Source organism: Rathayibacter sp. AY2B5 (genome assembly GCF_002931645.1).
Classification (GTDB): domain Bacteria; phylum Actinomycetota; class Actinomycetes; order Actinomycetales; family Microbacteriaceae; genus Rathayibacter.
This window is the reverse complement of the sequence record NZ_PSUE01000001.1, coordinates 245,964-302,462: the sequence shown is the minus strand read 5'-3', so window position 1 is coordinate 302,462 and position 56,499 is coordinate 245,964. Positions and strand designations below refer to the sequence as shown.

Genomic DNA, 56,499 nt, shown 5'->3' with positions numbered 1-56,499 from the left:
CGGCTCCTTCCGCTCGGTGTGGCCGCGCCGAGAGGGCGTGGAGTACGAGGTCGAGCACGCCGTCGTCGACGGGCACGACCGCCTGCTGATCGTGCACAACGACGGCGCCCTCGACTTCGAGATCGTCGAGGAGCCGGCCGACCTGTCGCTCGACGCCGACGCCCGGGCCCGCGAGCGCCGCGTGGTGGTGCCGCACCGCGAGGGTCGCCGGATCGAGGGCGTCGACGCCTTCGCCGGGCACGTCGTCGTCTCGTACCGCGCCGACGGAGCCACCCGGCTCGGGCTGCTCCGCGAGGACGGCGCCGGAGCGCGGCTCGAGGAGATCGTCTTCGACGAGCCGCTCTACGACGCTGGCCTGGCGGGGAACCCGGAGTGGGAGCAGCCCTCCCTCCGCCTCGCCTACACCTCGTTCGTCACCCCCTCGACCGTGCTCGCGCTCGACGTCGCGACGGGCGAGCGCACGGTGCTCAAGCAGCAGCCGGTGCTCGGCGACTACGACCCCGCGCTGTACGTGCAGAGGAGGGAGTGGGCCGTGGCGGAGGACGGCACGCGGGTGCCGCTCTCGCTCGTCTGGCGCCGCGACGCCGCCGATCCGGACTCGGCCCCCGCGCCGCTCCTCCTCTACGGCTACGGCTCGTACGAGGCGAGCATCGACCCTGGCTTCTCGATCGCGCGCCTCTCGCTGCTCGACCGCGGCGTCGTCTTCGCCGTCGCGCACGTCCGCGGCGGCGGGGAGATGGGCCGCTCCTGGTACGAGAACGGGAAGACGCTGGCGAAGCGGACCACCTTCACCGACTTCGTCTCCGCGGCGCGGCACCTGGTCGACGCGGGCTTCACCTCTCCGGCCCGCCTGGTCGCGCAGGGAGGGTCGGCCGGCGGCCTGCTGATGGGCGCGGTCGCGAACCTCGCCCCGGAGGCGTTCGCGGGTGTCCTCGCGCAGGTCCCGTTCGTCGACGCGCTCACCTCGATCCTCGACCCGTCGCTCCCGCTCACGGTGATCGAGTGGGACGAGTGGGGCGACCCGCTGCACGACGCCGAGGTCTACGCCTACATGAAGTCGTACTCGCCCTACGAGAACGTCCGCGAGGGCGTGCAGTACCCCCGGATCCTCGCGACGACGAGCCTCAACGACACCCGGGTGCTGTACGTGGAGCCGGCGAAGTGGGTGGCCAGGCTCCGCGAGGTCGGCGCTCCCGCGCTGCTGCGCACCGAGATGACAGCGGGACACGGCGGAGTGAGCGGACGCTACGAGCGCTGGCGCGAGATCGCGTTCGAGTACGCCTGGACGCTGGACGTGCTCGAGCTGGCCTGAGCGCCCCGCCGCAAGCCCCTCCGCCCGTCGTCCGCGGCCAGTAGGGTTCGGGGTGCCGACGGAGGGAAGAGCATGAGCGCAGGCCTGTCGATCGACCGCATCGCCGCATGGGTGGCGGACCAGAGGTGGTACGCGAGCAAGGGGCGGCGCCCCGAGCTGGAGGTCCGCGGCGCCTGGTCGCTGCACCCCGGCGAGGCGGAGGTGGTGGACCACCTCTTCATCGACCGGGCAGGCACGAGCCCGGTGCTGTACCAGGTCCCGGTGACCGTCCACGCGGCTCCGGTGCCCGGGCTCGAGGACGCCCTCGTCTACTCCGACGACTCGCACTTCGTGTACGACGCTCCACGGGACCCGGTGTTCGCCCGCGCCCTGCTCGGCATGATCGCCGACGGCGGCCGCTCCGACGAGGACGGCGCCCAGGGCGGCGCCCGCGCCGAGGGCCACCGGCAGCCGGGTGCCGCGATCGGGGCGTTCGCGTCCTCGAAGGTGCTCAGCGGCGAGCAGTCGAACACCTCGGTGATCGTCCGCACCACCGCCGACGACGGATCCGACGCGACCCCGGTGATCGTCAAGGTCTTCCGCGCCCTCCACCACGGCGACAACCCGGACGTGACGGTGCAGTCGGCGCTCAACGCCGCCGGGAGCGCCCTCGTCCCGCCCGTGATCGGCAACGTGACCGGCGAGTGGGACGACGAGGGCGAGGAGACGGGCCGCGCCTTCGGGCACCTCGCCTTCGCGCAGGAGTTCCTCCCCGGGGTCCAGGACGCGTGGCGCGTCGCCCTCGAGGCGGTCGCCGCCGACTCCGACTTCACCGGACCCGCCCGCGAGCTGGGCCGCGCCACCGCCGAGGTGCACGCGACGCTGGCGGAGGTCATGCCGACCGAGGACACCACGTCCGAGGTCGTCGAGCGGATGGTCGCGGCCATGCGCCGTCGCCTGCGCATCGCCTCGGCCGAGGTCCCCGTGATCGCCGAGGACTCGGAGGCGATCGAGGCCGTGTTCCGCGCCGCCGAGACCGCGCCGTGGCCGAGGCTCCAGCGCATCCACGGCGACTACCACCTCGGGCAGGTCCTGTCCGTGCCCGATCGCGGCTGGGTGCTCCTCGACTTCGAGGGCGAGCCGCTGCGGCCCATGCACGAGCGCCGTCTTCCCGACGTGGCGCTGCGCGACGTGGCGGGGATGCTGCGCTCCTTCGACTACGCGGCGGGTGCGCACGAGCAGGCCGAGCCGGGCGCCTCGAGGGCGGCGTGGGCGGCGGCGAGCCGTGCCGCGTTCCTCGAGGGCTACGCCGAGCAGGCGGGCGACGCGGTCACCGCGCACCGGGCGGTGCTCGACGCGTTCGAGCTCGACAAGGCCGTCTACGAGGCGATCTACGAGGCGCGCAACCGGCCGGAGTGGCTGTCGATCCCGGTCGCCGCGGTGCAGCGCCTCGCCGGACGCTCGTAGGGTGGCAGGCATGAGCGACGACACCGACGACAAGAAGCCCCTGGACCCGCTGAGCGACTTCAGCATCCCGGGCGACACCGATCTGCACACGACCGGCGATGCCTCGGGCGCGGACGGCGACGAGGTCGCGGAGCCCGGAGCGGACGAGGACTGAGCCGCCTGCTCTGCGGGGCCGGCCGTCGGCTCCGCGGAGCCGACGGCCGGCCTAGCGCAGCGGGGCGAGCGGCTCGACCGCCGGCCCCTCCAGCACCGTCCCGTCGGCTGCGAAGCGGGAGCCGTGCAGCGGACAGTCCCAGCTGCGCTCCGAGTCGTTCCAGGTGACGATCCCGCCCAGGTGCGTACACACCGCCGACACCGCGCAGCGCCGCCCCTCCACGGTGGAGACCGCGACGGGCTGCAGGCCGTCGCGGGCGAGCGAGCCCTGGCCCTCCGCCGGCACCACCCCGGCCGAGCGGGGCGCGCGGAGCGCTGCCGACCAGCCGCGGGCGTACCAGGCGCCCACCGCCAGCCCGGCGCCGAGCCCCTCCGCCATCACCCGCGGCAGCGTGGGCCGGCGGTGCAGCGTCCTCGCCCAGGCCGGCGTCGCGCCCTCGAGGTCGGCGACGAGCGTCAGCGCGGCCTGCACCGCGTTGGTCATCCCCCACTTGTCGTAGCCGGTCGCCAGGAAGATCCGTCCGCGGCCCCGCGGCAGCCAGCCCACGAACGGCACGCGGTGGAACGGCTCGTAGTCCTGGGCGCTCCACTGCGCGACCGGCTCCGCCCCCGGGAAGGACCGCCGCGTCCAGGCGACCAGGTCGTCCACCGCCTCCGAGGTGACGGGCCTGCGCCCCACCGGGTGGCCGTTGCCGCCGATCAGGAGGAGCCGCTCGCCGTCGCGCTCGGCGTCGCGCACCGAGCGGGACGGCTCGTCGACCGAGAGGTACATGCCGTCGGGGATCGGCGCGTCGGTGCGGAACGCGACCGCGTACGAGCGCAGCGCGGCGATCTTGGCGAAGTAGAGGCCGCGGTCGAGGATCGGCGCCCCCGTGAGCAGGTAGGCCCGGTCCCCGGTCACCGGGCCCGCGCTGGTGCGGACCCGGACGGGAGCGGTCGCTCGCATCCCGAGGGCCCGGACGCCCTGCACCAGGCTGCCCCCGGCGGCGCGGAAGTCGGCGGCGAGCGCGGTGAGGACGTCCATCGGGTCGAACTGGGCCTGGTCGTCGAGGGCGACGGCCGCCGTGCTGGGGAACGGCACGTCGAGCTCGCCGACGAGGCGGGTCGCGAGGCCGAAGCGGCGCGCGGTCGCATGCTCCTTCAGGACGGCGTCCACGCCCTCGGGCGTCTGAGCGTAGCTGTAGGCGGTGCGCCTCTGCACCGGCACGCCCGCGCCCTCGCAGTAGTCGAGCAGCCAGCGGAAGCCCGCGAGGTTCGCCGCGACGTAGGCCTCGGTCACCGCGGGGATGTTGCGCTCCGCGATCCGGGAGAGGTGCGCTCCCTGCAGGAGGCTGAGCTTCGCCGTCGTGTTCCCGGTCGTGACGGCGCCGACCTCCCGCGCCTCCAGCACCAGCACGCGCCGGCCGGTCCGCTGCAGGAGGAGCGCGGTGACCAGCCCGGTGAGCCCGGCGCCGACCACGACGTCGTCGTAGTGCGCGCCCGGCACGAACTCGTCGGAGGGGATCGGAGCCGCGCCCGCCCGCCAGAGGGAGCGGGGCCGCGGGGCCGTCGTGGTCGTGTCCTCCGGAGTCATCGGGAGTCCCTCCGTTCAGGGGCCGGACGGCCCGCGAGCGACGCTACGCGGAGCCTCCGGGACCGTCACGGTGTTGACACGTCGCGGGACGCGGGCTCAGAGCCAGCCCCACCGCTTGAAGAGCCGGTGCAGCACCACGCTCGAGGCGAGCATCGCCGCGAGCGCCGCCGGGTACCCCCACGCCACGTGCAGCTCGGGCATCACGTCGAAGTTCATGCCGTAGATGCTCGAGATCATGGTCGGCGCGAAGAAGATGGCCGCCCAGGCGGAGATCCGCTTGACCTCGTCGTTCTGCTGGTTGCCCACCTCCGCGAGCTTCTTCATGTCCTCGTTCTGGCGCTGGGCGACGAGGGTCGCGTTCACCGCCAGGATCTCCCGCAGCGTGGTGCGGAAGCCGTCGACCCGCTCGGTGACGAGCGCGACGTGGTCGGCGACGTCGCGGATGTAGCGGCGCAGCTCCACATCCGACTGGAACACCTCGAAGTCGGTGACGAGCCGCCCGAGCATGCCGGTCAGCGGAGCGACCGCGCGCTGGAAGTCCAGCACCTCCTGGCTGAGCTCGTAGATGCGGCGGGACACCGCCGGGTCGCCCTCGAAGACCTGCGCCTCGATCTCGTCGATGTCGTTCTCGAGACCGGCGACGACGGGCGAGTACTGATCTACGACGGCGTCGAGGATCGCGTACAGCACGGCGACCGGGCCGACGCGCAGCAGCTCCGGATCGGCCTCCATCCGCCGCCGCACCAGCGAGAGGTCGGGCTTCTCGGAGTGGCGGACCGTGACGACGAAGTTCGACCCCACGAACAGGTGGAGCTCGCCGAAGTCGACCTCCTCGCGCTGGTCGGAGTAGCTGGCGGCGCGCAGCACCACGAACATGTCGCTGCCGTACCGCTCGAGCTTGGGCCTCTGGTGCGCGCTGATCGCGTCCTCGAGGGCGAGCGGGTGCATCGAGAACTCGTCCTCGAGCGCGGCGAGCTCGGCCGCGTTCGGCCGGTACAGCCCGATCCACGCCATCGCGTCGGGCAGCTTCTGCAGGGCGGCGAGCGCCTCCGGGATGCTGCCGGGTGAGACGACCCGGCGGCCGTCCTGGTAGATCGCGTTGTCGACCGTGCTGGTGCGGGCCGGCTCGTCGTCCGGGCGCAGACGCTGGATGGGAGCGGTGTCCTCGGCGGCGGCGCGGGTGCGCGAGCCCAGACCCAGGATCGTCGCGGGGACGCGGGGCAGCTTCACGACCATCTCCTCTGCTCGACCGACGCCCTATTGTGCACCTCCCGGTGAACGGGAGGTGTCCGCTGCGCCGCCGGTGTCGGAGGGCCTCACTAGCCTGGAGTCGCTCCCCCGGACGACGCAGAGGAAGGACGACCGTGAAGCTGCTGCACACCTCGGACTGGCACATCGGCCGCACCTTCCACGGGCACTCCACGACGGCGGCGCTCGCGACCGTGCTCGAGGCCCTTGTCGAGACGGTGCGGGCCGAGCGCGTGGACGCGGTGCTGATCGCCGGCGACGTCTTCGACTCCGCCGTGCCCGCCGCAGAGCACTACACCCTCCTCACCCGCACGCTCGAGGCGATCCGCGCGGCCGGCGCCGAGGTCGTCCTCACCAGCGGCAACCACGACTCCCCCGCCCGGCTCGGCTTCCAGGCCGGGCTCCTGCGCGGAGCGGGCGTCCACGTCCTCACCGACCCCGAGGCGTACGCCGAGCCGGTCCTGCTGCGCGACGCGTCCGGCCTCGAGGTCGGCGTCCACGGCATCCCCTTCCTCGAGCCCGCCCTCTACCGCCACCGGCACCCGGAGGAGCAGCTGCGCCGCCACGAGGACGTGCTCGCCTTCGCGATGGCGCGGGTGCGCGCCGCCGCCGAGGCGGCGGGCCGTCCCTGGGTCGTGCTCGCGCACTGCTTCGCGGTCGGAGCCCCGGCCGCGGTCCTCGAGCGCGACATCACGGCGGGCGGGCTCGACTACGTCTCGGTCGAGCACTTCGCCGCGGCCGACTACGCGGCGCTCGGGCACATCCACGGACGCGCCGAGCTGCTGCCGGGCGTGCGCTACTCCGGAGCGCCGCTGCACTACTCGTTCGGCGAGGCGTCGAAGCCGCGCGGCGCCTGGCTGGTGACGATCGGGCCCGAGGGGCTCGAGGGCGTCGAGTGGTCGCCGCTCCCCGTGCCGAGGAGGCTCAGCGTGATCGAGGGCGAGCTCGAGCAGCTGCTGCGCGATCCCTCCCTGGCCGAGGTGGAGGGCGACTGGGTCTCGGCGGTGCTCACCGATCCCGTGCGCCCGCTCGACGCGATGGCGCGCCTGCAGTCGCGCTTCCCCGGCTGCGCCACGCTCGAGCACCGGCCCCCGCACGCCGCGGCCGAGCCGCGCGCGTACGCCGAGCGGATCCGCGGGCGGAGCGACGTGGAGGTCGTCGACGACTTCCTCGCCCACGTCCGCGGCGGTCACGGCGCCACGGAGACCGAGCGCGCCCTCACCCTCGACGCGCTCGCGGCCGTCGAGGCCGAGGCTCTGCGGTGAGGATCCGCCGACTCGCCTTCGCCGGACTCGGACCGTTCCGCGCCGAGCAGTGCGTCGACTTCGACCGGCTCGAGGACGTGGGCGTGTACCTCATCGCCGGGCGCACCGGAGCGGGCAAGTCGACGATCCTCGACGCGATCGCGTTCGCGCTCTACGGCTCGGTCCCCCGCTTCGACGGCACCGCCTCGCGCCTCCGGAGCGACCACAGCGGCCCCGAGGACGAGACCTTCGCCGAGCTCGACTTCGAGGCGGCGGGGCGCGTCTACCGCGTCCGGCGCTCGCCCGAGTACGAGCGGCCGAAACGGCGCGGCACCGGCACCACGACCCAGCCGGCGAAGGTCGAGCTGCTGGAGCAGGTCGACGGCGCCTGGGTAGGGCTCTCGTCGAGCGCGAAGGAGGTGGGCGCCGACATCGGCCGGATCGTCGGCCTGACGAAGGACCAGTTCCTCCAGGTGATCCTGCTGGCGCAGAACCGCTTCCACGAGTTCCTGCTCGCGAAGAACGACGACCGGCAGCGGCTCCTGCGCACGCTCTTCGCGACCGAGCGCTTCGATCTGCTCCGCCGCCGCCTGCTCGAGCAGCGCGACGCGAGCGCCGTCGGGCTCGAGGAGGAGCGCGCGGCCGTGACGGCGCTCGCGGACGAGGCCGTCCGGCTCCTCGATGACGGAGCCGAGCCGCCTCTGCCGGACGCCGCCTGGTTCGCCGGGCTGCCGGCGCGGCTCGCCGCTCCGCTCGAGGCGGCCCGGGCCGGCTCCGCCGCGGCCGACGCGGCGCACGAGGCCGCGGGCACCGCTCTCGACGAGGCACGGCGCATCGCCCGGGGCCAGGAGCGGCGCCGGCGCGCCCTCATCGAGGCGGAGGAGCTCGTGGTCGCCGAGTCGCACGTCGAGCAGCAGCGGGCCGCGATCGAGCGCGCGCGCCGGGCCGACGGCGTGCTGCCGCTGCTCCGCTCCGCCCGGGCAGCCGCCGAGAAGGAGCGGGCCGCCCGGCAGCAGCGCGACCTCGCCGCCGACGCCTACGGGGACGCGTCCGGGGGCCCGGCCGCCGAGACGGCCGAACGGCTCGCCGCTGTCCTCGGCGCCCTCGCCGAGGCGCTGGCAGAGGAGCGCCGGCTCCCCGACGCGGAGCGCGTCACCGAGCGGTCCGCACGCGCCGAGCAGGCGGCGGCGACCGCGCTCGCGGGGATCGAGGCGGAGCTGCGCGAGCTGCCCGCCCGCGTCGACGCGCTCGCCGCCGAGGAGGAGTCCCTGGCCGGGGAGGCCGCCGCTGTCCCCACGCGCGTCGACGAGCTCGCCGCGCTCGAGCGGAGGATCGCCGCGGCCCTCGAGCGCGATCTCACTGCGGCGGGTCTGCAGCGGCTCGGCACGGCCTACGCCGACGCGGCGCGCGTCCACGGCGAGCGCGCCGCGGAGCAGGCCGCCCTGATCGCGCGCCGGTTCGCCGGGTTCGCCGGGGAGCTCGCCGAGCGGCTGGAGCCGGGCGAGCCCTGCCCCGTCTGCGGCTCGTGCGAGCACCCCCGCCCGGCCGAGCACGACGGCCCGACGACGGTCGGCACCGACGACCTCGACCGGGCCCGCGTCGCGGTGGAGCGCGCCGCCGCCGCCCTCGACGGCGCCCGCGAGCGCGAGGGAGCCGCGGCTCGGGCTCTCGCGGCGCTCGAGGAGCGCGTGGGCGAGGACGCGGATCCGGAGTCGCTCCGCCCGGCGCACGAGGAGCGGCTCGCCTCGGCGCGCCGCGCCGCCGCCCGCATGGAGGAGCTGCGGCGCGAGCGCATCCGGCTGCGCACCCGGATCGACGCTCTCACGACCGGGCGGGACGCCGCTCGCGAGGAGCACCGCGCCCGCGCCGACGAGTCCGCCCTCGCCGCTGAAGCGCTGCGGCTGCTGCGGGAGCGCGTCGAGGCCTTCCGCGACGGCGCGACGAGCGTCGCCTCGCGCGTCGAGCAGCTGAACGCCCAGCGCCGTCGTGCCGTCGCCCTGGTCGAGGCCGAGGAGGCGGCCGTCTCGCGGTCCGAGGCCGCCGCCGCCGCCCGGGAGGAGCTCGCCGAGGTCCTCGCCGAGCGCGGCTTCACGACCGCCGAGGAGGCCGAGTCGGCCGCGCTGGCCAGCGGGGACCGGGCGCGGGCCGAGGCCGTCGTCGCCGAGCACGAGCGACGGCGGAGCGCGACGGAGGCGGTGCTCGCCGACCCGGAGCTCCGCGGACTGCCGGGCACGGCCGTCGACCTCGCCGACGCCGAGGGGCGCTCGCGCGAGGCCTCCGCCCGTCGCGACGAGGCGCGAGCCGGCCTCTCCGTGCTCGAGCACCGCTCGGAGCGCCTGGCCGAGCTCGCCGCGACGGCCGCGGGCCGCCTCGCGGTGCTGGGTGAGCGCCTCCGCCGCCACGAGGAGCTGCGCGCGCTGGCCGAGACCGTCTCCGGCCGGGGGCAGAACACGCGCCGGATGGACCTCGAGGCCTTCGCCCTCGCCGGGCGTCTGGAGGAGATCGTGACCGCGGCGAACCTCCGCCTCGACGCGATGACCAGCGGCCGCTACGCGCTCGCCCACGACGACTCGCTCGCCTACCGCGGCGCCGCCTCCGGCCTCGGGATCGACGTGCTCGACGCCTTCACCGGCGTCCGCCGGCAGCCCGCCTCGCTCTCCGGCGGCGAGACGTTCCTCGCCTCGCTCGCCCTCGCCCTCGGCCTCGCCGACGTGGTGACGGCGCAGTCCGGCGGCATCTCACTCGAGACCATGTTCATCGACGAGGGCTTCGGCTCGCTCGATGCCGAGACGCTCGAGACGGCGCTCAGCACGCTCGACGAGCTGCGGTCGGGCGGTCGGACGATCGGCCTGATCAGCCATGTCGACGCGATGCGCGAGCGGCTTCCGATCGGCCTCCGCGTCGCGGTGGGGCCGCGCGGCGACTCGACGATCCTCACCGGCTGAGCGGCCGCTCACGGGCGAAGGGGCGACGACGTCCCGCTGGCTCCTCTCGCACTGCAGCAGCGAGCGCGCCCGCGCCCGCTGCTAGGGTCGTGCGCAGTGACACGGGGTGCCCGCCAGGGCTGAGAGAAGACCCGTTGAACCTGATCTAGTTCGTACTAGCGAAGGGATGTCGCGAATGAGCATTCGCACGCCTGTCCACCCGACCCTCCCCGCCGACGCGGCGCCCGACCCGGCGTCCGTGGGTCGCGATCTCGCCGAGCTCCGCGCCGCCGGGCCCCTGGTGCAGTGCATCACGAACGCGGTCGTCACCGGCTTCACCGCCAACAGCCTCCTGGCCCTCGGCGCCAGCCCGGCGATGTGCGACCTGCCCGGCGAGGCGGGCGTCTTCGCGGGCCTCGCCTCGGCCGTGCTCGTCAACCTCGGCACGCCCGGAGCGGAGCAGCGCGAGGGTGCTCGCGAGGCGGTCGCCGCGGCCGGACGCGCCGGTACCCCGTGGGTGCTCGATCCGGTCGCCGTGGGCCCGCTGCCCGTCCGCACCGCTCTGGCGGTGGAGCTGCTCGAGGCGCGGCCCGCGATCATCCGCGGCAACGCCTCCGAGATCCTCGCCCTCGCGGGAGCCGGTGCGGGCGGCCGCGGCGTGGACGCCGTCGACACCGCCGAGCAGGCGCTCGACTCCGCCCGCGTCCTCGCCCGCCGCACCGGAGGCGTGGTCGCCGTCTCGGGAGCGGTCGACCTCGTCACCGACGGCGAGCGGATCGTCCGGGTCACGGGGGGCCACCCGCTGCTGACCCGCGTGACCGGCGGCGGCTGCGCGCTCGGCGCCGTGATGGCGGCGTTCCTCGGCGCGGGCGCCCGCCCGCTCGACGCGGCCGTCAGCGCTTCCGCGGTCTGGGGCCTCGCCGCCGAGCGGGCCGCCGCCGAGAGCAGCGGTCCCGGATCCTTCGCCGTCGGCCTCCTCGACGCCCTCGCTGCCCTCCAGCCGGCCGACGCCGAGGCCGGGGCGCGCATCGCATGAGCCTCGACCTCTCGCTCTACCTCGTCACGGACACCGCCCAGTGCGGCCAGCGCGGCGTGCCCGCGGTGGTCGCCGCCGCCGTCCGGGGCGGAGTCACGACCGTGCAGATCCGCGATCACGACGCCCCCGCCGCCGAGCTCGTCGCCCTGACCCGGGCCGTCGCCGCCGTCCTCGACGAGCGCACGACCCTGCTGGTCGACGACCGCGTCGACGTCGCCCTCGCCGCCCGCCTCGCGGGCGCCCGCGTCCACGGCGTCCACCTCGGGCAGTCCGACCTCCCCGTCACCGCCGCCCGCTCGCTGCTCGGTCCCGACGCGGTGATCGGGCTCACCGCGAACACCCCCGAGCACCTCGCCGCCGTCCGTGCCCTGCCCGCGGGGACGGTCGACTACCTCGGCGTCGGCGTCATCCGGCCCACCGCGACCAAGCCCGACCACCCCGCTCCCCTCGGTGTCGACGGGTTCGCCGCCCTCGCCGCGGCCGCGGCGCTGCCCTGCGTCGCCATCGGCGGAGTCGGAGCCGCGGACGCGGGGCCACTCCGCCTCGCCGGTGCGGCCGGCCTCGCGGTCGTGTCGGCGCTCTGCACGGCCGCCGACCCCGCGGCGGCCGCCCGCCTGATCCGAGCGGAGTGGGACCGGTGACCGCCGGCGCCCGCGTCCCCCGTGTCCTCAGCATCGCCGGCACCGATCCGACCGGCGGTGCCGGCGTCCAGGCCGACCTCAAGTCGATCGGCGCGCTCGGCGGCTACGGCATGGCGGTCGTCACCGCGCTCGTCGCGCAGAACACGCACGGGGTCCGCTCCGTGCACCTGCCGCCCGCCGCGTTCCTCCGCGAGCAGCTCGACGCGGTGAGCGACGACGTCACGATCGACGCGGTGAAGATCGGGATGCTCGCCACGGCCGAGTACGCCGGAGTCGTCGCCGAGTGGCTCGATGAGGTCCGCCCGCCCGTCGTGGTCGTGGATCCGGTGATGGTCGCGACCAGCGGTCACCGGCTGCTCGCTCCCGAGGCGGAGGACGCCGTGCGCGACCTGCTCCGCCGCGCCGACCTGGTGACGCCGAACCTCCCCGAGCTGGGCGTGCTGGCCGGAGAGCCGACCGCCTCCGACTGGCCGGCCGCGCTCGCGCAGGGGGCGATGCTCGCCCGCGCCCTCGACGCCGCCGTGCTGGTGAAGGGCGGCCACCTCGACGGCCCCGCCACCCCGGACGCGATCGTCACCCCCGACGGCCTCGTGCGCGAGGTCCCCGGCGAGCGCGTCGCCACCTCGAACACGCACGGCACCGGGTGCTCGCTCTCGTCCGCGATGGCGACGCTCCTGGCCGGGCGCGACGCCTCCTCCGACGCCCTGGTCGAGGCGCTGACGGAGGCCAAGGAGTGGCTGACCGGCGCCCTGCGCGCCGCCGACGCCCTGGAGGTCGGCACCGGCAACGGCCCGATCGACCACTTCCACCGGCAACGTCCTCCGGCGTTCTGCGCGGACGTCTGGGAGCGGACCCGGACCCTCCGCGACGAGATCGACGCGCTCCCGTTCGTGCGGGCCCTCGGCGACGGCTCCCTCGGGCGGGAGGACTTCGAGTGGTACCTCGAGCAGGACGCTCTCTACCTCACCGAGTACGCCCGCGTCCTGGCCGTGGCGGCGCAGCGCGCGCCGACCACCGCCGAGCAGGTCTTCTGGGCCGAGGGCTCGGCGTCCGCCCTCGCGGCGGAGGCGCAGCTGCACCGCGACCGGCTCGGGACCAGGGACGCGGCTCCCGCGCCCGTGACCCGCGGCTACACCGACCACCTGCTCGCGGTCGCCGCGCGGGGCGGCTACGGCGAGATCGTCGCCGCCCTGCTCCCCTGCTTCTGGCTCTACGCCGACGTCGGGTCGCGCCTCGCCGCCTCCGGGCACCCCGAGCACCCCTACGCGGACTGGCTGCTCACGTACGGCGACCCGGTCTTCGCGACGGCCACCGAGCGGGCGATCGAGTTCACGGAGCAGGCCGCCCGCGACGCCTCACCGAGGCAGCGCGCCGCGATGAGGGACGCGTTCCTGCGGTCGAGTTCGTTCGAGAAGGACTTCTTCGCCGCACCGCTCGCCCGGACCGGCTGAGCTCTCAGCCGGCCCGGCCGGGTGCGCTCAGCCGGCCCGGTCGGGTGCGCTCAGCCGATCGCCTCGCGCAGGACGTGCATGAGGGCGTCCAGCTGCACCGTGTCGGCCGAGGCCGTCTCGGCGTCCGCGCCGTCGAGCGCCCGGGCGGCGAGACCGGCCTTGGCGTCGATGAGCTCGGCGATCTTCGCGTCGATCGTGTGCGCCGCGATGATCCTCCACGCCGTCACCGGCTCCTCCTGGCCGATGCGGTGCACGCGGTCGATCGCCTGCGTCTGCTCGGCCGAGGTCCACGACAGCTCGGCGAGCACCACGTTGGAGGACGCCTGCAGGTTCACGCCGACTCCCGCCGCGGTGAGCGAGCACACGGCGACAGAGACGTCCGGGTCCTCGTTGAAGGCGTCGATCTGCGTCTGGCGGAACGCCGCGGTCTGGTCGCCGCGGATGGAGACGGACGTCAGCTCGCGCTTCTCGAACGTGTCCTCCGCCTGGTCCATCACGTCGATGTGCTTCGCGAAGAAGACGACCTTGCCCACCGAGCGGGCCAGCTGCGAGGCGTAGTCGGCGGCCAGCGCCGCCTTGGCCTGGCCGATCCGGCGCACCATGGTGAAGACGTTCTCGCCGGTCTTGGCCGACTTCGACTCCTCGAGCTCGCTCTGCGCCACGATGCGGATGAACCGCTCGCGCTCGTCGTCGTCGAGCTCGTGCGTGATCGAGGAGGTGACCGCCCTGAAGCGCTGCAGCATGCGGGCGCCGAGCTCGCGCTCGGCCTTCTGGATGGAGCGGCCGAGGTCGTCGTCCAGCTCGACGGGCAGGTCGACGATCCGCTTCGACGGCAGGTCGGCGGCGACGTCGATCTTCTTGCGCCGGACGATGCCGAGGTCGATCACGGCCTCGCGCGCCTCCGGGTAGAAGCCCGTGTCGGCGGGGGTGAGGCCCGTCTCCTCGAGGCGGCCCATCAGCTCCGGCCCCGGCTTGGTCTCGTCGATCCAGCCGAGGAAGCGCCAGATGGCGCGGAAGTCGTCGACGTCGTTGATCAGCGGGGTGCCGGTCAGCGCGATCATCAGCGGATCGTGCCCCGGAGTGGTCTCGCGGATCCTCGACGCCAGCGCGAGCACGCTCTGCGAGCGCTGCGAGCGGAGGTTCTTGATGAAGTGCGCCTCGTCGACGACCATGCCGCGGAAGCCCAGGCTCCCGAGCCAGCCGATGTGCCGGTCGAGGATGTCGTAGTTGACGATGACCACGTCGGCGAACGCGTCGAGCGTGCCGCCGTCTCCGTGGATGACCGTGGCGCGCCGCTGCGGGGTCCAGTGCTCGACCTCGCGCGCCCAGTTCATCTTGACCACGTTCGGCACCACCGCGAGCAGCGGGTACGCCCCGACCACCGAGGCGGCGAGGAGGCTCTGCGCGGTCTTGCCCAGACCCGGCTCGTCGGCGAGCAGGAAGCTGCGGTGCCCCTCGCGGGCGCTCTCGATGAAGCGCGCCTGGTGCGGCATCAGCTCGCGGCCGCGCGGCGAGACCCGGTCGAGCTTCGGCGGCTCCGGGAGCTCCATGCTCGCGGCCCGTCCGCCCGCTCCGTACTCGAACGCCTTGAAGAGCGGCCCGAGCAGCTCCCAGTCGTCGAGCCTGCGGCGCGGCGCCGGAGCCGAGGCCTCGGCGATCGAGAAGTCCGGCGGGAGGAAGGGGTTCGCCAGCTGGCGGGCGCGCACCGACTGCGGCACGACCTGGTTGACCGGCACCTCGGGCTTGGGCTCCGGCTCGGTCACGATGAGCAGCTCGTCGGGGCTGAGCTCCGCGCCCGCCTCGAGCAGCCAGTCGCGGCGGAGCTTCTGCGCGGCCGCCGTGACGCCGGCCTCCGATTCGAGCAGCGCGATCAGGCTGGTGTCGCGGGCGGCCGTCTTGGCCAGGATCGTGGCGATGCCGTCGAGGCGCTTCATCTCCTCGGCGCGCTGCGCGTCGCTGAGCGAGGGATCGACCTTGACCCGCTTGCGCTCCTCGCGCATCAGGAGGGCGATCACCAGGAACTTCGTCCGGTTGGTCGGCCCGACCTTGCCGGTCTGGGCCTTCGCCTCCACCTCGCGGACGCGGCGGGCGAGGATCGGGATGATCCCCGCGTTGTCCACGCCGCGCGAGCGCGATCGGGGTCGGCTCCCGGCGGCGTTCGACGCTCGTCGCGTCTGACCGGACTGACGCTGGCCGCTGCGAGCCATGCTCCTCCTCGATGTGTGACGGGGGGCGGAGGAGGGGTTCCCGCGCGCTGCCGTCGCCGTGCATCCGCCGGATCGCCTCCGGGGAGGCGTCGGGCGTCGGTGCATCCGGTGGCCGTCGGGAGCTCCGAGCAACGGGTCTGGGACCCGGTCGCAGCATCCCCGGCGTGCGGGTGCGGCGCCAGTCTACTCCTCGGGGCGGTCCGGTCGGCGCTCCGCCGCGCGGACGGTCGCGCTCGTCGTCATTCCGGGGTCGGGACGCGGATCACGAGACCCGCCGCCACGAAGACGCCGACCGCGGCGAGGCTCAGCGAGAACCAGATCGCGTCCGGGAACGCGAACGGCAGCACCGGGTTCCACAGCACGAGCACGGGGACGAGCCCGATCAGCCAGAGGAGTGCGCGCGCCTGGATCGCGAACCAGCCGATGACCGCCGCGAGGATCGCGACCGGGTAGCGGATGAAGTCGTAGGCGTCGGAGCCGACGAGGGCGAGCCCGGCCAGCAGCACGATCGCGCCGAGGATCCCGGGCGCGAGCGCCATGCGGGCGCGGTCGCGCGAGGGGTAGCGGGCGGCGGTCGCGCGGGACGGCTTGCGGGTGCTCACCCCTCGATCGTAGGCGCGCATACCCCGCCCGGGTACCGCCTGCGGCGCGTAGGCTGGAGGAGTGATCGAGGACCTCAAGAAGCGCTCGCTGCACCGTGCCCGGATCCTGGGCGGCCAGATGCGCGGCCTCGAGCGGATGATCGAGAACGAGGACTACTGCGTCGACATCGTCACGCAGTCCCTCGCGATCCAGAAGTCGCTCGGCTCGCTCAACAAGCTCATCGTCGAGAACCACCTCCGCACGCACATCACCGCGATGTTCGAGGAGGGCGGAGACGCCCGCGAGGCGGCCATCGCCGAGCTCGTGAAGATCTTCGAGCTCTCCAACAACCGCTCGTGACCGCCGGCCTCGTCGCCGCGGCGCGGGTGCGCCCGCTGCTGCTCGACGGGGGCCTGGGCACGGAGCTGGAGGCGCAGGGCGCCGCGGTGGACTCCTCGCTCTGGAGCGCCCGGGTCCTGCTGGAGGAGCCCGGCCGGGTCGTCGCCGCGCACCGCGCCTTCGCCGAGGCGGGCGCCCGGGTCGCGGTGACCGCGAGCTACCAGGTGTCCGCGAGCGGATTCGCAGTCGCGGGGCTGGCCCCGGGCCTCGTCGAGCGCGCCCTCCGGGAGAGCGTCGACCTGGCCCGGCGCGCGCAGAGCGGCTGGGTCGCCGCCTCCGTCGGCCCTTTCGGTGCGAGCCTCGGCGACGGCTCCGAGTACCGCGGCGACGACGGCCTCACCGTCGGCGAGCTCGCCGCCTGGCACCGCCCGCGCCTGGAGACCCTGGCCGCGGCCGGGCCCGACCTGCTCGCCGTCGAGACCATCCCGTCGGTGCGGGAGGTGCGGGCCGTCGTGAAGGCCCTCGCGGGCTCCTCGGTCCCCGCCTGGATCTGCGTGAGCGGCCGTTCGGGCCGCACCGCGGCCGGCGAGCCCCTGGCCGAGGCGCTCGCCGTCGCCGCCGCCTCCGAGGAGGTCGTCGGCGTGGGAGTGAACTGCTGCCCGCCCGGCGACGTCGCCGAGGCGGTCCGCATCGCCCGCTCCGTCACCGGCAAGCTGGTCGTCGTGTACCCGAACAGCGGCGAGGAGTGGGACGCCGTCGAGCGTCGCTGGGCAGGCGACGCGGCCTTCGACCCCGCGCTGGTCGCCTCCTGGCGCGCGGCGGGAGCGGATCTGATCGGCGGCTGCTGCCGCGTGGGACCTGCGGCGATCGCTGCCCTCGGACGAAGCCTGGAGGAGGAGTCGTGACCACCCTGAGAGCCGTGCGCGGCGACCTCACCCGCGAGCACGTCGACGCGATCGTGAACGCGGCGAACTCGTCGCTCCTCGGCGGCGGCGGCGTCGACGGCGCGATCCACCGCGCGGGCGGACCGGAGATCCTCGCCGAGTGCCGCCGGCTCCGCGGGACCGAGCTGCCGGACGGCCTGCCCGCCGGCTCCGCGGTCGCCACGACCGCCGGCCGCCTCCCCGCCCGCTGGGTCGTGCACACCGTCGGTCCCGTCCACTCGCGGTCGGAGGACCGCAGCGCCGTCCTCGCCTCGGCCTACCGCGAGTCGGTGCGCACCGCCGTCGGTCTCGGTGCGCGGACGCTCGCCTTCCCGGCCGTCTCGGCGGGCGTCTACGGCTGGCCGATGGACGACGCGGCGCGCATCGCGGTGGAGACGGTCCGCGAGGCGACCGCGGACGGCGCACTCGACGAGGTCCGGTTCGTCCTCTTCTCCGCGGACGCCCTCGCGGCCTTCGAGGCCGCCCTGGCCGCGGAATGACGGAAGGGGAGCCGACCCTGCGGTCGACTCCCCCTCCACGGTGCTGCGCTAGGCCGTCTTCGGCCGCGCGAACTCGTCATAGGGCAGCGTGATCGGGCGGGTCCGCGGAGGCATCCGCACGACCGCCTCGAGCGCCGGGCCCAGTGCCTCGCGCCAGGCGCGGTAGCCGTCCTCGTTGAGGTGCAGGCCGTCCGGCGAGTACTGCTCGAGCAGTCCGCCGTCCTCGCCCGCGAGCACCGGCCACAGGTCGAGGTAGCCCGCGTGCGCCGTGGGCGCGAACTGCCACAGGTGGCGGTTGATCTCGCGGATCTGCGGCGCGAACTCGTGTCCGCGCGGCAGGACCGAGGTCACCAGGATGCGCACGTCCGGGAGGTCGCGCCGGAACGTCGCGACGATCGTCTCGATGTTGCGCACGACGTGCTCCGTCGTGCGGTGCCAGGCGAGGTCGTTGGTGCCGATCAGCAGCACCACCGTGTCCGGCTCCTGCGCGACCAGCTCGGCGAGCCGCGCGACGACGTCCGCCGTGGTGGCCCCTCCGACTCCCTCGTCGACGACCGTCGACTCCGTCAGCCACTCGCCCCAGGCTCCCGCCTGGATGATGCTGTCCCCGATGAAGAGGACCTTCCCCAGCTGGAGTCCGCGCCCCGCGTCCGTACTCGACCGTTCGCTCATCGTGCTCCTCTCGTCGGCGTCCCGGGCGGCCTCGCCGCCGCCGGACCCCTCCATTGTCACCGCTGCACCCGGCGCCCGCCAGGGGAGCGCTCGTCGCCGGAGTCCGGCAGGTCGGCCGCGGTGGCCGTGATGCGGTTGGCCATGCCGTTGAAGATGATGCCGTGGAAGGGCAGGATCGCGAACCAGTAGAGCCTGCCCGCGAGGCCCTGCGGGAAGAACACCGCGCGCTGCGTGTAGACCGAGCCGCCGTCTCCGGAGGGCTCGGCGCGCATCTCGAGCCAGGCCCCGCCGGGCACCTTCATCTCGGCGCGCAGGCGCAGGAGCTTCGGCCGCTCGATCTCCTCGACGCGCCAGAAGTCGAGGGCGTCGCCGGCGTGCAGGCGCGCGGAGTCGCGGCGCCCGCGCTGCAGGCCCACTCCCCCGACGAGGCGGTCCATCCAGCCGCGGATCACCCACGCGAGCGGGAAGGAGTACCAGCCGTTGGTGCCGCCGATGCCCTCGATGACGCGCCAGAGCTTGGCCGGGTCGGCCTGGGTGCGGCGCTCCTTGAGGTCCACGTAGACCGTGTGGCCGGCCCACTCCGGGTCGCTCGGCAGCGGATCGCTGGGAGCGCCGACGACCTCCGCGTTCTGCCAGCTCGTCTCGATCTCGCCCGCCTGCATCTTTCCCAGCGCGAGCCGGACGGCGCGGCGGTAGGAGGTCAGCCCGCCCTCGGGGTCGGGGATGAGCGCGTGGATGTCCTGCTCGTGCACGACGCAGTCGTACTGCAGCGAGGCGATGATGGGCACCGCGAGCGAGCGCGGGATCGGCGTGACCAGGTTGACCCACTGAGAAGCCAGCCACGGGGTGAACACCGGCAGGGACGCGATCGGCCGCTGCGGGAGCCCGGCCTCGACCGCGTAGCCGTTCATCATCTGGCCGTAGCGGAGCACGTCGGGCCCGCCGATGTCGAAGGTGCGGTTGAGCGTGGCGTCCTCGAGCGACGCGGAGCCGATCAGGTAGTGCAGCACGTCGCGCACGGCGATCGGCTGGATGAAGTTGCGCACCCACTGCGGCGCGGGCATGTACGGCAGCACGTCGGTGAGGTGGCGCACCATCTCGAACGAGGTCGACCCGGAGCCGATGATCACGCCCGCCTGCAGGGCGATCGTCGGCACTCCCGACTCCATCAGGATCCGGCCCACCTCAGCGCGCGAGCGGAGGTGCTTCGAGAGCTCCTGGCCCTCGGGGTGCAGGCCGCCGAGGTAGACGATGCGGCCGACGCCGGCCGACTCCGCGGCCGTGGCGACGTTGTGCGCGGCGCGGCTCTCGACCTCCTCGAAGTGGGCGTGGTCGTTGCCCGAGCCCATCGAGTGGACGAGGTAGTAGAGGACGTCGACGCCCTCGACCGCGGCCTCCAGCGACTCCGGATCGCCGAGATCGCCCTGGGCGACCTCGACCTCCTCCGCCCACGGCACGTCGACCAGCTTGCGCGGGTCGCGCACCAGGACGCGCACCCGGAAGCCCGCCTCGAGGAGGCGCGGCGTCAGCCGGCCGCCGATGTATCCGGTCGCGCCGGTGACGAGCGCGAGGGGGCGCGCCGAGTCGGAGGGGGTTTCGCTCATGCGGCCACGGTACGCCGATGGCCCCGGGACCTCTCCCGCTGGTGCGGGCCCGCGGCCCCTGCTAGGCGGCGCCCGGCATCCCGCTCAGTCGATGCCGAGGACCTCGCGGACCTGCACCACGTCGTGGTTCATCTGGCGGATGAGGGGCTCGACGCCCTCGTAGGCGACCTGGCCGCGGATCCGGCCGACGAACGCCACGTCGACCACGCGGTCGTAGAGGTCGAGGGTGTCGAGCGTCTGATCGAGCACGTACGCCTCGACCTGCTTGGGCGGCACTCCGACGAAGGTCGGGTTGCTGCCGACCGAGATCGCGGCGGGATGCGTGACGCCGTCGGTGGTGAGCCGGCCCGCGTAGACGCCGTCGGCCGGGATCAGGCCCTGCGACTGCGGCGAGAGGTTCGCGGTCGGGAAGCCCAGCTCGCGGCCGCGCTTCGCTCCGTGCACGACCACGCCGCGGACGACGGGCTCGTGCCCGAGCAGGCGCGTCGCGTGCTCCACGTCGCCCTCGGCCAGCAGCTCGCGGATCCAGGTGGAGGAGACGCGGCGCCCGTCCTCGGGCCGCACGTCGTCGATCAGCTCCACCTCGAATCCGTGCTGCCCGCCGAGCACGCGCAGCAGGTCGACGTCGCCCGCTCCCCGGGCGCCGAAGCGGAAGTCGGAGCCGACGAGGACCACGCGGGCCTCGAGCGCCTCCACCAGCACCTGCTCGACGAACTGCTCGGGCGAGAGCGCCCGGAACGCCTCGTCGAAGGTGAGCAGCAGCGTCGCGTCCACGCCGGTCCCGGCGAGGAGCTCGAGCTTCTGCTCGTTGCCGACCAGGACGGGCGGGCACTTCTCCGGCGCGATCACGCTGAGCGGATTGCGGTCGAAGGTGACGACGACGGCGGCGAGCCCCTGCTCGCGGGCCCGCTCGTGCAGCCGGCCGATGACGGCCCGATGCCCGGAGTGGACGCCGTCGAACTTGCCGATCGTGACGGCGGAGGGTCCGATCCCGGCCAGGTCGCCGGGGCGGGTCTCGACGCGCATCAGGCGGCCGCCCGGGCCGTGCGCCGCCCCTGCACGCGGAGCCACCAGAGACCGAGCACGGGCAGGACGAGCGGGATGAGCAGGTAGCCGGCGCCGAAGGCCGCCCACACCGTCGACTGGCGCCCGAACGGGTCGGCGCTCGCGAGCCCGAGGAGCTGCGGAGCGAGGAGGCTGAGCGCGCCGACCACGAGCACGCCCACCAGCTCGAAGGTGATCGTCACCCACGCGACCCGCTGCCAAGCGCGGCCCGGGACGATCAGGGCGACCGTCGCGACGATGTACACGACGGCCGAGAGCGCCGAGAGCGAGAACGCCAGCGGCGCCTCGTCGAACCGGTCGATGATCTGGAAGACGGAGCGCCCCGTCGCGGCGAGCGCGAGGATCCCGTAGACCACGACCAGGAGGCTGCCGATCCCGCGCGAGCGGGCGGAACGGGTCGGCTCTCCGCTCCCGGGGGCTGAGGGGACTGAGGGGTCGTGAGCGGCCCGTCCGGACGCATCGCTGGCTGGTTTCGACATCGCACGTCCATGCTAGGCGCTCGCCGGGCCGGGCCCGGTGGCGGGCCCGATCAGGCGCTCTGGAAGAACCAGATCTGGTGCATCCGGTAGACCATGACCGCGATCGAGAGGCAGGCGACGCCCAGGATCACGGTGCTCCAGCGGCTCCGCTCGATGAGCGCCCAGAACCCGGCAGCGAGCGGCAGGAGCAGCGCCGAGATCAGGTAGATGTAGTACTCCGGCAGGCTCCCCGACGGGCGGTTGCCGACCAGCGGCGACACGATCGCGACCGCCAGCTGGACGATCAGCAGCAGCTCGACGATCGCCGTCGCGCCGACCGAGACGTCCGAGGGACGGCGGGCGAGCAGCCCGAGCACGAGGCAGAGCAGGCCGGCCGCGACGGCGATCCCCACCTGGAGGATCGTGAACCACTCGATCACGAGGCGGCCGTCCGCAGGTCCTCGGTCGGGAAGTTGACGACGCTCTTGAGCTGGGTGCCGCGCCGCTCGGCGAGGCCGATCAGCCGCTCCCCCGGGCCGACCGCGGCGAGGAGGCCCTTCGCGCCCGCCACCGCCTCCGGGGCCGGGATGCGCTTGCCGTTCGCGAGATCGCCCGCCTCCTGGGCGTCGAGGCGCAGCAGGGGGAACAGCTCGCCCGCCACGAGCGTCGGCGGCAGGAGCGCGGCGGGGACGTCGAGCTCGTCGATCTCGCCGGCCTGGGCCACGGAGAAGGGGCCGACCGCGGTGCGCCGCAGCGCGGTCAGGTGGCCGCCGACTCCGAGGGACGCGCCCAGGTCGCGGGCGAGCGCGCGGATGTAGGTGCCGGAGGAGCAGGTGACGCGCACGTCCAGGTCGAGGAACCCCTCGACCGGGCGGCTCGCCAGGACGGCGAACTCCGAGACGGTCACGGGGCGGGAGGCGAGCACGACCTCCTCGCCGTCGCGGGCGCGGGCGTAGGCGCGGCGGCCGTCCACCTTGATCGCGCTGACCGTGCTCGGGACCTGCTCGATCGCTCCGGTGAGGGCCGCGATCGCGTCGGACACCGACTCCGGGGCGAGGGCCGCGACGAGGGCGGGCTCCGCCGAGGCGAGCACCTCGCCCTCCTGGTCGTCGGTGGTGGTGGAGGAGCCCAGCCGGATCGTCGCCTCGTACTGCTTGTCGAGGCCGACGAGGTAGGTGAGCAGGCGCGTCGAGGGGCCGAGACCGAGGATCATCAGCCCGGTCGCCATCGGATCGAGCGTCCCCGCGTGGCCGACCTTGCGGGTCCCCGCGCGGCGGCGGGTCCGCGAGACGAGGTCGTGGCTGGTGATGCCGCCGGGCTTGTCCAGCAGGAGGATCCCGTTCGGAGCCGGGGCGGGGGTCTCGAGCACGGGTGCGAGGATACACGGACGGATCGGGAGTACCCCCGGGGTGGAGCCGGAGCCCTCGCCCGCCCGTCCTAGGCTGTCCGGATGAGGATCGCAGTACTCGGAGCAGGCGCCGTCGGCGGCACCATCGCCGCCCTTCTCGACCGCGCCGGGCACGACGTCGAGGTCACCGCCCGAGGCGACCACCTCACCGCGATCCGCCGGTCGGGGATCCGGCTCGACGGGGCGTGGGGCGAGCACACCGCCTGGGTCCGCTGCGGCGAGTCCCTCGACCTGGTGCCCGATCTCGCCTTCGTCTGCACGAAAGCGCAGGACGCCGAGGACGCGCTGCGCACCAACCGCCGCACGGTCGACGGCACCCTCGTCGTCGTCGTCCAGAACGGACTGGACGGACTCACCGCGGCGGCCCGGCAGGTGCGCGACGCCCGGCTCGTGGGTGCTCTCGCCCTCTTCGCCGCGAGCCACCTCGAACCCGGCCGGGTCACCGTCACGGCTCCTGCCACGACCACGCTCGGCGTCCCCGGCCGCCCGGCCGACGACGACGTCCGACGGGCCGCCGCCGTGCTCGGCGAGGCGGTCCCCACCGCCGTCACCGACGACTTCACCGGAGCGCAGTGGACGAAGCTGCTGATCAACGAGGTCAACGCCCTGCCCGCGATCACCGGGCTCTCGGTCCAGGAGACGATCGACGATCCGGGGCTGCGGCGCGTCCTCGCCCGGTCGATGCGCGAGGCCGCCCGGACGGGCCTCGCGTCTGGCGTCCGCTTCGGCTCGCTGCAGGGACTCTCGAACACGTCCGTCCGCGCCCTGGCCGCCGCTCCCCTGCCCCTGGTCGAGCTGCTCCCCCGCCGGATGGCCGCGCGGATGGGCGAGGTGCCGAACCCCGGGTCGACGCTGCAGAGCGTCCGCCGCGGAGTGCCGAGCGAGATCGACCACCTGGCCGGGGCCGTGGTCCGCACCGCTCACCGCGGCGGGCGTGAGGCACCGGTCAACCAGCTGCTGGTCGACCTGGTGCACGAGGTCGAGCGGGCGGGCGCCTTCGTGCCGCCGGCTGAGGTCGTGCGCCGCGCCGCCCTGGTCTGAGCCCGCGGCCCTGTCGGACGGATGCCGCCCGCGGCGGCGGCCTCCGTCCCGAGGCTCAGCAGGAGTCGGCGAAGAGGCGCCGGGGCTGCTCCGGGTCGCGGATGTCGACGAGGATCCCCGCCAGTCGGCGCGGATCCGTCGTGGCGCGGTACGCCGCGTCCACCGGCGGCTCCTGCGTGTCGAGGCGGATGCTGGTGCTCCACGCGCCGCGCAGCTCCGGCCGGAGGGCGAACTCGCCGTCGACGAGCAGCACCGCGTCGCGGCCGGCGGTCCGCCAGCGCGCCTGCCGCGCCTCGTCGCGCACCGCGTCGAAGCCCGCGAGCACGAACCCGGTGCTGCCGCCGAGGGTGAACGGATCGAGCAGCACGCGGCGCAGGAGCTCGTAGTCGTACCCGGCCGCGTAGGAGCGCTGCTCCTCGGGCACGGCGGGGTCGTCCCGATCGGCGCGGGGACGTCGGAAGTCGGTGAGGTGCGCGACGATCGCGTCCTTGCCGGCCCGGCGGAGCGCCTCCGCGAGGTCGAGCGCGAACGCCGCGCTCACCGCGGGGTCGTCGCCGTCGATCCCGACCTTGACCCGTCCGCGCCCGTAGTTGTGCAGCACCTCCGCCGCGAGAGCGTCGAGCACATCGGCCTTCTGCGGAGCCCACCTGGTCATCCGCCCACGATACGCGCCGCCGCCTAGTGTGGGCTGATGCCATCCGACCCTCTCGCCGACGCGATCACCGCCTGGTTCCACGCGAGCGCCCGCGACCTGCCGTGGCGCCGAGAGGGGTTCCCCGCCTGGGGCACGCTCGTCAGCGAGTTCATGCTGCAGCAGACCCCGGTGGTCCGCGTCGTCCCGCGTCTGGCGGAGTGGCTGGAGCGCTGGCCGACACCCTCCGCGCTCGCCGCCGTCCCGCCCGGCGAGGCGGTGCGCGCCTGGCAGTCCCTGGGCTACCCGCGGCGGGCCCTGCGCCTGCACGCCTGCGCCGTGGCGATCGCCGAGGAGCACGGCGACGTGGTCCCCGACGACGTCGAGACCCTCCTCGCGCTGCCCGGCATCGGCGACTACACCGCCCGCGCCATCGCCGTGTTCGCCTACGGGAGGCGGCACCCCGTGGTCGACACCAACGTCCGCCGGGTCCTCGCGCGCGCGGTCGACGGAGCGGCGGAGCCCGGTCCGCCCCGCGCGAGGGCCGACCTCGCCGCGATGTCGGCGCTGCTGCCCGAGTCGCTCTCCGAGGCGGCGGCCTTCAACGCGGGCGCGATGGAGCTGGGGGCGATCGTCTGCACCGCCCGCGCTCCGCGCTGCGACGAGTGCCCGATCCGCGACCTCTGCCGCTGGCGGGCGGAGGGGTACCCCGAGCACACCGGGCCCGTGAAGGCGAAGCAGAAGCGGTTCGAGGGCTCGGACCGCCAGGTCCGCGGCCTCATCCTCGCCGAGCTGCGCGCCGCGCACGGCCCGGTCACCGCGGCCGAGGTGGAGTCTCTCTGGCCGGACGCCGACCAGCGCGGTCGCGCCCTGGCCGGGCTCCTCGCCGACGGCCTGGCGACGGGCGGCCCGGAGGACGGCTACCTCCTCCCCGGCTCCTGAGGGCCCGTCGACCGCCGTCCGCGTCGGAGGAGGCGGGTAGGGTCGGCGCCGTGACCGGTCGCCGCCTCCGCCTCCCCCGCCCCGACGCCGCCGTCGAGCGCGCCCTCGACGTCGACCTCGCCCAGGACGTCCAGCGCGCCCTCGCCGCGGTCCGCGTCGAGAACGACATGCCCGGCCCGTTCCCGCCGGCCGCGCTGGCCGAGGCCGAGCACGCGGACGCCGGAGCGGACGACGAGGACCGCGTCGACCGGACGGACCTCCCCTTCGTGACGATCGACCCGCCCGGCTCGCTCGACCTGGACCAGGCCCTCCACCTGGAGCGCACGTCGGAGGGCGTCGTCCTCCGCTACGCCATCGGGGACGTTCCCGCGGTCGTCCGCACCGGCGGGGCGCTCGACGCCGAGACGCGCCGCCGCGGCCAGACCTACTACCTCCCGGACGGCCGCGTCCCGCTGCACCCCGCGGTCCTCTCCGAGGGGACCGCGTCGCTCCTGCCGGACGAGACGCGCCGAGCGCTGGTCTGGACGCTGACCCTCGACGAGCGGGCGGAGCCGCGCTCGGTGCACCTCGAGCGGGCGCTCGTCCGCAGCGTGGCCCGGCTCGACTACGAGGGCGTGCAGCGCAGCGTCGACGCGGGCGATCCGCACCCCTCCCTCGCCCTCCTCCCCTGGTTCGGACGCGAGCGCCTGGCGCGCGAGGCCGAGCGTGGAGGAGCGAGCCTGACGCTGCCCGAGGAGGAGATCGTCGCCGCCGACGGCGGCTACCGGGTCGAGCGCCGCGCTCCCCTGGCCGTCGAGGGCTGGAACGCCCAGGTCTCGCTGCTGACCGGTATGGCGGCGGCGACGATGATGCTCGACGCGGGGGTGGGCATCCTCCGGACCATGCCCGAGGCCGACCCCGCCACCGTCGCGGCCTTCCGCTCCCGAGCCGCGGCGCTCGGCGTCCCGTGGCCCGAGGAGGAGGCCTACGGCGCCTACCTGCGCCGCCTCGACACCGCCGACCCCGCCCAGCTCGCCATCATGTACGCCGCGGCGAGCCTGTTCCGCGGCGCCGGCTACACCGCCTTCGACGGCGCCCCGCCGGAGCATCCCGAGCAGGCGGCTCTCGCCGCGCCGTACGCGCACGTCACCGCGCCGCTGCGGCGCCTGGTCGACCGGTTCGGCCTCGCCGTCTGCCTCGCGGTGTCCCGCGGCGGAACGATCCCGTCGCAGCTGCGCGAGGCGCTGCCCCTGCTCCCGCCGCTCCTCGCCGCGAGCGACCGCCGGGCCGGAGCCGCCTCCCGTGCGGCGACCGCGATCGTCGAGGCCGCCGTCCTCCGCGGCCGCGAAGGAGCCTCCTTCAGCGGGATCGTCGTCTCCTCGACGCGCACCCGCTCCTCGGTCCAGCTGCTCGACCCGGAGATCACCGTCGACGTCCCGGCCCCGCTCGAGCCGGGAGCCCGTGTCGTCGTCGTCCTGGAATCGGTCGACGTCGCCACGGGCTCCGCGGTGTTCGCGCTCGGCGCCTAGTCCTCGTCGTCCTCGCGGGGCTTCACGTAGGGGTCGGCCTCGCCGGCGTAGTCCGCCTGAGCGGCGAGCGACTGCACCTGCGAGTCCTGGCTGCGCGCGGCGGCGAGCAGATCCTCGATGTGCTTCGCGTTCTCGGGCACCGCGTCGAGGATGAACTCGAGCGACGGCGTGAGCCGGGACGTGATGTTCCTGCCCACCTCGGTGCGGAGCATGCCGGTGGCGGCCTTGAGGGCCGCGGCCGAATCGGCGCGCTCCTCATCGGTGCCGTAGACCGTGTAGAACACCGAGGCGTGCTGCAGGTCGCCGGTCACCTGGACATCGGTGATGGTGACGAAGCCGAGGCGCGGGTCGCGGAGACCGCGCTCGAGCCGCTTCGCGACGATCACCTGGATACGTTCGGCGAGCTTCCTCGCCCGGGCCGGATCTGCCATGGCTGGTCCTCACATCTCTCTCGGCGAACCGTTCAGCTCGCCATTCAACCACTCTCCGCCCGGACGACCGGTCGCGTCCGAGGGGGCCTTGCTTCTGGGGCGTGATGCCCCTCGACCGCGCGTCTGCGACGGCGCGGGTGGGGTGCCTCCTCGCGGCTCCCTGATCCTCGGGGACCGGGGTGGGAAGGCTCAGGTGCTGGATCGGGAGCCGGACATCGCCCGCAGGCTCGCTGCTCACGAGCTGCTCGCTCAGCGGGCGCACCCACCGAGACGGGAGCGCCTGATCTTCGACGGCCTTCCACGCCCGAGGTGCGGAAGCGCCCTCTGGAGGGTGCGCACCTCCGGGACACGGGCCGCCCCCGATTCCTCCCGCAGGGCGCGAGAGGACGAGAGTCCCCTCCCGATCCCGCACGAACAGCGCCGTGAGACGCCGGAAGGCCCGGGCGGACCCGGGCCTTCCAGTGGAGCGGATCAGCCTCGCGGCTTCTCCTTCATCTCGATCGTCTCGATCTCGTCGCCGATCTGGATGTCGTTGTACTTTCCGAGACCGATACCGGCCTCGTAGTCCGTACGGACCTCCGTGACGTCGTCCTTGAAGCGACGCAGCGACTCGATGGCCAGGTTGTCCCCGACCACGACGCCGTCACGGATGACGCGCGCCTTCGAGTTGCGGGTGATCGTGCCGGAGCGGACGATGACACCCGCGATGTTGCCGAACTTGGAGGAGCGGAACACCTCGCGGATCTCGGCGACACCGGACTGGACCTCCTCGAACTCGGGCTTGAGCATGCCCGTGAGCGAGTTCTCGACCTCTTCGATCGCGTTGTAGATGACCGAGTAGAAGCGGATGTCCACTCCTTCTCGAGCAGCGCGCTCGCGGGCCTTCGGGTCGGGGCGGACGTTGAAGCCCACGATGATCGCGTTGTCGATCGTCGCGAGGTTGACGTCCGACTCCGTGATCGCACCGACACCGCGGTGGATGATGCGCAGCTGCACCGAGTCGTCGACCTCGATCTTGACGAGCGACTCCTCCAGCGCCTCGACGGCACCGGACACGTCGCCCTTGATGATGAGGTTGAGCGACTCGACCTTGCCCTCCTCGAGAGCACGGGTGAAGTCCTCGAGCGAGATGCGCTTGCGGGCCTTGGCCAGCAGGGCGTTGCGCTGAGCGGCTTCGCGCTTCTCGGCGATCTGACGGGCCGTGCGGTCCTCCTCGGTGACGAGGAAGGTGTCGCCGGCGCGGGGCACGGACGAGAGTCCCTGCACCTGCACCGGACGCGACGGCACGGCTTCGAGGACGGCGTTGCCGTTCTCGTCCGCCATCGCACGGACGCGGCCGTAGGCCGTTCCGGCGACGATCGCGTCTCCGACGCGCAGCGTTCCCGACTGGATGAGCACGGTCGCGACCGCACCGCGTCCCTTGTCGAGCTTCGCCTCGATCGCGACTCCGCGCGCCTCCTTGTTGGGGTTGGCGCGCAGGTCGAGACCGGCGTCCGCGGTGAGCAGCACGGCGTCCAGGAGGTCCTGGATGCCGGTGCCCGCGCGAGCCGACACGTCGACGAACATGACGTCTCCGCCGTACTCCTCGGCGACGAGCCCGAACTCGGTGAGCTGCTGGCGCACCTTGGCCGGGTTGGCGTCGGGCTTGTCCACCTTGTTCACCGCGACCACGATCGGCACGTTGGCCGCCTGGGCGTGGTTCAGCGCCTCGATGGTCTGCGGCATGATGCCGTCGTCCGCCGCGACCACGAGGATCGCGATGTCCGTGACCTGGGCACCGCGGGCTCGCATGGCGGTGAACGCCTCGTGACCCGGGGTGTCGATGAAGGTGATCGGGCGCTCGATGCCCTCGTGCTCCGCGACGACCTGGTACGCACCGATGTGCTGCGTGATGCCGCCCGCCTCGCCGGCGACGACGTTGGCGTTGCGGATCGCGTCGAGCAGGCGCGTCTTTCCGTGGTCGACGTGACCCATGACGGTGACGACCGGCGGACGGATCTCGAGGTCCTCGTCCGTCTCGTCGTCGAGCTCCTGCTCGAGGTCGAGACCGAAGCCCTCGAGGAGCTCCTTGTCCTCGTCCTCGGGCGAGACGACCTGGATCTTGAAGCCGAGCTCGGAGCCGAGCACCTCGAAGGTGGCCTCGTCGAGCGACTCGGTCGCCGTCGCCATCTCGCCGAGGGCGAAGAGGACGGTGACCAGGTTGCCGGGGGGCACCGGCACGCCGGTCATGGCCTCGATCTTGTCGGCGAAGTCCGAGATCGACGCGCCGCGGCGCAGACGGATGACCGTCCTGCCGTCGCCGCGGGGGACGCTGACGCCGCCGAGCGACGGGGCCTCCCTGAGCTCGAACTCCTGACGCTTCGTGCGCTTGGACTTCCGGGCCTTGCTCTTGCCGCCGCCGCGACCGAAGGCTCCTGCGGTTCCACCGCCGGGGCCGCGACCGCGACCGCCGCCGCCACCGGGACGCGGGGCGAAGCCGCCACCGGCACCGGGAGCGCCGCCGGGGCGCTGGAAGCCGCCGCCGGCCGGACGACCGGCACCGCCGGGACGTCCTGCTCCGCCGCCGGGTCCGCCGGGACGCTGGCCGAAGCCGGCGGGGCGCTGGCCCATGCCGGGTCCGCCGGGTCGGGGCGCGCCGGGGCGCGGAGCAGCCGGGCGGGGGATGTTGCCCGGGGTCGGACGCGATCCCATGCCCTGCGAGCTGGCGAAGGGGTTGTTGCCGGGGCGCGGGGCGGCGGGACGCTGTCCCATGCCCTGGTTGCTGGCGAACGGGTTGTTGCCCGGGCGCGGGGTGCCGCCGGGGCGGTTGGAGCCGCCCGAGGCGCCGCCGGGGCGCGGGGTGTTCGCGGCGGGAGCCGGACGCGGGGTCACGGGCTTGGGTCCGCCGGGGGTCGCGCCGGACGCCGGCTTCTCGGCGGCGGCCGGAGCCGCGGGGGCCTCGGTCGGAGCCGGAGCGGCGGCCTCGGCGGGCGCGTCCTTGGCTGCCTGAGCGCGCTGAGCGGCCGCGGCCTCCTGGGCGGCCTGAGCCTGGGCCTGGCGCTCGGCGACCGACATCGGCGGTGCCGGCGCCGGAGCGGGCGGCTTGGCCGGTCCGGGCGTGGGCGCGGACGGACGCGCGCCGGAGGGGCGCGGGGCCCCGGGACGGGCGCCGGCGGCGGGGGCGGCCGGGGTCGCCGACGCTCCCGCGGAGGAACCGCCCTGGCCCTGGAGGGCCTGGCGGAGCTTGCGCGCCACCGGGGGTTCGATGCTCGAGGACGGGCCCTTGACGAACTCGCCGAGCTCCTTCAACTTCGCAAGTGCGACCTTGCTATCGACACCCAGTTCGGATGCGATCTCGTGTACGCGTGGTTTTGCCACTTCTCTCCTGTCTTGGGCCTGCACCCAAGACGGGGGCAGGCGTCACGAACGGACGGGTCTCATTTCGAGCCGCTCATCAGTCTTCGCTCATGATCAGTTCACGGGCCGTTCTGCCTGTTCTCTATGGTGTGATCGTGCGCTGCTCCGGCCCCTCCGGTCGAGGGGCCGAGCCGGTCGGATCGTGCGATGTACTGCTCCAGCTCGCTCGCGTCCACGCTCTCGCGTGTCCGGAACGCTCTTCCGAACGCGCGGCGCTTGACCGCGAGCTCGTAGCAGTCGGCTGTGTCGTGGAGCCACGCTCCCCGACCAGGACGGACGGCACGCGGGTCTACCGCGAGGACGTTCGAGTGGAGGACCAGCCTCAGAAGAGAGGCCCGGGGGGCGCGCAGACGGCAGCCGACGCACGTTCTGACGGCTTCCACTCTACTCCCTCCCCTCCGGGACCGCTCCCCCGCACGGCCGATGCTCGGGGATCACTCCCCGTCCATCACCGAATCGGGCTGGATGTCGATCTTCGCGCCGGTCAGCTTGGCGGCGAGGCGGGCGTTCTGGCCCTCCTTGCCGATGGCGAGCGAGAGCTGGTAGTCGGGGACGAGCGCGCGGACGGCCTTGAGGCTCTGGTCGATCACGAACGCGCTGGTCACCTTGGCGGGCGAGAGCGCGCTGGCGACGAAGGTCGGCAGGTCGGAGGAGTAGTCGACGATGTCGATCTTCTCGTTGTTGAGCTCGGCGGTCACCGCGCGCACGCGCTGGCCGAGCTCGCCGATGCAGGCGCCCTTGGCGTTCACGCCGGGCTCGGTCGCGCGCACCGCGATCTTGGTGCGGTGGCCGGCCTCGCGGGCGAGGGAGACGATCTCCACCACGCCGGACGCGATCTCGGGGACCTCGAGGGCGAACAGCTTGCGCACCAGCGACGGGTGGGTGCGGGACACCTGGACCGACGGGCCCTTGGGTCCGCGGCCGACGCTCGTGACGTAGACGCGGATGCGGCGTCCGTGGCTGTAGTCCTCGCCGGGCACCTGCTCCTCGGGCGAGAGGATCGCCTCGATGGAGCCGAGGTCGACGTGGATCATCCGCGGGTTGGGGCCCTGCTGGATGACGCCGGCGACGATGTCGCCCTCGCGGCCCTTGAACTCGCCGAGCACGTGCTCGTCGGCGATGTCGCGCAGGCGCTGGTTGATGACCTGCTTCGCGGCGAAGGCGGCGATGCGGCCGAAGTCGCGCGGGGAGTCCTCGGCCTCGCCCACGACGGCGCCCTCCTCGTCGAGCTCGGGCACGAAGACCGAGACGTGACCGGTCTTGCGGTCGAGGTGCACGCGCGCGTCGACGGCGGTGGCCTTGTCGGCGTCGTCGGCCTGGCCGATGTGCTTGAGGTAGGCGGTCAGGATCGCCTGCTCGATGATCTGCACGAGTTCCTCGAAGGGGATCTCGCGCTCGCGCTCCATGAGTCGCAGAACGCTCAGGTCGATGTCCACGGGCGGGCCTTTCTCTCTATTCACTTGGATGCCGCGGTGGTGACCGCGGTCGTTCGCCTGCCGGGCTCTCACCCGGATCAGCCCTCAAGGGTACCCGACGCGGCCCGGGGTTCCACCCGCGGTTCCTGCCGAGGCACGGAGGGCCCCGCCTGCCGCGGGAAGCGGTGGCGGGGCCCTCGGCGTGTCGGGTCTAGGCGCCCAGCCGGGCGAGCGCCTCGGCGACCGGGAGCTGCTCGCGCTCGCCGGACCGGCGGTCCCACAGCTCGACGATCCCGTCTGCCGCTCCTCGCCCCGCGATGACGATCACGGGCACCCCGATCAGCTCGGCGTCGCCGAACTTGACGCCGGGCGAGACCTTCGGGCGGTCGTCGATCAGCACGTCGCGGCCGGCGGCCTCGAGGGAGGCGCCGACCGACTCGGCGAGCTCGAGAGCCGCCGCGTCCTTGCCGGTCGCGATGACGTGCACGTCGAACGGCGCGACGTTCGCGGGCCACAGCAGTCCGCGGTCGTCGTGGGTGGCCTCGGCGATGATGGCGAGGATGCGGGTCACGCCGATGCCGTAGGAGCCCATCGTGACGGTGACGAGCTTTCCGTTCTCGTCGAGCACCTTCAGCCCGAGGACGTCGGCGTACTTGCGGCCGAGCTGGAAGACGTGGCCGATCTCCATGCCGCGGGCGGTCTCGATCGGGCCCGAGCCGTCGGGCGCCTCGTCGCCGGTGCGGACGTCCGCGACCTCGACGGTGGCGTCGCCGTGGAAGTCGCGGCCGGCGACCAGGTCGAGGACGTGCTGCCCGGAGACGTTGGCCCCGGTGATCCAGGCGGTGCCGTCGACCACGCGCGGGTCGAGCAGGTAGCGGACGCCGGTCGCCGACTCCTCGCCCAGGACGGCTCCCTCGGCCGACCAGGGTCCGATGTAGCCCTTGACCAGTCCGGGGTGCTTCGCGAAGTCCTCCGCCGTGGCGGCCTCGACCTCGGCCGGGGCGAACGCCACTTCGGCGCGCTTGAGGTCGACGTCGCGGTCGCCGGGCAGGCCGACGATCACGAGCTCGCGGGTGCCGTCGAGCGCGGTGAGCGCGAGGACGACGTTCTTCAGGGTGTCGGCGGCGGTCCAGGCGCGGCCGTCGGGGCGGGGCTGCGTCGCGTTCGCCAGGTCGACCAGGGTCTGGATGGTCGGGGTGTCGGGCGAGTCGAAGACGCGCGCCTCGGGCAGGCCCTCGACGGGCAGCGCCGCGGGGACGGGCGTGCGGTACGCCTCGACGTTCGCCGCGTACCCTCCCGCCGACCGGACGAAGGTGTCCTCGCCGACGGGGGTGGGGTGCAGGAACTCCTCGCTCCGGGAGCCGCCCATCGCTCCGGCGTCGGCCTGCACGATCACGTACTCCAGGCCCAGACGGGCGAAGATCCGCTCGTAGGCGTCGCGCTGGCGCTGGTAGCTCGCGTCGAGCCCGGCGTCGGTGTAGTCGAAGGAGTACGCGTCCTTCATCGTGAACTCGCGGCCGCGCAGGAGGCCCGCGCGGGGCCGCGCCTCGTCCCGGTACTTGTCCTGGATCTGGTAGATCGACAAGGGCAGGTCCTTGTAGGAGGAGTAGAGGTCCTTCACGAGCAGCGTGAAGAACTCCTCGTGCGTGGGAGCCAGCATGTAGTCGGCGTCCTTGCGGTCCTTCAGGCGGAACACGCCGTCGCCGTACTCGGTCCAGCGGCCCGAGAGCTCGTAGGGCTCGCGGGGCAGGAGCGCGGGGAAGTGCACCTCCTGGGCGCCGGCCGCCTCCATCTCCTCGTGGATGATCCGCTCGATGCGGCGCTTGACGCGCAGGCCCAGCGGCAGCCAGGCGAAGACGCCGGGCGCCTGACGGCGGATGTAGCCCGCGCGGACGAGGAGGCGGTGGCCCGCGACCTCGGCGTCGGCGGGATCCTCCCGGAGCGTGCGGACGAACAGATGCGAGAGACGGGTGACCACGAGGGACGATCCTATCCGCTGCGCTCCCCCGGCTCGCGAGGGCGCCGGGAGCCTCAGTCGGGGATCCGCGAGAAGACGACCGCTCCGCCCGTGCCGTCCAGCAGCACGTCGTCGGGGGTGCCGCCGATCGTCATCGGGCCGGAGAGGAGCGCCCGGAGCCGGATGGCCTCGGGGCTCGGCGTGTCGGAGCAGGTGTCGGAGCCGGTCACCTCGTCGCCGGGGATCAGCACGCCGTCGTCGATCCGGTAGGCGGCGCTGACCACGAGGCAGCCCGTGCCGACGACCAGGGTCGGCGCACCCCCGACGCTCTCCGAGCGGAGGCGGACGCGGGCGTCCTCGACCCAGGCCGTGTACGGGGTCTCCCCCTCGGCCGCGGTCAGCACCCAGCGGTCGCAGCCGAAGGGGTCCTGCGGGGTGCGGCTGTCGATGCACTCGCCGGCCTCGGAGGACGGGCCGCTGCGGAGCGCGGCGACACCGGAGGCGAGGAGCGCGGCGGCGACGACCACGAGCGCGAGGCGCAGTGCGGGGCGGACCACGCCGATCCGCCCCGCACCGTCAGTTCGCGCCGACGGTGACGACCGGGGCTCCGGTCGAGGTGTCGTCGGCCGGCATCTCGGCGGCCAGGCGGTTGGCCTCCTCGATGAGGGTCTGGACGATCTCGGCCTCGGGGACGGTCTTGATGACCTCGCCCTTGACGAAGATCTGGCCCTTGCCGTTGCCGGAGGCGACGCCCAGGTCGGCCTCGCGGGCCTCGCCGGGTCCGTTGACGACGCAGCCCATGACGGCGACGCGCAGCGGGACGCTCATGCCCTCGAGGCCGGCGGTGACGTCGTTGGCGAGCGTGTAGACGTCGACCTGCGCGCGGCCGCAGCTGGGGCAGGAGACGATCTCGAGCTTGCGCTCGCGGAGGTTCAGCGACTGGAGGATCTGCAGGCCGACCTTGACCTCCTGCGCGGGCGGGGCCGAGAGGGACACGCGGATGGTGTCGCCGATGCCCTCGCCGAGGAGGATGCCGAAGGCGGTGGCGGACTTGATGGTCCCCTGGAACTCGGGGCCGGCCTCGGTGACGCCGAGGTGGAGGGGCCAGTCGCCGCGCTCGGCGAGCTGGCGGTAGGCCTTCACCATGACGACGGGGTCGTTGTGCTTGACCGAGATCTTGAAGTCGTGGAAGTCGTGCTCCTCGAAGAGGCTGGCCTCCCAGACGGCGCTCTCGACGAGGGCCTCGGGGGTGGGCTTGCCGTACTTCTGCAGGATGCTCGGCTCGAGCGAGCCGGCGTTGACGCCGATGCGGATCGAGACGCCGGCGGCCTTCGCGGCGGCGGCGATCTTGCCGACCTGGTCGTCGAACTTGCGGATGTTGCCGGGGTTCACGCGGACCGCGGCGCAGCCGGCGTCGATCGCGGCGTAGACGTAGTTGGGCTGGAAGTGGATGTCGGCGATGACCGGGATCTGGCTCTTCTTGGCGATGATCGGCAGCGCCTCCGCGTCGTCGCGGCTCGGCACCGCGACGCGGACGATGTCGCAGCCGGACGCGGTGAGCTCGGCGATCTGCTGGAGGGTCGCGTTGATGTTCGTCGTCGGTGTGGTGCACATCGACTGGACGCTGACCTGCGCGTCACCGCCCACGAGCACCTTGCCCACCTTGATCTGGCGGGACTTGCGGCGGGGGGCGAGGGTCATGGGGACCTTGGGAAGACCCAGATTCACTGCTGGCACGCGCCCCATCGTACGCGCGCCGCGGGACCCCTCGTCCGCTCGCCGCACCTTCCCAGCCGCCGCCCCTCCTGCGCGCCTCGGAACCCGTCCACCGCACCTGCTCTCAGCCCGAGACCGCACGACGATCCGCGGTCGCCTCGCTCCCGAGCCGAACCGCCGATCCCGTCCGAGCGATTAACCGCAGACGCTGCCAGCCCGCTCCCTTCACAGAGCGGACCGCGCCACGCCGGTCAGCGACCGCCCTGCCACCCTCGAGGCGAACGGGTGAATCGCGTCCCAGCGATTCGCCCCAGCCGTTCGCACCCCGCTCCACCCACGCCCCACCCCGAGAAGCCGACCGCGCCACGCCGGGCGAGGCCCGGCGTGGAATCCAACTCAGAACAGCGTGATCGGCTTGACGATGTCGGCGTAGATGAGGAGGGCGCTCATGCCGCCGAGGACGAGGACGACGACGTAGGTGAGCGGGAGCAGGCGGGCGATGTCGACGGGGCCGGGGTCGCGGCGTCCGAAGAGCTTGGCGATCCGGCGGCGCAGGCCCTCCCAGAGGGCGCCGGCGATGTGGCCGCCGTCCATGGGGAGCAGCGGCACCAGGTTGAAGACGAGGAGGGCGACGTTGAGCGAGGCGAGGACGCCGACCATCGTCTGCACCTTGGACACGACGGGGAGCTGGTCGGAGGCGGCGATCTCGCCCGCGATCCGGCCCACTCCGACGACGCTGATCGGGCCGTTGGCGTCGCGCGCCTCCGAGCCGAACGCCGCCTGGGCGACGTCGATGAGGCGCTGCGGCAGGTTGAGGATCACATGGGCGACGCTGGTGATGTTCGACCAGACCGTCTCGGGCACCGCGGTGACCGGCTGCTGCGCGAGGGCCGACGTGGGCGAGATGCCGATGAAGCCGACCGTCTGCGTCTCGATCGCACCGGAGGCGTCGGTGACGGGGGCGCCGTTCGCGTCGGTCACCGCGACCTCGTTCTCGGCCGGGGTGATCGTGAGGGTCAGCGGGGCGCCGTCGCGCTGGACGGACACGCTGAGCGGGACGCCCGCGGAGCGCTGGATGATCGGGGTCAGGTCGTTCCAGGTGCTCACCGGAGTGCCGTCGATCGCCGTGATCGTGTCGCCCGGCAGCAGGCCGGCCGCGGCTCCGGGTGCCAGCGGGTCGTCGGCGGTGCAGGTCGCGGTCGCGCGCTGCGACTCCGGGACCACGCACTGCGAGACCGCGGCGAGGGTGCTGGTGCTCTGCGGGATCCCGATGCCGCAGAGGAGGACGGTGAAGAGGACCGTGGCGATCACGAGGTTCATGAAGGGGCCGCCGGCCATGACGACCACGCGCTTCCACACGGGGAGCCGGTAGAACGCGCGATGGTCCTCGCCGTCGCCGATCGTCTCCGCGCTGGCGGCACGGGCCTCGTCGATCATCGTGGCGTAGGCGCCGCGCCGGGGCTCCTCGAGCTGGGCCTCGGAGGACGCCAGGCCGTTGAAGAAGCCTGTGCTCGACTCCGTGGGCCGGTCCCCCGGGTGCTTCGGCGGGTACATGCCGATCATGGCGATGTAGCCGCCGAGCGGGATCGCCTTGACGCCGTACTCCGTCTCGCCGCGTCGCCGGGAGAAGAGGGTCGGCCCGAACCCGATCATGTACTGCGTGACCTTGACCCCGAACAGCTTGGCGGGGAGGAGGTGCCCGACCTCGTGCAGGGCGATGGAGAGGGCGACGCCGACGGCGATGATGACGACGCCGAGGACGAAGAGCAGCACGGATTCCACCGACACACTGTAGGCCGGGCCCGCCCGTCCACGCTGGGGTGCGCCTGCACGGATCCGATGAACTCCGCGGCCGAGCGGATCAGCGGCGCGACGTCCGCCGACACGGATCCGCGGAGACGGAGCCCGTCCGGATGACCCCTGGTCAGACTCCGGCGATCCGCTCGTCCGCCGTGCGGCGCGCCCACTCCTCCGCCGCGGCCAGCGACTCGCGGGTCAGCGTGCCGTCGACGCTGTGCGCGTCGACCACCGCCTCCACCGTCTCGAGGATGTCGAGGTAGCCGATCCGCCCCGCGTGGAACGCCTGCACGGCCTGCTCGTTCGCCGCGTTGAACACGGCCGGGTAGGAGGCGCCCGCCTCCCCGACGCGCTTCGCGAGCCGGACCGAGGGGAACGCCTCCTCGTCCAGCGGCTCGAACGTCCAGGAGTGGGAGCGGGTCCAGTCGAGCGGGACGCCGACCCCGGCGACGCGGTGCGGCCAGTCGAGGCCGAGCGAGATCGGGAGCCGCATGTCCGGCGGCGAGGCCTGGGCGATCGTCGAGCCGTCGACGTACTCGACCATCGAGTGGATCACCGACTGCGGGTGCACGGTGACGTCGATCCGGTCGTAGGGGACGTCGAAGAGCAGGTGCGCCTCGATCACCTCGAGCCCCTTGTTGACCAGGGTGGAGGAGTTGGTCGTGACGACCAGGCCCATGTCCCAGGTCGGGTGCGCGAGCGCCTGCGCCGGGGTGACGTCGCGGAGGGAGGCGCGGTCGCGTCCCCGGAACGGCCCGCCGGACGCGGTCAGCACGAGGCGGCGGACCTCGCGGTGCTCGCCCGCGAGGAGGGCCTGGGCGATCGCGGAGTGCTCGGAGTCGACCGGCACGATCTGGCCGGGACCGGCGAGCGAGGTGACGAGCTCGCCGCCGACGATCAGCGACTCCTTGTTGGCGAGGGCGAGCGTCCTGCCCTCCTCGAGCGCCGCGAGCGTCGGGCCGAGCCCCACCGAGCCGGTGATCCCGTTCAGCACGACGTCCGCATCGACCGAGCGGATCAGCTGCTCGGCCTCCTCCGCGCCGAACGCCGTGTGCTCGACGCCGAACGCGGACGCCTGCTCGGCGACCGCCGCCCGGTTCGAGCCGGCGGCGAGGCCGACGACCTCGAACCGCTCGCGGTTCGCGCCGATGACGTCGAGAGCCTGCGTGCCGATGGACCCGGTCGAGCCGAGGATGATGACCCTGCGCATCCGCCCATCCTGGCACGGAGCGCCCAGCGCCTCCCGGTCAGCTGATGGCGAGGATGTCGACCACGAAGACGAGGGTGTCGGTCCCGCTGATCCCCGCGTTCTGGTTGCCCTGTTCGCCGTAGCCCTTCGACGGCGGGATGGTGACCAGCACCTGCGAGCCGACGGTCTGGCCGACCACGGCCTCCTTGAAGCCCTCGATCACGTCGCCGGTGCCGAAGGCGGCGGGAGCGGGCTTCCCCCAGCTCTGGTCGAACACCTCGCCGGTGCCCCAGACCACGCCCTGGTACTGCACGATCAGCTGGTCGCCGTCGGCCACGGTCGCGCCGCTCCCCTTCTTGAGGACGGCGAGCTGCAGGTCGGCGGGCGGGTCGGTCGAGGGGATGGTGACGGTGGGCGCCCCGTCCTCGGCGAGCGCCACCGTCGGCAGGCCGTCGACCGGGGGCTGCGGCTCGCCGTCGGCGGCGGTCGGCACGATCTGCTCGACGTCGATCACCATGACGATCGAGTCGGTCGCGGCGATGCCGAACTGGCTCTGCCCGGCGTCGCCGAACGCGTCGGCCGGGGGAACGACGGCGACGACGCGCGAGCCGACGGTCGCGCAGTTGACGGCCTTCACGAGACCGGCGAGGTACTGGTCGGTGTCGACCTCGAAGGCCGCGCGGCCACCGGACGCGTAGCTGCTCGCCGAGAACTCGGCACCGCTCGTCCCGTTGTAGAGCGTGTAGTCGACCAGCACGGTGTCGCCCTCGGCGACCTCCTCGCCGGTGCCCTCGATCGCGACGGAGCGCTCGGTGGCGTCCACGCTGACCGGGCTGGGGAACACGGTGACCGGCTTGGTGGCGAAGTCGCCGCTGGTCTGCACTGCGGCGGTCGCCTCGCCCTCGGTCGCGCAGCCGAGCGGGGTGGCTGAGGCGGACGGCGCTGCATCCGGCTCCCCGGGGGTGCAGGCCGCCAGGCTCAGGGAGGCGCCGAGGACGGCGAGGATCGCGAGGGTTCTGCGCACAGGGGCACCTTTCGTGACCGGCGGCGGCCGGTGGACGTTCGGGGATCGCCTCCATCCTGCACGGCTCGCCTCGCAACGCGCTGGGTGCGGGTCCTCGAACGGTCCCAGGCCTACCATCGGGGCATGCGTGAATTCTCGGTCCCCCAGTCCCGAGAGCTCGTCACCGAGCTCCCCGGCCCGCGCTCCGTCGCCCTCCAGGAGCGCCGCGTCGCCAGCGTCTCCCGCGGCGCCGGGACGCTCGCGAACATCTACATGGACCACGCGTCGGGCGCGGTCCTGGTCGACGTCGACGGCAACCGCCTGATCGACCTCGGCTGCGGCATCGGAGTGACCACCATCGGCCACGCGCACCCCGCGGTCGCCGCGGCGGCCGCCGCGCAGGCCGAGAAGCTGACGCACACCCTCTTCACCGTCACTCCGTACGAGAACTACGTCCGGGTCGCCGAGAAGCTCGCCGAGATCACCCCCGGGGACTTCGAGAAGCACTCGATCCTGGTCAACTCCGGCGCGGAGGCGGTCGAGAACGCCGTCAAGATCGCGCGGAAGTTCACCGGCCGCCGCGCCATCGCGACGCTCGACCACGCCTTCCACGGCCGCACCAACCTCACGATGGCGATGACCTACCGCCCCTGGCCGGAGCGCGCGGGCATGGGCCCCTTCCCGGGCGAGATCTACAGCCTCCCGATCAGCTACCCGTTCCGCGACCCCGAGGGCATGACGGGCGAGGAGGCGGCCGAGCGCACCATCGACTACATCACCACCCACATCGGCGCGCAGGAGCTGGCCGCGCTCTTCGTCGAGCCGATCCAGGGCGACGGCGGCATCATCATCCCGGCGCCGGGCTACTTCCGCCGCCTGTCCGAGTTCTGCACCGAGAACGGCATCGTCTTCGTCGCGGACGAGATCCAGGCCGGCATCGCCCGCACCGGCACCTGGTACTCCATCGAGCACCACGGCGTGGTCCCGGACCTCATCACGACGGCCAAGGGCATCGCCGGCGGCTTCCCGCTCGCCGCCGTCACCGGCCGCGCCGAGATCATGGACGCCGTGCAGCCCGGCGGCATCGGCGGCACGTTCGGCGGCAACCCCGTCTCCACCGCCGCGGCGCTCGCGACGTTCGAGGCGATCGAGTCCGAGGGCCTGCTGGAGGAGGCGCAGCGGGTCGAGCGCCTGCTGCAGGCGCGGATCGGCGACTGGGCCGAGCGCTTCGCGGTCGTGGGCGAGGTCCGCGGCAAGGGCGCGATGTGGGGCGTCGAGCTCGTCCACCCGGGCACGAAGAAGCAGTACCCGGAGGCGCTCACCGCGATCCTGAAGCACGCCACCACGAACGGCGTGATCGTCCTCGACGCGGGCAGCTGGGACAGCGTGCTGCGGATCATGCCGAGCGTGGTCATCAGCGAGGAGCTCATCGACGACGCCGCGACGGTCATCGAGGAGGCGCTCGCCCAGTTCGGCTGATCCGCCGCATGACCGGAGCGGCATGGACGCCCCGGTAGCTTCGTCGGAATGCGGATCGACGACGACCACGAGAGGCCGACTCCCCCGGGGATCGGCCTCTCCGCGCGTCTGGCGCGCCTGTCCATCGGCGGCGTCGGCCGGCTGGTCTACCGGCCGATCGTGGAGGGGCGCGACAACGTCCCGGCCGAGGGACGCGTGATCCTGGCGGCCAACCACCTCTCGTTCATCGACTCCCCGGTGCTGACGCTGCTCGCCCCGCGGCCGGTGCAGTTCCTGGCCAAGTCGGACTACTTCACGGGGACCGGCGTGCGGGGCGCCCTCTCGCGCGCGTTCTTCACGAGCGTCGGAGCCGTCGCGGTCGAGCGCGGCGCCGGCCAGGCCGCTCAGGAGGCGCTGGACCTCGGCCGGGCGATCCTCGAGCGGGACGAGGCGTTCGCCGTCTACCCCGAGGGCACCCGCTCCCGCGACGGGCGCCTCTACAAGGGCCGCACCGGAGTGGCATGGCTCGCCCTCACCACGGGCGCGCCGGTGGTCCCCGTCGGCATGATCGGCACGCAGGAGCTCCAGCCGGTGGGCACGAGGGTGCCGCGCCTGCACCGGATCACGGTCCGCTTCGGGGCTCCGCTGGACCTCTCGCGGCACGGCTCCGCCGACTCCGGCCGCGCCCGACGCCACGCCACCGACGAGGTGATGGCGGCCGTCCACGCGCTCTCCGGGCAGGAGCTCGCCGGTGCGTACAACGAGTCGCCACCGACGACCACGGTCGAGCGCATCCGCCGGGCGCTCCCGCACGAGCGCCGCTGAGCCTCAGCGCGCGGACGCCTCCGGCTCGTGGGCGACGGGGAAGTTCACCGAGTTGGCGATGAAGCAGAGCCGGGAGGCCTCGGCGTGCAGCGTCTGGGCGATCGCCACCATCGACTCCTCGGCGACAGTGACGCGGGGCCGGAGGGTCACCGAGGTGAAGCGGCCGCTCTCCCCCTCCTGCAGCATCGAGCCCACCGCGTCGTCCGTGTAGCCGGTGACGACGACTCCGTTCTTGACCGCCACGTGCAGGTAGGAGAGGAGGTGGCACTGCGCGAGCGCCGCGAGGAGCAGCTGCTCCGGGTTCCAGCGGTCGGCGTCGCCCCGGAAGGGCGTGTCGGCCGAGGCGAGGATGGGCGCCGGGCCCTCCGCCGTGACGGTCAGCTGGCGCCCGTACTCGCGGTAGCCGCTCGTGCCGGTGCCCCGGTCGCCCTCCCAGACGACGGACACCGCGTACTCGTGCTCGGACTTCATCGGGCTCCTCCTCGACGGCGGTGGATCAGGCCGGTCGCGCCGGTCTGGACCTCTGGACGCGGAACCCCCGCGGGTAGACTCCGAGGACCATGACAGACACGCTCGCCCCCCAGGTTCCCACGTCCGCAGTCCCCCAGGAGCGGCGCGTCGCGACCGAGATCCCCGGGCCGCGATCCCGGGCCCTGCACGAGCGCCGCCTCGCCGTCGTGCCCACCGGCGTCGGCACCGCGCTCCCCGTCTACATCGACCGCGCGCACGGCGCGATCCTGGTCGACGTCGACGGCAACAGCTTCATCGACCTCGGCGCCGGCATCGGCGTGACGACGATCGGGCACACCGACGACTCCGTCGTCGCGGCCGCCGCGGAGCAGCTCGCGCGCCTCACGCACACCCTCTTCACCGTCACTCCGTACGAGCCCTACATCCGCGTCGCGGAGCTGCTGGCCCAGCACACCCCCGGCGACTTCGCCAAGAAGACCGTCCTGGTCAACTCCGGTGCCGAGGCGGTCGAGAACGCCGTCAAGATCGCGCGCAAGCACACCGGCCGCCCCGGCGTCGCGGTGCTCGACCACGCGTACCACGGACGCACGAACCTCACGATGGCCATGAACTTCAAGGCGCTGCCCTACGGCCTGGGCTTCGGACCCTTCGCCAGCGACGTCCACCGTGCGCCGAGCTCGTACCCGTACCACGACGGCCTGTCGGGAGCCGAGGCCGCCCAGCGCGCGATCTCGTACCTCGAGAAGACCGTCGGCGCGTCCGCCCTGGCCTGCCTCGTCGCCGAGCCCATCCAGGGCGAGGGCGGCTTCATGGTCCCCGCCGACGGCTTCCTCCCGGCACTGCAGGAGTGGTGCACGGCCAACGGCATCGTCTTCGTCGCCGACGAGATCCAGTCGGGCATGGCCCGCACCGGCGCCTGGTTCGCCAGCGAGCACCTCGGCCTCGTCCCCGACCTCGTCCTCTCGGCCAAGGGCATCGCCGGCGGCCTGCCGCTCGCGGGCGTGACGGGCCGCGCCGAGATCATGGACTCGGCGCAGGCCGGCGGACTGGGCGGCACCTTCGGCGGGAACCCCGTCGCCGCCGCCGCCGCCGTCGCGGTCTTCGAGCGCATCGAGCGCGAGGGCCTCCTCGCCGAGGCCGACCGGATCGGCGCCCGCCTGGGCGCGGCGCTGCGAGGCCTGCAGGAGCGCTACGACATCATCGGCGACGTCCGCGGAATCGGCGCGATGATGGCTATGGAGCTCGTGCAGCCCGGCACCGCCGGCACCACGAAGGAGCCGAACGCCGTCGCGGTCCAGGCGATCATCGACTACGCCGCCCAGCACGGGGTCCTCGTGCTGAGCGCCGGCACCTACGGCAACGTGGTCCGCTTCCTGCCGAGCCTCGCCCTCACCGACGAGCTGCTCGACGACGCCGTGTCGGTCATCGCCGACGCGTTCGCCACCCTCTAGACGCGATCCTCCGAAGGCCACCGCGGGCGCCGAGGCGCTCCCCGGTGGCCTTCGGCGTGTCCGGGAGCGCGGGACCGGTCGGCGCATCGGGCAGGATGGGGGGATGCCAGCAGGAACCTTCACCGTCGCCGAGTCCGTCGAGCTGGCCGTCGTCGAGCGATCCGGGTTCGTCGAGTCGCGCCACGCCGGCTCCGCCGTCCTCCTCGACTCCGAGGGCCGCGTCGCCCGCAGCCTCGGCACCCCGACGGCTCCCGTCTTCCCCCGCTCCTGCCTCAAGCCGTTCCAGGCCCTCGCGGTGATGACCGCCGGAGTCGAGCTGAACGGCGCGGAGGCGGTCATCGCCACCGCGAGCCACGCCGGCATCCCCCAGCACGTGGCGCTGGTGCAGAACCTGCTCTTCCGCGCCGGCCTGGACCACACCGCCCTGCAGTGCCCGGCCGACTGGCCCGGCGACTCCGGGACCCGCGCTCAGCTGCTGCGGGCGGGCGCGACTCCGGACCCGCTCTACATGAACTGCTCGGGCAAGCACGCGGCGATGCTGCTGGCCTGCGTGCAGAACGGCTGGAGCACCGAGGACTACCTCGAGCGGACGCACCCGCTGCAGCAGCACATCGTCGACACGATCGAGCGCCTCACCGGCGAGCGCGTCGTGGCCTCGGGGATCGACGGCTGCGGAGCTCCCGTGCACGCCCTTCCTCTGACCGCGCTGGCGAAGGGCGTCTCGCGGATCGTGTCCTCCTCCCCCGCCTCACCGTTCGGCCTCTACCGCCAGGCCGGCGTCCTCACGGCCGCGATCCTCGAGAACGCGTGGGCGATCGACGGCCCGGGCCGGGACAACACCGTCGTGATCGAGCGCCTGGGCCTGGTCGCCAAGCTCGGCGCCGAGGGCGTGCTCGTGATGGCCTCGCCCGACGGCACCACCGTCGCCCTGAAGATCCTCGACGGGAGCCTGCGCGCCGCGACAGTGGTCGCGCTGAAGCTCCTGGTCGAGGCGGACGCGGTGGACCGGACCGCGGCGAACGACGTGCTGGTGCGGCTGAACCCGGTCGTGTCGGGCGGCGGGCGCCCGGTCGGCGCGATCCGTGCCTCCTACGTCTGACCGCACCTCCCGGCACACCCTGAGCTACTGCTCGCGCGCGAGGCGCTTCGCCCGGGCCGCCGCGGAGACCTGCGTGATCACCACCACGAGGATCGCCAGGACGAACACCGCCGACGCGATGACGTTCGCCTCCGCCGGGATGCCGCGCGCCGCCGCGATGTAGATGTACTTCGGGAACGTGGTGACCGATCCGGAGTTGAAGTTCGTGATGATGAAGTCGTCGAAGCTCAGCGCGAACGAGAGCAGCGCCGCGGCGAGGATGCCGGGCAGCAGCAGCGGGAAGGTGATCCGCCAGAAGACCTGGTTCGGCGACGCGTAGAGGTCGCGTCCCGCCTCCTCCAGCTTCGGGTCCAGGCTCGCCACCCGCGCCTTCACCGTGACCACGACGAAGCTGATGCAGAACATCGTGTGCGCCAGCACGATCGTGACCAGCCCCTTCTCGGCGCCCACGCTGAGGAACTGCGCGGCGAGGCCGGCTCCGAGCACCACCTCCGGAGTCGCCATGGGGAGGAACAGCAGCAGGCTGATCGCCGACCGGAACCGGAAGCGGAACCGCACGAGCGCGATGGCGATCATGGTGCCGAGCGCAGTGGCCAGCACGGTGGCGATCACACCGACCAGCAGGCTGTTCCCGAAGGCGGTCATCACCTCTTCACTGGTCCAGGCCGACACCCACTTGTCGAGGGTGAAACCGCGCCAGGCGAGGTTGCTCTTCCCCGAGTCGTTGAAGGAGAAGACGAAGGTGTACCCGATCGGGATGAGCAGGAAGAGCAGCGCCAGCGCCGTGTAGACGCCGAGCCCGAGGCCGCGGAAGCGGCGGCGGCCCCGGACCGGGGCGGGGGGCGGCGCGCCGAGCGCCTCCTGGGCGCTCGCGAGCGGACGGTCGGCCGTCGCGGTCACAGGAGGTCCTCCGTTCCACTGCGCTTCACGTAGAAGCCGACGATGACCAGGATCACGGCCATCAGCACGATCGAGAGCGCGGCTGCCGCCGGGTAGTTCTCGAGCGTGAGGAAGTTCGCCTCGATCGCGTTGCCCACCATCGAGGTCTGCGACGAGCCGAGGAAGTCCCGGCTCGCGTTGATGTAGTCGCCCGCCGCCGGGATGAACGTCAGCAGCGTGCCGGAGACGATGCCCGGCATCGACAGGGGGACGGTCACGCTCCAGAACACGGAGGCGGGGTGCGCGTAGAGATCCGACCCTGCCTCCAGGAAGCGCACGTCGAGGCGCTCGAGCGTCGTGTACAGCGGCAGCGTCATGAACGGGATGAAGTTGTAGGTGATGCCGAAGATCACGGCGATCGGCGTCCCCGTGAGGTGGCCGTCGCTCGGCAGGACCGCCACGGCCTTGAGCGCCTGCACGAGCGGGCTCTCGTCCGCGAGGATCTGCTTCCACGCCAGCGTCCGGAGCAGGAAGCTGATGAAGAAGGGCGCGATCACCAGCGTCAGGAGCAGGTTCTGCAGCAGCGGCCAGGGCCGCGCCTTCACTCCGATGAAGTAGGCCAGCGGGTAGCTGATCACCAGCGCGAGCACCGTCGCGATCAGCGCGTAGCCGAAGGAGCGGAGCACGTGCGGCCAGTAGTCGCCCATCACCACGAGGTAGTTCTGCCAGGCGAAGCCGGGGGCGTACTCGCCGATGTCCCCGTCCGGCACCTCGGCCTGGAAGGAGGTGAGCACGAGCGAGATGAGCGGCGCCAGGAAGAACAGCAGCATGTAGGCGATGCCCGGCAGCAGCAGGACCAGCGCGATCGTCGACCGCCGGCGGACCGGAGCGTCCTGAGGATCCGCCTGCCCCGTGGCGAAGGCGGCGAAGGCCATGCCTACGCTCCCCCGCTGCGACCGGCCAGGAGCCCCCGGCGCTGCACGGCGATGGCGCTGGTGGAGTCGTCCGCCTCGAAGCGCGGGACCGAGCCCGGTTCGTCCGCGAGTCCGAAGCCGTGCTCGGTGCTGAAGCCGACCCACACCTCCGCTCCCTCGCCGACGACCGGCCCGAAGACCATGTTCTGCGCGAAGACGACCACCGGGCCCAGGCCCGGCATCCGGATCGTGTACTGGGTGCTGACCCCGCTGAAGGAGACGTCGACCACGCGACCGGGCCCGAGCACGTTCCGGCCGGAGTCCGCCGGCGGCTCCTGCGTCAGCAGCAGGAGCTTCTCGGGGCGGACGCCGACCGTGATCTCCCCGCTCGTGCGGGCGCAGCGGGCGACGGGCACGACGATCCGGTGCCCGCCCGCGTCGACGGTGAGTGCGCGGTCGGTGCTGCCGACCACCTCGCCCGTGAAGAGGTTGGACTGGCCGAGGAAGTTCGCGACGAACGCGGTGCGCGGGAGCTCGTAGAGCTCCTCCGGCGCGCCCATCTGCTCGATCCTGCCCTTGTTCATCACCGCGACGGTGTCGGCCATCGTCATGGCCTCCTCCTGGTCGTGCGTGACGTGGAGGAAGGTGAGGCCCACCTCCTCCTGGATCGACTTGAGCTCCAGCTGCATCTGCCGGCGGAGCTTGAGGTCGAGGGCGCCGAGCGGCTCGTCGAGCAGGAGCAGGGCGGGCCGGTTGACGAGGGCGCGCGCGAGGGCGACCCGCTGCTGCTGACCACCGGAGAGCTGCGCGGGGCGGCGCTGGGCGAGGTGGTCGAGCTCGACCAGGCGGAGCGCCTCGTGCGCCTTGCCGACGGGGTCGGCGATCCTCCGCCGCTTCAGGCCGAAGGCGACGTTCTCGAGGATCGACATGTGCGGGAACAGCGCGTACGACTGGAACACGGTGTTGACGGGCCGCTGGTACGTCTTCGTCTCGGTGACGTCCCGCCCGCCGATGAGGATCCGGCCGGCGGAGGGCTCCTCGAGCCCGGCGACCAGGCGCAGCGTCGTCGTCTTGCCGCAGCCCGAGGGGCCCAGCAGGGCGAAGAAGGAGCCCGCCGGGATGGTGAGGTCCAGGGAGTCGATGGCCGTGAAGCCCGGGTACTGCTTGCTGATCCCGACCAGCTGGAGGTCGGCGCCGCTCTCGGCGAAGGTCCCGATTGCCATCAGATGCCCAGGAGCACCTTCTGGAACTCGGCCTGGTACTCCTTCTCCTCCGCGGCGGTCAGGGTCCGGAACACGTGCGCCTGCGCGAGCGTGTCCTCGTCGGGGAAGATCAGCTGGTTCTCGGCCAGCTCCGGATCGATGCTCTCCATGACGTCCTTCGCTCCATCCACGGGGGTGATGTAGTTGACCCAGGCGGCCACCTCGGCGGCGACCTCGGGCTCGTAGTAGTAGTTCATCAGGGCTTCGGCGTTGGCCTTGCGCTCGGAGCCCATCGGGACCACGAAGGTGTCGTTCCAGAGTGCGCCGCCCGAGTCGGGGAAGGCGAACTCCCACTTGTCGCCGGCCTCGGCGTTGATCAGGGTGATGTCGCCGGACCAGCAGATCGCCGCGAGGGTGTCCTCGTTCTGCAGGTCGTTGAGGTACGCGTTCCCCTTGATGTTGCGGATCTGTCCGGCGTCGACCTGCTCGCGGAAGACGTCGATCGCGTTCATGTACTCGTCGTCGCCCCAGGAGCCGGCGATGTCCGTCCCCTGAGCGAGCATGATGAGCCCGATCGTGTCGCGCATCTCGCTCAGCACGCCGACGCGGCCGCGGAGCGACGGATCCCACAGATCCTCGATGCTCGAGAGGCCCTTCGGCAGCTTCTCCCTGTTCCAGCAGATGCCCGAGAACCCCGCCTGGTACGGGAGGGAGAGCCGGCGGCCCGGATCGAAGTCGGGGTTCGCCAGCGAGGGGGTGAGGTTGGCGATGTTCGGGATGTTCGCGTGGTCGAGCTCCTGCACGTAGCCGCGGCGGACCAGGCGCGAGACCATCCACTCCGTCAGGCAGACCGTGTCGGCGCCGATGTACTGCCCGAGCGCGAGCTGGTCCTTCACCTTGCCGTAGTACGAGTTGTTGTCGTCGACGGCGACGTTGTAGGTCACCGCGATGCCCGTCTGCTCCTCGAAGCCCTGGAGCGTGGGGTGGTTCCCGTCGTCGTCCTCGTCCATGTAGGCGGGCCAGTTGTCCCACACCAGGCGCGGGTCGCCGGCCGATCCGTCGGCGGCGGCGGTCGGAGCGGCACGGGTCTGCGGGGCGCAGGCGGCCAGGGCGAGGGCACCCGCTCCGAGGCCGATCCCGCCGAGGACCGCCCGACGCGAGAGGACCGCCCGGCGCTCGCGCTCGTGCGAGCGTGCCGCGGCGACGGCCCGGCGGAGGACGGGATCCCTCGGGAGGGGACGGGTCATGGCGGGGGCTCCTGACTGCGTCGGGGCTCGTGCCTCGGGGGCCGAACGTGGGGAAATACTGGCACAGCGCTCATCCGCCTGTCACGGCGAACGGAGGAGAACGCTCATCCGGAAACATGATCGTCACGAATTCCGCACCCGGAGTCCGTGTCGACCGCCGATTCGGTCCCCGGAGGCCGTGCCGTCAGCGGGTGAGGGGCGGGCGTCCCGAGCCGCCGGCGGACCCGTCGACGCGCTCGACCGCCATCTCGACGGAGGAGAGCAGGATCCGGCTGCCGAGCTTCGCGCGGTAGCGGCGGCCGGCCTCGAGCGGGAGCGGCGCCTGGGTCGGTGCGACCAGCACGGACCCGTTGGCCGACCAGCGGTCCCTGACCCAGAGCCCGCCCTCGTCGAAGCCGAACTCGAGGTGGGTCTTGGAGAGGGATCGCGACGGATCCGGGATCGCGAGGATGTGCCGGAACGTCTCGTTGGGGTCCGGGAGCGGCTGGCGTCCGATCAGGCCGTTGCCGGTCACGATCGCGTGCTGCCCGGTCGCGAAGCTGAGGCGCACGAGCCCCTGCGAGGGCGGCGCCATCGGTGCGCCGGGGGCGGGACGCCGGTGCCGGCCGGGGGCCAGGCCCGGCAGCCAGGCACGGCGGGACGGGTCGAGGACCGTCGTGTCGCCGGAGGACGAGGGGCGGGACGCACCCGTCGTGGCATGCGCCGCCACCGACGAACCGCACTCGCCGCAGAGGATCGCCCCGGGAGCGAGGTTGGAGCCACACGTGCTGCAGATCACCGAGAACGCCCTTCCGCTCACCATCGTACCCAGCGCCGGCGCGGGGAGCCCCGAGCCGGCCGAACCCGACGCGAACCGGCAGGCGCCGGACCGTCGTACGGCCGTTCGGCGCGTGCGGGCGGTCCGGCGGCACCACGACCGCGGCCGCCCCGTGCCGGGGCGCTGCTCGTCAGACCGGTGCGCCGGCCTCCTCGTCGCCGGTGACCGCGAGGACGTCGACGACGATCACGGTGACGTTGTCGCGCCCGCCGTTGTCCAGCGCGGCGTCGACCAGGGCGTCGGCCGCCTCCTGAGCGGAGCCGGTGCCGCTGAGCAGGTGGCCGACGCCGGCATCGGTCAGCTCCTTCGTGAGTCCGTCCGAGCAGATCAGCAGACGCGATCCGGCGAGGACGGGCACGAGCCGGTAGTCGGGGACGGGCGCCTCGTGGAAGCCGACCGCGCGGGTGATCACGTTGCTGTGCGGATGCACGTCGGCCTCGTCGCGGGAGATCAGGCCCGCGTCGACCAGCTCCTGGACGATGGAGTGGTCCACGGTGAGCTGCACGAGGGTCCCGGCGACGCTCAGGTACACGCGCGAGTCGCCGATGTTGAAGACGGACCAGTAGGGCTCTCCTCCGACCACCGTGAGCGCGATCCCGGTGACCGTGGTCCCGGTGCCGACGTCGGCCGTGTGCGACTGCCGGGCGATGTCCCCGACCGCCTCCCGAAGCGCCCGGTCGATCTCCTCCGCTCCGACGGTCGCGCCGAGCGCCGCGGTGGACAGGCGCGACACGACCGCGTCGCTGGCGACCTCTCCTGCCGCGTGCCCGCCCATCCCGTCGGCGACAGCGAAGAGCGGGCTCTTGGCGAGGTAGCTGTCCTCGTTCGCGCTGCGCACGTGGCCGGTCTCGGTGCGCGCGGCCCAGCCGAGGGTGACTTCGGCCGAGGGTGCGTCGGAGCTCCAGGCGGAGACGGGGACGGTGACGGACGCGCGGCTGCGGCCGATCTGCGTCATCGCTGCTCCTCGCATCCCCGTGGCCCGCGGCCGTCCGGTCCGACGGCCCGTGACCGCCGGCGCCAGGGGTGCCCGGCCGCCTCCCGATGGTAGTCGCTGACGGCCCTCCGCCGAGCCGGCCGCCATCGCTGTCGCCCGATGTCCGTCGCGCAGACGGGTCGACGCTCCGACCACCGGATCCGATGCCGGATCGAGCTCCGACGTGCGGATCCACTTGCCCGGGCATCCGTGGACTGCCAGAATCGCCGCATGGCCCCGTCTCGCCCGCCCTCTCAGCGTCCTGTCCAGCTCGACGAGGTGTCGAAGGCGATCATCGAGCAGCTGCAGGCCGACGGTCGGCGCTCGTACGCCGAGATCGGCAAGGCCGTGGGCCTGAGCGAGGCGGCCGTCCGGCAGCGGGTGCAGAAGCTCACCGAGTCGGGCGTCATGCAGATCGTCGCGGTGACGGATCCGATGCAGCTCGGCTTCTACCGCCAGGCGATGATCGGTGTGCGCGTCACCGGCGACACCCGCGACGTCGCGGACCGGCTCGCCTCCATCCCCGCCGTCGACTACGTCGTGCTGACGGCCGGCTCCTTCGACATCCTCGCCGAGGTCGTGTGCGAGAACGACGACGATCTGATCGCCCTGCTCAACCAGGAGATCCGGTCGCTTCCCGGCGTGCTCTCGACCGAGACCTTCGTCTATCTGAAGCTCCACAAGCAGTTCTACAACTGGGGAACGCGGTAAAAGATGACCACCGAGACAGCCTTCTCGACCTCCGGCCTCGAGTCGGGCGATCCCGTCCGCGGGACCGACGCGCCTGGGGGGACCGACGACGCCTCCCTGCAGAAGAAGGCGAAGGACCACCTCTGGATGCACTTCACCCGTCAGTCGACGATGGACTCGGGCGCGGGCGTGCCGATCATCACGCGCGGCGAGGGACACCACATCTGGGACAGCACCGGGCGCAAGTACTTCGACGGCCTGTCCGGCCTCTTCGTCGTCAATGCGGGACACGGGCGGCGCCGACTGGCGGAGGCCGCGGCGAAGCAGGCGTCCGAGCTCTCCTTCTTCCCGCTCTGGTCCTACGCGACCCCCTCGGCGATCGAGCTGGCCGACCGGCTCGCCGACCACGCGCCGGGCGACCTGAACCGGGTCTTCTTCTCGACCGGCGGCGGCGAGGCGGTGGAGACGGCGTTCAAGCTCGCCAAGCACTACTGGAAGCTGCAGGGCAAGCCGGGCAAGCACAAGGTCGTCTCGCGCTCGGTCGCGTATCACGGCACTCCCCAGGGAGCGCTCGCGATCACGGGCATCCCCGGGATGAAGTCGATGTTCGAACCGCTGGTGCCGGGCGGCTTCCGTGTCCCCAACACCAACTTCTACCGGGCTCCCGAGCACGGCGACGACCTGGAGGCGTTCGGCCTGTGGGCGGCGAACCGCATCGAGGAGATGATCGAGTTCGAGGGGCCGGACACGGTGGCCGCCGTGTTCCTGGAACCCGTGCAGAACTCGGGCGGCTGCTTCCCGCCCCCTCCCGGGTACTTCCAGAGGGTCCGCGAGATCTGCGACAAGCACGACGTGCTGCTGGTGTCCGATGAGGTGATCTGCGCGTTCGGCCGTATCGGGCACATGTTCGCCTGCGACGAGTACGGCTACGTGCCGGACATGATCACCTGCGCGAAGGGGATGACCAGCGGCTACTCCCCCATCGGCGCGACGATCGTCAGCGATCGGATCTACGAGCCCTTCCGCCACGGTCAGGTCGTCTTCCCGCACGGCTACACCTTCGGCGGCCACCCCGTCTCGGCCGCGGTCGCGCTCGAGAACCTCGACATTTTCGAGGAGGAGGGCCTGAACGAGCGCGTGCGAGAGAACTCGCCCGTCTTCCGGTCCACGCTCGAGAAGCTGCTCGACCTGCCGATCGTCGGCGACGTCCGGGGCGACGGCTACTTCTTCGGCATCGAGCTGGTGAAGGACAAGGCGACGAAGGAGACGTTCGACGAGGACGAGTCGGAGCGGCTGCTGCGCGGATTCCTCTCGAAGGGGCTCTTTGACGCGGGGCTGTACTGCCGGGCGGACGACCGAGGCGATCCCGTCGTGCAGCTCGCACCGCCGCTCACCATCGGCCCGCGCGAGTTCGACGAGATCGAGCAGATCCTCCGGAGCGTTCTCACCGAGGCCTGGTCGCGGCTCTAGCGACCTCACGCGGCGCGCTCCCGCCGATCGGCGGCGAGTGCGGCCGCGACCCGGCGCGCACCTGCGTGGTGCGGATCGAGAGCGACGGCCTCGTCGGCGAGCCGTCCGGCCTCGTCGGCACGGCCCTCACCGGCCAGGATCCGCGCGAGGAGGACGAGCACTCCGGCTCGCTCGCTCGCGGGTGCGACGACGGCGGCACGGCGGAGCAGCGGGGCGAGCGCTCCCGCCGCGCCGGGGTCACCGCTCCGCGCCGACCGCAGCACGCGGTCCGCACCGCGGCTGCGCTGCACGGCCACGACGAGCGCAGCCAGGCCCGCAGGCCGGACCTCGGGATCGGGACCGGTGAGAGCTCGCCGGACGAGGTCGTCGACGCCGTGCAACAGCACGTCGGGCAGTTCGGCCCGCGGGTGGCGGTCGAGGAGACGGTCGACCGCGGCGGCCACCGCTCGCGGGTCGTCCCGGTCGCCGGCCTCGAGCCCGTCGTCGCGGCCGGACGACGGGAGCACGGCGACGCGGAGGGCGAGGCCGGGGAGCCGGCGCGCACGCTCCTCGAGGGCGGCGACGAGTCCCTCGCACGACTCCGGACCCGCCTCGCCGGGATGCACCAGCGCGAGTGCTCGCTGCACCCGCCCGAACCGGCCGAGCGCACCGAGGCTGGCCCGCGCGATCAGGGACGGATCCGCCCCCGACAGCTCGAAGCGGAGCGAGCCGCTCGGCGCGCCGGCCCGGAACGGGACGAGCACGAGGCTCGCCTCGGCCGCACCCCGCCGGGACCCGTGAGCGGCGTGGAACAGGGCGGCGTCGTCGGGTGAGGCCGGGACACGCGAAGCGGGAGCGGGGTGGAGGAAGATCGCTGAGGAGGTCATGCTGCGATCCTGCCGACCCTCGCACCCGCCGGGAGCGACGGCCCTCGGGATCATCGGAAGGATCTCGAGATCGCCGCCTGTGGAGGGAGAGGTCCCATCGACACCGAATCGCCGGCGCACGGATGGCGCCCTCCGGCCCCCAGGAATCCCTCCACAGGGACCGATCGGCCGAGTTCTGCACCGGTGTCCGATTCCCGCCGGTCGGTGGGGAGTCCCGCGGATACTCTCGACGCATGAGAACGACTCCCCTTCACGTCCGACGGACGACGAGCCCCCTCGGCCGCATCGAAGTGGGCAGCGACGGCGATGCGATCGTCTCGCTCGCCATCGAGCAGGCCGGTCTGCTCCCGCACGAGCACCTCCCGGAGTCGGACCTCCCGGTGCTCCTGCGGGCCGTCGAGCAGCTGGACGAGTACTTCGACGGGACCCGCCGCTCTTTCGATCTGCCGGTCGCTCTGCGCGGCACGCCCTTCCAGCTCGAGATCTGGCAGCGGCTCCAGGCTCTGGGCTTCGGGGAGATCACCTCCTACGGCGCACTGGGCACGGCCGCCGGTCGCCCCCGGGCGGGCCGGCCGATCGGCGGAGCGGTAGGTGCGAACCCGGTGCCGATCATCGTGGGCTGCCACCGCGTCCTCGCGAGCGACGGACGGATCACCGGCTTCAGCGCGGGCGAGGGCGTCGCCACGAAAGCCTGGCTTCTCGATCACGAGGGGATCCCCCACCGATGAGCACGGCCGACGGACTCGTCGAGGGAGAGGACGGCCTGGTCCGCTGCGCCTGGAGCGGCGCGGATCCGGAGTACCGCCGCTACCACGACGAGGAATGGGGCACCCCGCTGCACGGAGATCGCCCGCTGTTCGAGAAGATCTCCCTCGAGGCGTTCCAGTCCGGCCTCTCCTGGATCACGATCCTCCGCAAGCGGCCGAGGTTCCGCGAGGCCTTCGACGGCTTCGATCCGGCCCGCGTCGCCCGGTACGACGACACCGATGTCGAGCGGCTGATGGAGGACAGCGGCATCATCCGGAACCGCGCGAAGATCATCGCCACCCGGGACAACGCCCGGGCCGTGCTCGCGCTCCTGGAGCAGAGAGGCGAGGGCGCGCTCGACCAGCTCGTGTGGTCCTTCCACGATCCGGACGTCGAGGACCGGGTGGTCCGAGCCGCCGACGTCCCTGCGACGACGCCCGGGTCGACGGCGCTCGCGCGAGCGCTGAAGGCCGCTGGGCTCCGCTTCGTCGGACCGACCACCGCGTACGCGCTGATGCAGTCGGCCGGAGTCGTCGACGACCACCTCACCGGCTGCTGGCGCCGACGCTGACGCCTACGACTCCGGCACGACGAGGTCGAGCTCTCCCGTGTGCCGGTTCTCGGCGAGCAGGAACCCGCGCCCGGCCGCCCACGCCGAGAGCTCGCCGAGCGACTCCGTCGCCACCCGGTCCTCCGCCAGCGCCCTGACGAAGCGTCCCTTGCCCTGCTTGTTGAAGTGGTTCAGCGACCGGAGGACGCCGTCGGCCCCGCGCGAGCGGACGCGGACGAAGAACCGCCCCTCGCCCGCAGGGACCGGTCCGAGCGCCGCGTACGCCTCACTCCGCAGATCGAGGACGAGCCCGTCGAGCGCGCTCAGCACCCGCCCGGCCTCCGCCGCCCACCACCGCTTGAGCGGTTTGCCCGGCACACGGGAGTCGTGGGACAGACGGTATGCAGGGATCAGGTCGAGGGCGCGGATCGGCCCCCAGAGCGCGGACTGCACGATCGCCGTCCGACCGAGCACCTCCCGTGCACCGGAATCGAGGCTGCGCGCGTCGAGCGCATCGAACAGCACCCCGTCGAAGCGGTCGACCGCGGGGAGACCTGCCGCGGTCGCGAGCCCCGCGTTGCGATCGATCTCGCCGAACTGACGCGGACCGAGCTTCAGCGCCCGGGCAGAGAGCTCGGGGTCCCCGGCCAGCGCGATCAGCGCCTCCGCCAGCTCGCGCCGCTTCGCGTGGAGCTCGGGGAAGGCGAGCGACTCGAGCACGAACGGCTCGTCGCCGCCGTCGCGCTTCGTCTCGGACGGTGGCAGCAGGACGTGCACAGGACTCCTTCGGAGAAGAGGGACGGGCGGCACGACGAAGGGGCCGGACGATCGCGATGATCGTCCGGCCCCTCCGAGCCGCGGTGAGCGGCGGTGTACTAGACCAGCGATGCCTGACGGGCGACCACGGTCACCACGTCGTTCTCGACGGACAGGAAGCCGTCGTCGGCCTGCGCGGTGAGACGCGTGCCGTCCAGGGCCGTGACGCGCACCTCGCCGGTGGCGAGGATCGCGAGCATCGGCTCGTGGCC

At 73.1% G+C, this 56,499-nt stretch carries 53 protein-coding genes and 1 riboswitch (2 of these 54 running past the window's edge); of the genes, 22 read left to right on the top strand and 31 right to left on the bottom strand.

The annotated features are described in order from the left end of the window. From C5C30_RS01325 to C5C30_RS17495, 3 genes are all read left to right on the top strand, one after another. Window positions 1-1,312, top strand: partial view of a S9 family peptidase gene (locus C5C30_RS01325; protein WP_104333023.1) — the 3' portion only. Its footprint begins 809 nt before the window's first position; only the last 1,312 of its 2,121 coding nucleotides appear in the window; the start codon falls outside the window, past its left edge; the stop codon is at window positions 1,310-1,312. A 72-nt stretch (window positions 1,313-1,384) separates the two neighbouring features. After that, window positions 1,385-2,758 (top strand): phosphotransferase, encoded by a 1,374-nt coding sequence (locus C5C30_RS01320; protein WP_104287575.1) that lies wholly within the window; start codon window positions 1,385-1,387, stop codon window positions 2,756-2,758. 10 nt (window positions 2,759-2,768) lie between these two features. Beyond that, entirely contained in the window at window positions 2,769-2,912 is a 144-nt protein-coding gene (locus C5C30_RS17495; RefSeq protein WP_159914626.1) for a hypothetical protein, read from the top strand. A gap of 51 nt (window positions 2,913-2,963) precedes the next feature. Here C5C30_RS17495 and C5C30_RS01315 read toward each other — a convergent pair whose 3' ends face one another. Next, entirely contained in the window at window positions 2,964-4,484 is a 1,521-nt protein-coding gene (locus C5C30_RS01315; protein WP_104333022.1) for an FAD-dependent oxidoreductase, read from the bottom strand. Window positions 4,485-4,580: 96 nt separating this feature from the next. Continuing rightward, window positions 4,581-5,720, bottom strand: coding sequence for a magnesium and cobalt transport protein CorA (locus C5C30_RS01310; protein ID WP_104223070.1), 1,140 nt, complete (start codon window positions 5,718-5,720; stop codon window positions 4,581-4,583). Between the two features lie 128 nt (window positions 5,721-5,848). On the opposite strand from C5C30_RS01310, the gene C5C30_RS01305 reads away from it, so the two are divergent. The 5 genes from C5C30_RS01305 to thiD all read left to right on the top strand — a co-directional run bounded on the left by C5C30_RS01305 (window position 5,849) and on the right by thiD (window position 13,028). Then, the gene (locus C5C30_RS01305; RefSeq protein WP_104333021.1) at window positions 5,849-6,997 is read left to right on the top strand and encodes an exonuclease SbcCD subunit D; all 1,149 of its coding nucleotides are present in this window, start codon (window positions 5,849-5,851) and stop codon (window positions 6,995-6,997) included. After that, on the top strand, window positions 6,994-9,921 hold the full coding sequence (locus tag C5C30_RS01300) for an AAA family ATPase (RefSeq protein WP_104333020.1): 2,928 nt from the start codon (window positions 6,994-6,996) through the stop codon (window positions 9,919-9,921). Before C5C30_RS01305 ends, C5C30_RS01300 begins: the two co-directional genes overlap by 4 nt. A gap of 92 nt (window positions 9,922-10,013) precedes the next feature. Continuing rightward, window positions 10,014-10,105: riboswitch (TPP riboswitch) on the top strand. Next, window positions 10,097-10,936 (top strand): hydroxyethylthiazole kinase, encoded by an 840-nt coding sequence (thiM, locus tag C5C30_RS01295; RefSeq protein ID WP_104333019.1) that lies wholly within the window; start codon window positions 10,097-10,099, stop codon window positions 10,934-10,936. Its footprint overlaps the riboswitch before it by 9 nt. Continuing rightward, window positions 10,933-11,577, top strand: coding sequence for a thiamine phosphate synthase (thiE, locus tag C5C30_RS01290; protein WP_104268497.1), 645 nt, complete (start codon window positions 10,933-10,935; stop codon window positions 11,575-11,577). The genes thiM and thiE overlap by 4 nt, the downstream gene beginning before the upstream one ends. Next, complete coding sequence (gene thiD / locus C5C30_RS01285; RefSeq protein WP_104333018.1) at window positions 11,574-13,028, top strand: bifunctional hydroxymethylpyrimidine kinase/phosphomethylpyrimidine kinase; 1,455 nt, start codon at window positions 11,574-11,576, stop codon at window positions 13,026-13,028. Before thiE ends, thiD begins: the two co-directional genes overlap by 4 nt. Window positions 13,029-13,078: 50 nt before the next feature. Here thiD and C5C30_RS01280 read toward each other — a convergent pair whose 3' ends face one another. Further along, complete coding sequence (locus C5C30_RS01280) at window positions 13,079-15,235, bottom strand: DEAD/DEAH box helicase (protein WP_104225603.1); 2,157 nt, start codon at window positions 15,233-15,235, stop codon at window positions 13,079-13,081. A gap of 239 nt (window positions 15,236-15,474) precedes the next feature. Then, the gene (locus C5C30_RS01275) at window positions 15,475-15,837 is read right to left on the bottom strand and encodes a DUF6804 family protein (protein WP_258059290.1); all 363 of its coding nucleotides are present in this window, start codon (window positions 15,835-15,837) and stop codon (window positions 15,475-15,477) included. Between the two features lie 61 nt (window positions 15,838-15,898). On the opposite strand from C5C30_RS01275, the gene C5C30_RS01270 reads away from it, so the two are divergent. The 3 genes from C5C30_RS01270 to C5C30_RS01260 are packed head-to-tail and all read left to right on the top strand — an operon-like array spanning window position 15,899 to window position 17,579. Next, the gene (locus C5C30_RS01270) at window positions 15,899-16,177 is read left to right on the top strand and encodes a metal-sensitive transcriptional regulator (protein WP_104223062.1); all 279 of its coding nucleotides are present in this window, start codon (window positions 15,899-15,901) and stop codon (window positions 16,175-16,177) included. After that, entirely contained in the window at window positions 16,174-17,061 is an 888-nt protein-coding gene (gene mmuM, locus C5C30_RS01265; RefSeq protein ID WP_104333017.1) for a homocysteine S-methyltransferase, read from the top strand. Before C5C30_RS01270 ends, mmuM begins: the two co-directional genes overlap by 4 nt. Continuing rightward, a complete protein-coding gene (locus C5C30_RS01260; protein ID WP_104225600.1) occupies window positions 17,058-17,579 on the top strand; it encodes an O-acetyl-ADP-ribose deacetylase in 522 nt (173 codons plus the stop codon). Before mmuM ends, C5C30_RS01260 begins: the two co-directional genes overlap by 4 nt. 48 nt (window positions 17,580-17,627) lie before the next feature. Here the strand turns inward: C5C30_RS01260 and C5C30_RS01255 are convergent, their stop codons facing one another. The 6 genes from C5C30_RS01255 to truB all read right to left on the bottom strand — a co-directional run bounded on the left by C5C30_RS01255 (window position 17,628) and on the right by truB (window position 22,747). Next, window positions 17,628-18,251 (bottom strand): GDSL-type esterase/lipase family protein, encoded by a 624-nt coding sequence (locus tag C5C30_RS01255; protein WP_104225671.1) that lies wholly within the window; start codon window positions 18,249-18,251, stop codon window positions 17,628-17,630. 56 nt (window positions 18,252-18,307) lie between these two features. After that, window positions 18,308-19,855: an SDR family oxidoreductase gene (locus C5C30_RS01250; RefSeq protein ID WP_104333016.1), complete on the bottom strand. Its 1,548-nt coding sequence runs from the start codon at window positions 19,853-19,855 to the stop codon at window positions 18,308-18,310. An 84-nt stretch (window positions 19,856-19,939) separates the two neighbouring features. Beyond that, window positions 19,940-20,881, bottom strand: coding sequence for a bifunctional riboflavin kinase/FAD synthetase (locus tag C5C30_RS01245; protein ID WP_104225670.1), 942 nt, complete (start codon window positions 20,879-20,881; stop codon window positions 19,940-19,942). Further along, window positions 20,881-21,399 carry a hypothetical protein gene (locus tag C5C30_RS01240; protein WP_244229447.1) on the bottom strand — a complete coding sequence of 173 codons (519 nt, stop codon included), beginning with the start codon at window positions 21,397-21,399 and terminating at the stop codon, window positions 20,881-20,883. Before C5C30_RS01240 ends, C5C30_RS01245 begins: the two co-directional genes overlap by 1 nt. A 50-nt stretch (window positions 21,400-21,449) precedes the next feature. After that, window positions 21,450-21,818 (bottom strand): hypothetical protein, encoded by a 369-nt coding sequence (locus tag C5C30_RS01235; protein ID WP_104223058.1) that lies wholly within the window; start codon window positions 21,816-21,818, stop codon window positions 21,450-21,452. Then, window positions 21,815-22,747 carry a tRNA pseudouridine(55) synthase TruB gene (gene truB / locus C5C30_RS01230; RefSeq protein WP_104223057.1) on the bottom strand — a complete coding sequence of 311 codons (933 nt, stop codon included), beginning with the start codon at window positions 22,745-22,747 and terminating at the stop codon, window positions 21,815-21,817. Before truB ends, C5C30_RS01235 begins: the two co-directional genes overlap by 4 nt. An 81-nt stretch (window positions 22,748-22,828) precedes the next feature. Between truB and C5C30_RS01225 the strand changes: the two genes are divergently transcribed. Continuing rightward, the gene (locus C5C30_RS01225; RefSeq protein ID WP_104249600.1) at window positions 22,829-23,827 is read left to right on the top strand and encodes a ketopantoate reductase family protein; all 999 of its coding nucleotides are present in this window, start codon (window positions 22,829-22,831) and stop codon (window positions 23,825-23,827) included. Between the two features lie 55 nt (window positions 23,828-23,882). On the opposite strand, the gene C5C30_RS17925 is transcribed toward C5C30_RS01225, so the two are convergent. After that, the gene (locus tag C5C30_RS17925; protein WP_258065749.1) at window positions 23,883-24,482 is read right to left on the bottom strand and encodes a hypothetical protein; all 600 of its coding nucleotides are present in this window, start codon (window positions 24,480-24,482) and stop codon (window positions 23,883-23,885) included. Between the two features lie 36 nt (window positions 24,483-24,518). On the opposite strand from C5C30_RS17925, the gene C5C30_RS01215 reads away from it, so the two are divergent. Continuing rightward, window positions 24,519-25,400 (top strand): A/G-specific adenine glycosylase, encoded by an 882-nt coding sequence (locus C5C30_RS01215; RefSeq protein ID WP_104333015.1) that lies wholly within the window; start codon window positions 24,519-24,521, stop codon window positions 25,398-25,400. A gap of 50 nt (window positions 25,401-25,450) precedes the next feature. After that, on the top strand, window positions 25,451-26,908 hold the full coding sequence (locus C5C30_RS01210; RefSeq protein ID WP_258065748.1) for an RNB domain-containing ribonuclease: 1,458 nt from the start codon (window positions 25,451-25,453) through the stop codon (window positions 26,906-26,908). On the opposite strand, the gene rbfA is transcribed toward C5C30_RS01210, so the two are convergent. From rbfA to C5C30_RS01160, 10 genes are all read right to left on the bottom strand, one after another. Next, entirely contained in the window at window positions 26,905-27,339 is a 435-nt protein-coding gene (rbfA, locus tag C5C30_RS01205) for a 30S ribosome-binding factor RbfA (RefSeq protein ID WP_104223052.1), read from the bottom strand. The two genes, C5C30_RS01210 and rbfA, sit on opposite strands and share 4 nt — an antisense overlap. 471 nt (window positions 27,340-27,810) lie before the next feature. After that, entirely contained in the window at window positions 27,811-30,696 is a 2,886-nt protein-coding gene (gene infB, locus C5C30_RS01200; protein ID WP_104246572.1) for a translation initiation factor IF-2, read from the bottom strand. Between the two features lie 98 nt (window positions 30,697-30,794). Further along, window positions 30,795-31,118, bottom strand: a complete 324-nt coding sequence (locus C5C30_RS01195; protein ID WP_104225593.1) for a YlxR family protein — start codon at window positions 31,116-31,118, stop codon at window positions 30,795-30,797. Window positions 31,119-31,169: 51 nt separating this feature from the next. Further along, entirely contained in the window at window positions 31,170-32,171 is a 1,002-nt protein-coding gene (gene nusA, locus C5C30_RS01190; protein WP_104225180.1) for a transcription termination factor NusA, read from the bottom strand. A gap of 190 nt (window positions 32,172-32,361) precedes the next feature. After that, a complete protein-coding gene (locus C5C30_RS01185; RefSeq protein WP_104225179.1) occupies window positions 32,362-34,128 on the bottom strand; it encodes a proline--tRNA ligase in 1,767 nt (588 codons plus the stop codon). Window positions 34,129-34,181: 53 nt separating this feature from the next. Continuing rightward, on the bottom strand, window positions 34,182-34,664 hold the full coding sequence (locus tag C5C30_RS01180) for a hypothetical protein (RefSeq protein WP_104333014.1): 483 nt from the start codon (window positions 34,662-34,664) through the stop codon (window positions 34,182-34,184). Window positions 34,665-34,683: 19 nt separating this feature from the next. Further along, complete coding sequence (ispG, locus tag C5C30_RS01175) at window positions 34,684-35,844, bottom strand: flavodoxin-dependent (E)-4-hydroxy-3-methylbut-2-enyl-diphosphate synthase (protein ID WP_173244694.1); 1,161 nt, start codon at window positions 35,842-35,844, stop codon at window positions 34,684-34,686. A 375-nt stretch (window positions 35,845-36,219) separates the two neighbouring features. Continuing rightward, window positions 36,220-37,605, bottom strand: a complete 1,386-nt coding sequence (locus C5C30_RS01170; protein WP_258065747.1) for an RIP metalloprotease — start codon at window positions 37,603-37,605, stop codon at window positions 36,220-36,222. A gap of 142 nt (window positions 37,606-37,747) precedes the next feature. Next, window positions 37,748-38,830, bottom strand: coding sequence for a 1-deoxy-D-xylulose-5-phosphate reductoisomerase (gene dxr / locus C5C30_RS01165; protein WP_104223045.1), 1,083 nt, complete (start codon window positions 38,828-38,830; stop codon window positions 37,748-37,750). Window positions 38,831-38,867: 37 nt separating this feature from the next. Further along, complete coding sequence (locus C5C30_RS01160; protein ID WP_181131410.1) at window positions 38,868-39,833, bottom strand: FKBP-type peptidyl-prolyl cis-trans isomerase; 966 nt, start codon at window positions 39,831-39,833, stop codon at window positions 38,868-38,870. 123 nt (window positions 39,834-39,956) lie between these two features. On the opposite strand from C5C30_RS01160, the gene C5C30_RS01155 reads away from it, so the two are divergent. Continuing rightward, on the top strand, window positions 39,957-41,291 hold the full coding sequence (locus C5C30_RS01155) for an aminotransferase class III-fold pyridoxal phosphate-dependent enzyme (protein ID WP_104223043.1): 1,335 nt from the start codon (window positions 39,957-39,959) through the stop codon (window positions 41,289-41,291). A 48-nt stretch (window positions 41,292-41,339) separates the two neighbouring features. Further along, the gene (locus C5C30_RS01150; RefSeq protein WP_104223042.1) at window positions 41,340-42,095 is read left to right on the top strand and encodes a 1-acyl-sn-glycerol-3-phosphate acyltransferase; all 756 of its coding nucleotides are present in this window, start codon (window positions 41,340-41,342) and stop codon (window positions 42,093-42,095) included. A gap of 3 nt (window positions 42,096-42,098) precedes the next feature. Here the strand turns inward: C5C30_RS01150 and C5C30_RS01145 are convergent, their stop codons facing one another. Beyond that, on the bottom strand, window positions 42,099-42,566 hold the full coding sequence (locus C5C30_RS01145; RefSeq protein ID WP_104223041.1) for an OsmC family protein: 468 nt from the start codon (window positions 42,564-42,566) through the stop codon (window positions 42,099-42,101). Window positions 42,567-42,655: 89 nt separating this feature from the next. Between C5C30_RS01145 and gabT the strand changes: the two genes are divergently transcribed. Beyond that, a complete protein-coding gene (gene gabT, locus C5C30_RS01140) occupies window positions 42,656-44,017 on the top strand; it encodes a 4-aminobutyrate--2-oxoglutarate transaminase (protein WP_104223040.1) in 1,362 nt (453 codons plus the stop codon). 103 nt (window positions 44,018-44,120) lie between these two features. Further along, entirely contained in the window at window positions 44,121-45,116 is a 996-nt protein-coding gene (locus C5C30_RS01135) for an asparaginase (RefSeq protein WP_104223039.1), read from the top strand. A 24-nt stretch (window positions 45,117-45,140) separates the two neighbouring features. Here C5C30_RS01135 and C5C30_RS01130 read toward each other — a convergent pair whose 3' ends face one another. The 6 genes from C5C30_RS01130 to C5C30_RS01105 all read right to left on the bottom strand — a co-directional run bounded on the left by C5C30_RS01130 (window position 45,141) and on the right by C5C30_RS01105 (window position 51,130). Next, window positions 45,141-45,896 carry an ABC transporter permease gene (locus C5C30_RS01130; RefSeq protein ID WP_258060352.1) on the bottom strand — a complete coding sequence of 252 codons (756 nt, stop codon included), beginning with the start codon at window positions 45,894-45,896 and terminating at the stop codon, window positions 45,141-45,143. Between the two features lie 116 nt (window positions 45,897-46,012). After that, on the bottom strand, window positions 46,013-46,930 hold the full coding sequence (locus C5C30_RS01125) for an ABC transporter permease (protein ID WP_104223037.1): 918 nt from the start codon (window positions 46,928-46,930) through the stop codon (window positions 46,013-46,015). A gap of 2 nt (window positions 46,931-46,932) precedes the next feature. Beyond that, on the bottom strand, window positions 46,933-48,132 hold the full coding sequence (locus tag C5C30_RS01120; protein WP_104223036.1) for an ABC transporter ATP-binding protein: 1,200 nt from the start codon (window positions 48,130-48,132) through the stop codon (window positions 46,933-46,935). After that, complete coding sequence (locus C5C30_RS01115) at window positions 48,132-49,358, bottom strand: PotD/PotF family extracellular solute-binding protein (RefSeq protein WP_104223035.1); 1,227 nt, start codon at window positions 49,356-49,358, stop codon at window positions 48,132-48,134. The genes C5C30_RS01120 and C5C30_RS01115 overlap by 1 nt, the downstream gene beginning before the upstream one ends. 184 nt (window positions 49,359-49,542) lie before the next feature. After that, complete coding sequence (locus C5C30_RS01110; RefSeq protein WP_104223034.1) at window positions 49,543-50,067, bottom strand: hypothetical protein; 525 nt, start codon at window positions 50,065-50,067, stop codon at window positions 49,543-49,545. 238 nt (window positions 50,068-50,305) lie between these two features. Continuing rightward, the gene (locus tag C5C30_RS01105; RefSeq protein WP_104225583.1) at window positions 50,306-51,130 is read right to left on the bottom strand and encodes a PP2C family serine/threonine-protein phosphatase; all 825 of its coding nucleotides are present in this window, start codon (window positions 51,128-51,130) and stop codon (window positions 50,306-50,308) included. A gap of 249 nt (window positions 51,131-51,379) precedes the next feature. Here C5C30_RS01105 and C5C30_RS01100 point away from each other — a divergent pair, with 249 nt between their 5' ends. Next, entirely contained in the window at window positions 51,380-51,859 is a 480-nt protein-coding gene (locus C5C30_RS01100) for an Lrp/AsnC family transcriptional regulator (protein WP_104223032.1), read from the top strand. A 3-nt stretch (window positions 51,860-51,862) separates the two neighbouring features. Continuing rightward, the gene (locus C5C30_RS01095) at window positions 51,863-53,308 is read left to right on the top strand and encodes an aspartate aminotransferase family protein (RefSeq protein WP_104262499.1); all 1,446 of its coding nucleotides are present in this window, start codon (window positions 51,863-51,865) and stop codon (window positions 53,306-53,308) included. A gap of 5 nt (window positions 53,309-53,313) precedes the next feature. On the opposite strand, the gene C5C30_RS01090 is transcribed toward C5C30_RS01095, so the two are convergent. After that, window positions 53,314-54,174, bottom strand: a complete 861-nt coding sequence (locus C5C30_RS01090) for a hypothetical protein (protein WP_104333012.1) — start codon at window positions 54,172-54,174, stop codon at window positions 53,314-53,316. A 233-nt stretch (window positions 54,175-54,407) separates the two neighbouring features. Here C5C30_RS01090 and C5C30_RS01085 point away from each other — a divergent pair, with 233 nt between their 5' ends. Beyond that, window positions 54,408-54,902 (top strand): methylated-DNA--[protein]-cysteine S-methyltransferase, encoded by a 495-nt coding sequence (locus tag C5C30_RS01085; RefSeq protein ID WP_104223029.1) that lies wholly within the window; start codon window positions 54,408-54,410, stop codon window positions 54,900-54,902. Beyond that, the gene (locus tag C5C30_RS01080; protein WP_104333011.1) at window positions 54,899-55,492 is read left to right on the top strand and encodes a DNA-3-methyladenine glycosylase I; all 594 of its coding nucleotides are present in this window, start codon (window positions 54,899-54,901) and stop codon (window positions 55,490-55,492) included. The genes C5C30_RS01085 and C5C30_RS01080 overlap by 4 nt, the downstream gene beginning before the upstream one ends. Before the next feature lie 3 nt (window positions 55,493-55,495). Here the strand turns inward: C5C30_RS01080 and C5C30_RS01075 are convergent, their stop codons facing one another. After that, the gene (locus C5C30_RS01075) at window positions 55,496-56,248 is read right to left on the bottom strand and encodes a YaaA family protein (RefSeq protein ID WP_104333010.1); all 753 of its coding nucleotides are present in this window, start codon (window positions 56,246-56,248) and stop codon (window positions 55,496-55,498) included. Window positions 56,249-56,346: 98 nt separating this feature from the next. Further along, on the bottom strand, window positions 56,347-56,499 hold the 3' portion of the coding sequence (locus tag C5C30_RS01070) for a F0F1 ATP synthase subunit epsilon (protein WP_104223026.1). 111 nt of this gene lie beyond the right edge of the window; the window shows 153 of its 264 coding nt (coding positions 112-264); its start codon lies beyond the right edge, outside the window; its stop codon occupies window positions 56,347-56,349.

Excerpts from the sequence above, each read along its gene's own strand:
- C5C30_RS01320 (WP_104287575.1), top strand. The coding sequence starts at position 1,385 with ATGAGCGCAGGCCTGTCGATCGACCGCATCGCCGCATGGGTGGCGGAC.
- C5C30_RS17495 (WP_159914626.1), top strand. The coding sequence starts at position 2,769 with ATGAGCGACGACACCGACGACAAGAAGCCCCTGGACCCGCTGAGCGAC.
- C5C30_RS01315 (WP_104333022.1), bottom strand. The coding sequence starts at position 4,484 with ATGACTCCGGAGGACACGACCACGACGGCCCCGCGGCCCCGCTCCCTC.
- C5C30_RS01310 (WP_104223070.1), bottom strand. The coding sequence starts at position 5,720 with ATGGTCGTGAAGCTGCCCCGCGTCCCCGCGACGATCCTGGGTCTGGGC.
- thiM (WP_104333019.1), top strand. The coding sequence starts at position 10,097 with ATGAGCATTCGCACGCCTGTCCACCCGACCCTCCCCGCCGACGCGGCG.
- thiE (WP_104268497.1), top strand. The coding sequence starts at position 10,933 with ATGAGCCTCGACCTCTCGCTCTACCTCGTCACGGACACCGCCCAGTGC.
- C5C30_RS01280 (WP_104225603.1), bottom strand. The coding sequence starts at position 15,235 with ATGGCTCGCAGCGGCCAGCGTCAGTCCGGTCAGACGCGACGAGCGTCG.
- C5C30_RS01255 (WP_104225671.1), bottom strand. The coding sequence starts at position 18,251 with ATGAGCGAACGGTCGAGTACGGACGCGGGGCGCGGACTCCAGCTGGGG.
- C5C30_RS01250 (WP_104333016.1), bottom strand. The coding sequence starts at position 19,855 with ATGAGCGAAACCCCCTCCGACTCGGCGCGCCCCCTCGCGCTCGTCACC.
- C5C30_RS01245 (WP_104225670.1), bottom strand. The coding sequence starts at position 20,881 with ATGCGCGTCGAGACCCGCCCCGGCGACCTGGCCGGGATCGGACCCTCC.
- C5C30_RS01240 (WP_244229447.1), bottom strand. The coding sequence starts at position 21,399 with ATGTCGAAACCAGCCAGCGATGCGTCCGGACGGGCCGCTCACGACCCC.
- C5C30_RS01225 (WP_104249600.1), top strand. The coding sequence starts at position 22,829 with ATGAGGATCGCAGTACTCGGAGCAGGCGCCGTCGGCGGCACCATCGCC.
- C5C30_RS17925 (WP_258065749.1), bottom strand. The coding sequence starts at position 24,482 with ATGACCAGGTGGGCTCCGCAGAAGGCCGATGTGCTCGACGCTCTCGCG.
- C5C30_RS01215 (WP_104333015.1), top strand. The coding sequence starts at position 24,519 with ATGCCATCCGACCCTCTCGCCGACGCGATCACCGCCTGGTTCCACGCG.
- rbfA (WP_104223052.1), bottom strand. The coding sequence starts at position 27,339 with ATGGCAGATCCGGCCCGGGCGAGGAAGCTCGCCGAACGTATCCAGGTG.
- dxr (WP_104223045.1), bottom strand. The coding sequence starts at position 38,830 with ATGCGCAGGGTCATCATCCTCGGCTCGACCGGGTCCATCGGCACGCAG.
- C5C30_RS01155 (WP_104223043.1), top strand. The coding sequence starts at position 39,957 with ATGCGTGAATTCTCGGTCCCCCAGTCCCGAGAGCTCGTCACCGAGCTC.
- C5C30_RS01150 (WP_104223042.1), top strand. The coding sequence starts at position 41,340 with ATGCGGATCGACGACGACCACGAGAGGCCGACTCCCCCGGGGATCGGC.
- C5C30_RS01145 (WP_104223041.1), bottom strand. The coding sequence starts at position 42,566 with ATGAAGTCCGAGCACGAGTACGCGGTGTCCGTCGTCTGGGAGGGCGAC.
- gabT (WP_104223040.1), top strand. The coding sequence starts at position 42,656 with ATGACAGACACGCTCGCCCCCCAGGTTCCCACGTCCGCAGTCCCCCAG.
- C5C30_RS01135 (WP_104223039.1), top strand. The coding sequence starts at position 44,121 with ATGCCAGCAGGAACCTTCACCGTCGCCGAGTCCGTCGAGCTGGCCGTC.
- C5C30_RS01125 (WP_104223037.1), bottom strand. The coding sequence starts at position 46,930 with ATGGCCTTCGCCGCCTTCGCCACGGGGCAGGCGGATCCTCAGGACGCT.
- C5C30_RS01120 (WP_104223036.1), bottom strand. The coding sequence starts at position 48,132 with ATGGCAATCGGGACCTTCGCCGAGAGCGGCGCCGACCTCCAGCTGGTC.
- C5C30_RS01115 (WP_104223035.1), bottom strand. The coding sequence starts at position 49,358 with ATGACCCGTCCCCTCCCGAGGGATCCCGTCCTCCGCCGGGCCGTCGCC.
- C5C30_RS01105 (WP_104225583.1), bottom strand. The coding sequence starts at position 51,130 with ATGACGCAGATCGGCCGCAGCCGCGCGTCCGTCACCGTCCCCGTCTCC.
- C5C30_RS01100 (WP_104223032.1), top strand. The coding sequence starts at position 51,380 with ATGGCCCCGTCTCGCCCGCCCTCTCAGCGTCCTGTCCAGCTCGACGAG.
- C5C30_RS01095 (WP_104262499.1), top strand. The coding sequence starts at position 51,863 with ATGACCACCGAGACAGCCTTCTCGACCTCCGGCCTCGAGTCGGGCGAT.
- C5C30_RS01090 (WP_104333012.1), bottom strand. The coding sequence starts at position 54,174 with ATGACCTCCTCAGCGATCTTCCTCCACCCCGCTCCCGCTTCGCGTGTC.
- C5C30_RS01085 (WP_104223029.1), top strand. The coding sequence starts at position 54,408 with ATGAGAACGACTCCCCTTCACGTCCGACGGACGACGAGCCCCCTCGGC.
- C5C30_RS01080 (WP_104333011.1), top strand. The coding sequence starts at position 54,899 with ATGAGCACGGCCGACGGACTCGTCGAGGGAGAGGACGGCCTGGTCCGC.